Source organism: Oscillibacter valericigenes (genome assembly GCF_016902445.1).
GTDB classification, from domain to species: Bacteria; Bacillota; Clostridia; order Oscillospirales; family Oscillospiraceae; genus Oscillibacter; species Oscillibacter avistercoris.
Genome location: NZ_JACSNX010000006.1, coordinates 1 through 54876, shown reverse-complemented (window position 1 = coordinate 54876; position 54876 = coordinate 1). Strand labels below are relative to the sequence as shown.

The window sequence follows — 54876 nt, the reverse complement described above, 5'->3', positions numbered from 1 at the left end:
GGACAAGCCAAAGCAGACCAAGCACACAGAGGTCCCTGGAAAGGTCGCAGAGGGGCAGCGGAATGATGTACTCTTTAAGTTGGCGTCCTCCCTGCGGGGGAAGGGACTGAGCCAAAAGGCAATCACCGCCGCATTGATGGAGGAGAACCGCTCCAGGTGTTCCCCGCCACTCTCTGATCGGGAAGTGGAGGCGATTGCCAAAAGCGCCGGGCGCTATGAGCGGGGGCCGGTTGCCGCTAATACAGACAGCGTAAAGCCCCCGGACTACTCAGACGCAGGAAACGCCGCTGTGTTCTCCCGTGTGTATCAGGATGATCTGATATATACCGACGCCCTGGGCTGGTTGTGGTGGAATGGTCAACGCTGGGAGCGGGACGACCACAAGGCCACCGCTTGGGCGCTGGAACTGTCTGAAAAGATGTTGCAGGAGGCAAAAGAGGGAAACCGGGCGGCGTTGCTCCAAGTGGCAGAAGCTACGGCGAAACATGCGGAAACAGGGGCGGCGGAGGATGCCGACGCGCTGGAAAAGGTGAAAGCCGATGCAGCAAGGGCGAAAGCCTATCTCACCCACGCCAAAAATAGCCGGAATGCCGTCCGTATCAAGAATATGCTGGAGCTGTCTAAACCGGCCCTTGTCATCAAGGCAGATAGGCTGGACGCAAATCCCTTTGACCTAAACACCCCCGCCGGGATCGTGGACTTGACCACCGGGCGGCTCCGTCCCCACGAGCGGGCGGCCTATTGCAGCCAGATCACGCAGACCGGGCCGGACACCAAAGGGAGCGAGATGTGGAGCGCATTTCTTGACACCATTACTTGCGGTGACGGCAGCGTGAGAGGTTTTCTCCAACTTGTGGCCGGTATGTCACTCATTGGGGCGGTTTACCAGGAGGGCATTATTATGGCCTACGGCGGCGGACGAAACGGAAAGAGCACCTATTTTAACGCCCTGGGCGCTGCCCTGGGGGACTATACCGGCAGTATCGACATTAAGGTGATAACCACCGACCGGGCTAACAAGGGCGCGGCCCTTGCCACCTTGCGGGGGCGGCGGCTGGTAGTCACTGGGGAATTGGAAGAACACCAAAGGTTGAGCGTTGCGACACTAAAGCAGCTTGCCAGTACAGACCGCCTTGTGATTGAAGAAAAATTCAAGCAGCCGGAGACGGTGAAACAAACCCATACACTTGTACTGTTCACGAACCATCTTCCCCGTGTCGGCTCCACCGACGACGGGACATGGCGGCGGCTGATCGTCGTACCATTCAACGCCACCATACCGGCAGGGACGGGCATACAGAACTATGCCGATGTGCTGGTGAAGGAGGCGGGCGGCGCTATCCTGTCATGGGCCATTGAGGGCGCGGTGAATTTTGTCCGCAACGGTTTGCGGCTCCAGATCCCCGAAGTGGTGGAGGAGGCAACCGAGGCATATAGGGAGCGGGAGGACTGGTTGACAAACTTCATCAATGAACGATGCATCAGAGAACCAAACGCCCGTGTGGGGGCGGCAGACCTTTACCGAGAATACAGAGAGTGGGCGGAAAGCACCGGCGATTATGTGCGGCGGCTTAACGACTTTGATACCACAATGGAGGCGGCGGGGTTCCCAAAAATACGGCCGAAGAACAGAAAAGCGTGGCTGGGGTTACGACTTGACTTGGAGGCAAAGTTCGGGAACCCTTATGCCGCAACGGTTTGAAGTTTTGGGTTACGACAGGTTACGGCTGAATACAAGCCTCCCTATAAGAAGGGGTCATTTCCAATTTTTTAAAAGTATGTTTTTAACCGTAACCAGCCGTAACCCGCCCGTGGAAAGGAGATTTTCAATGAATGATCGCTTAATGACCGTCCTAGAAGATATAGCTATCAATCTGGAGCGGATCGCAGAGGAGCTTGAACGCATAGACGAAACCCTTGTGAACGGGGGCGGTTCTGACGGGTAGAGCAAGCCAGAGCAAGGGGAGAAGGGGCGAATTGGAGCTTTCCCGGCTTCTCCAGGGGTACGGCTACGATGTGCAGCCGGGACGGGCACAGAGCTATGGAGAGGTGCCGGACTTGACCGGCCTCCACGGAATCCACATTGAGGCCAAGCGGTGCGAACAGGTGCGCTTGTCCGAATGGATGGCCCAGGCGGAGCGGGACGCCAACCGCTTCCAGGACGGAGCGCCCACCGTATTCTTCCGCCGCTCCCGCTCCCCGTGGCTGGTGGTGATGAAGCTGGAGGACTGGATAAGACTATACCGAAAAGGTGGTTGTGATGATGAACTATTGGGAAACTGAAACGCCGATCAGCGCCAGCACAAGGAAAAATGAGCTGGAATATTACAGGGAGGCCGAGAAGCTGGCAATCTCCCGCCCTTCCTGGACAGATGGCAGCGGAGAGAGCAAGCGGGGCAAAACCGTGACCCTTGACCTTGCGGCCTTGAAGGAATCCCCGGAGGCGTTGCGCCTGTTGCTGATGATTGCAGAGGACACCGGAAACCCCGTATAAGCCGCCAGAAAGCCGCAGAAACCGCTGAAGGTTAATCCTTAGTATAGTGAGATTTGTGCGGCCTAAAAAGAACCGCCCTCAGAGAATGAGAGCGGCCCTCGTGGTGGAGCGTGAAGCTGTTATCCATATTCTACCACGAGGGAGGCGGCTTTGCAATGGAAGCAAGCAAAATCGCGGCGGCGGTCCAGTCTGGACGAGCTGACATTCTGGAACTTTGGGAGGCGGTCCGGCGGTTTGCTCACGATAGGGCCTATCGCTGGTACAGGGCGATGGAAGGACGCGGCGGCATGGTGCTGGAGGATTACATACAAGTGGCGTTCCTGGCGCTTCTGGAGGCGCTGGAGAGCTGGGACCCCGCCGCCGGAGCATTCCTCACTTGGTACGGCTTGAAGCTGAAGGGGGCTTTTACAGAGGCGGCGGGGATGCGGACGCAAAGAGACAAGCGAGACCCTATTCACCACGCCCTATCACTGGATATGCCTCTGAACGGCGAGATCGGCGAGGACTTGACCCTGGCGGACGTCATAGAAGATCCCCGCTCCGAAGAAGAGATTGAAGCTGTTGCAGAGCTGGACTATCAGCAGCGGCGGAAACAAGCCCTTGCAACGGCCCTTGACGGCCTCACAGAGGACCAGAGGCGGGCGGTGGTGCTGCGACAACATTGCCACGGCCTAACAGTGGATCAGACAGCGGACAGAATGGGCATCACAAGGGCCACAGCGAGGGCGGCGGAGCAGAAGGGGCTGCGGCTCCTGCGGCACCCTAAAAACCGGGAATTGAGACAGTATGCATAAACACAGAAAAATCAGCGAAAAAAGTTTGGAAAACCTGCGTCCATTTGGCACACTCCCGCCGGAGGAACAAAAGGAGATCGCCCGGCTGGGTGGGATTGCCAGCGGCGAGAAGAGACGGTACATGGCCGATCTTCGCTCCGCCATGATTGAGCAGTTGGCCGGGGTGCAGCTGGCTGAGGAAACTCGTGCTGAATACCGGGCCGCCGTCTTGCGGGTTGTCCGGGCGGAGCGCAAGAAGAAAAAACGGCGGATAGTGAGAAATTAGGAAAGAGAGGGAGCCGCCCGGCTGGGTAGCTCCCTTCTATCTTTATACGCTTTCCTCCACACGTTTCCAAAGTTCACAGATAGCCCCCTGGATCAGGTCGAGAGCCGGGATATATACATTCTCTGCGCGGTTGCGGAATAACTCCGCATATTCTTCGGTTCCCTGGTTCTCTTGCTCTATATCGTCCATAACCAGGCCGAAAACTGCGTTGATCTGCTCTAAGGAAAACCGCACGTCGTTCATGTCAATCTTTCTTGCTTCCATCTTATTGCCTCTTTCTGTTGATTTTTGAGAGGGAGCCGGATATAATGAACTCACCGGCCCCCTTGTGGTGGTTGGTGCTTACAGGTCCTTCTCCGTTCTGCTGCCAGGCGCACGGGGGAGGTCCTTCTTTTTCTCAATCCAGTCAACCAGGGAAAACAGCTTGTCCGTGAGATACACCGCCCCGGCGATGGTGACCACGGCCTCCATCATGCCACGGAGAAGCGGCGGACGGTGGTTTCTTTCGTGAACCGTTCGGCCACGTCCGGCAGGGCCTTTTTCAGGGCCGTGGCGTCCAGTCTGGCCGTGGTGACGGGCTTCCAGGTGATCTTGTACTCTCCGGCCTGGATGGCCTCCTGCGTGCCCATAGCGGCCTTGATGGCGTCCTTGATAGTCTCCGCCTCTGCCTGGGCCTCGTCAATCAGGGCTTGCAGCTGCCGTAGCTCCCGACACTTCATTTCCAGTTCGTTGATGCTCATCTTTTGTTCCTCCTTATGTTCTGGCGGCTGGTTTGGTGCTCTCCGGAACGTCACCGGCCTTCACGAAGCAGTCCCGCCTGGGATTTGAGAATTTAGAGGGAATGTCCGGCTCGTCCCCGGCCTGTCCGTCGCATCTCTTGTCCCTTGCTGTGATTATAGTATATAATATATTGCGCAATATATCAATTGACAAAGCAACCAAATATATTGCGTAATATCTATTCAAATTGCATATTGCGCAATATTGAAATGGATGCTATAATAAAGCTACAATGGGAGAGGGAGCATAAAAAAATAAGCTCCCCCCGGAAGGGAGAAGCATGGCCAGCAAATCAGAATATAGAAATGGATGGATAGCTGAAAAATTGGATCGTATTAACCTGACAGTCCCAAAGGGCAAGAAGGACGCCATCAAAGCCCACGCAGAGGCCCAGGGAGAGAGTGTGAACGGCTTTATCAACCGGGCTATAGATGAGGCTATGGAGAGGGATAACGCCGTTTCTGCGGTCTCTGAGGGGCAAAGAGAGGGGGAATGATAGTTGGCAACAGTTAAGAAGCTGGAAGGGAAGTCCGGGATCAGCTATAAAATCACAGTGTCTAATGGTCGAGACAGTACCGGAAAGCAGATACGCCACTATAAGACATGGACACCACCGGCTGGCATGAGTCCCACAGGGGCAGACAAAGAGGCACAGAAGGTTGCAATCCAGTTTGAAACCGAGCTGGAGCAGGGATTTCAGACTGACAAGAAATGGACCTTTACAGACTATGCAAATTATGTGATTGCGCTGAAGGAGAGCAACGGGGCAAAGCACAATACCGTGCGAGGCTACCGGGATCTTCTGCGGCGGATAGATCAAGTGTTCGGGAATGTGAAGTTAATAGACCTCCGGCCGCAGCACCTAAACAGATTCTATAAATCTCTCCAAGATTCCAGTGCTCGATTGAGTATCGTCAAGGCAAAAGGAAAACCAGACCTAGCAGAAAAAATCAAGGCGGCAGGAATGACCCGTGAAGCTCTTGGCAAGGCTGCTTCTGTATCTCATACTACAGTCACTCAGGCTTGCAGGGGAGAGGCAATCAATGGAGAGAAGGCGGTGGCAATCGCTGAAACTCTTCACCTACCATTAGACGAGCTGTTTGACCTATCCAAGAACTGTAAGCCGCTTTCAAATAAGACGGTCCTGGAGTACCACCGTTTCATTCACACTGTACTGAACCAAGCGGAACGGGAAATGCTCGTACCATACAATGCGGCGGAGAAGGCAAGTCCTCCGTCTGTCTCTCGAAAAACGCCGAACTATTTCCAGCCGGAAGAAATCACGGCAATTCTGGAGGCCCTAGACATGGTGCCAGAAAAGTGGCGTGTACTGACACACCTATTAATTGTGACAGGGTGCAGGCGCGGAGAAATTGCCGGATTGAAATGGGACCATGTGGACCTGGATCATGGGCGGTTAGAGATTAGTGTGAACCTGTGCTATTCAAAAGAGCGCGGTATATATGAGACTACCACCAAAACAGATTTGACCCGATTTGTTAATATCCCGTCAGAGACCGTTGCTTTGCTTCGACATTACAGAGTAGCGCAAGCTGAACTTCAGCTTGTCAACGGGGATCGGTGGCACAACACCGGCTATTTGTTTACCCAGGATAACGGGGAGCCGATGAACCCCACCAGCATTACCGCATGGCTGAATAAGTTTTCCAAGAAGCACGGACTTCCCCATATCAATCCGCACGCATTCCGCCATTCCGTGGCAAGTATCTTGATCGCAAACGGAACTGATATTGTAACCGTGAGCAAACAGTTGGGCCATAGTCAGACATCGACCACAAGCGACATTTATTCCCACGTCATAGAAGAGGCAAAGGCCCAGGCAACAGAGTGTATTGCCGATATTATGCTGAGAAGAAGAAACGCATAAATCAAGAAGAGCGGACCCCCAATAGGAGGCCCGCTTTTTATGCGCCGTGCGCTAAATGTGCGCCAAGATGCAGACACACAATTATAAAGTGCCTTAAAAAGTTAAGAAAAACCACCCAAATCTCACGAAATGGGTGGCTTTCCTGGTACGCCCTGAGGGATTCGAACCCCCGGCCTTCTGGTCCGTAGCCAGACGCTCTATCCAGCTGAGCTAAGGGCGCATGTCCTGTCGGACAGCTTATTTATAATAGCACGTCTGCTTTTAAAATGCAAGACCTTTTTTTGGATTTTTTTCTTATTTTTCAAACCCTTGTCAATGGAGGATTTCTGTGTTAGAGTGGGATCATCACCGATCAGAAGGAAAGAGAGAACCGGGCCATGGAAAATTATACCTTTAAAACCGTTGCGTTCGGCGGATTTGACAAGCAGGACGTGATCCACTATATCGAGCAGACTTCCAAGGAGACGGCGGAGCGCCAGGATCAGCTGCAGCAGGAAAATGAGAGCCTGCAGACGGAGGCGGAGCGCCTTCGGTCCCAGCTCCGGGAGCTGCAGACCCGGCTGGACACGGAGACTGCCCTGCGGGAGGAAGCCCAGGCGCAGTTCGACCAGGCCCGCACCAAGCTGGAACAGGAGCAGGCTGCCCGGCAGGCGCTGGAATCTGCCCGGACAGAGGCCGAGCAACTGGCTGCGGAACTGGAACGGCTCCGCCCGGAGGCAGAGGCCTACGCGCAGTTCCGGGACCGGGTGGGCGATATCGAATGTGATGCCCATAAGCGCGCCGCTGAGCTGGAGGCGTCCACCCTTGCAAAGCTCCGCCGGACCGTGGACTTGTTCCGAGCGCAGTATACCGCTCTGATGTCCGCCTTTGAGACCACTGCCGCACAGGTGACGGTGGAGCTGCGGAAGGTGGAGGTGAACCTGTCTCAGCTGCCGCGGGCGATGGATCAGGCCGGGACCGAACTGAACGAACTGGCGGCACTGCTGGAACAGCGGGCGGATCCGGAAAAAAAGAAGAAATGACAGAGGAGCCGGGCAGGGACCCGGCTCTCTCTGCATCCGCGCTGTATAGAATCCGCCGCTGCATGAGAACCTATCGCTGAAACCGGTGAAGGAAGGCCGGTTTTTTCGTGGATGCGCAATGCCAAAAACAGCGTTAAATTATAAACTATTTCTCTGATTTTCACGAAATGGATACGTTTGCGTGATTTTATATGTTGCATATATAGATTTTTTCGAAAAAAGTTTGTGCAAAAGAAAGAAACCGGAAAATCTGTGCAAAATTTCCTTGCATTGGCGGAACGGAGAACCTATACTAAAATTATCTTGAGAGACACCCACGCATTTCCGCCGGCCGGCCGAGAGGCGGGCCCACATTCCGGAGAACCTATTGACACGACCCCAGAGAGGACTGAAAAGCAAAGGGGATATTGCAGACGGAGAGAAGGTGAAGTGAAATGCCATTGGAAGTGATCGAGAACATCACACAGGTAGAGGCTGAAAACCGGGAGCGCAAGACAGCCGCAGAAGCAAAGGCGAAACAGATCATCGCCGACGCCCAGCGGGACGGTCTTGCGCTCTTACAGCAGACGCGGGCTGCGGCGGCGGACCGGGGCCGGGAGCTGCTCCGGCAGGCGGAGACCAGAGCAGAGGCCAAAGGGGACGAGATCAGCCGGGCCGCCCAGGCGGAGGGAGAGACCCTGCGCCGGGAGGCGGAGAGCCGGCTGGACGCGGCCGCCGATCTCATCGTCGGAAGGGTTGTGAAAGACTGACATGGCCATTGTGAAAATGAAAAGGCTCCGGGTAATCGCCATGGCTTCCTGCCGGGAAGAGCTGCTGCGGCAGCTTCAGAGGCTTGGGTGCGTGGAGATCCGGGAGCCGGAGAGCGCCGGAGCGGACTGGTCCGGTCTGCTGGAACGGGAGAGATCCCGTCTGGCGGAGACCCGGGCGGCTCTGGCGGATGTGAACGCCGCCCTGTCGGCCGTGAAGAAATACGCCGACGTGCGGGAGGGGCTGTTCCCTCAGCGGCAGGCGGTGACACAGACGGAGTTCCTCAGCGGCACGGCAGCAGACCGGGCCAGGGCCGCCAGCGCCCGGGTATCGGAGCTGGTGCAGACGGCGTCCCAGTTGCAGGCGGAGGAGGGGCGGCTGCTGGCAAAGCAGGCCTCCCTGGTGCCCTGGAAAGGACTGGACATGCCCCTGGAGCTGACAGGCACCGTTCACACGGCGTTTTTGCCCGGCGTCTGTCCTGCGGCGGCGGATCTCGGTGCCCTGCGGCAGGCACTGGGAGAGACTGCCTGTGAGCTGCTGGAGATCTCCACAGACAAGCAGCAGCGGTACTGCCTTCTCGTCTGCCACCGGGCAGAGGAGGCGCAGGCCCTGGACATTCTGCGGACCAGGGGATTCAGCGCGGTGTCCTTCCAGGGGCTCACCGGCACGCCGGCAGAAAATCTCCGCCGGCTGGAGGGCGAGCTGCAGGGGAACCGCGGGCGTCAGGCGGAAACTGCGGATGCCCTGCGGAAGAGCGGCGCAGACTGGGATACACTGCGGCTTTACGCGGACCGGCTGCGGTCCGACACTGCCCTGGAGGAGGGGAACGAAAACCTCCTCACGGACGGGACCATCCTCTTCTTTGAGGGGTGGGCTCCCGCAGACCGGCTGCAGGGCGTCGGGGCGCTGCTGGACCATCTGGGCTGTGCCTGGGAGGCGGAGGATCCAAAGGCGGACGAGTATCCGGACGTACCGGTTCGGCTGCGGAACAACTGGTTCTCCCGCCCGCTGAATATGGTGACGGACATGTATGCCCTGCCGGTGTACGGCAGTCTGGACCCCAACCCCCTGATGGCGCCGTTCTTCATCCTGTTTTACGGCATCATGATGGCGGACATGGGCTACGGTCTCCTGATGCTGGCCATGGGGCTGTTCCTGTGGAAGAAAAAGGTCCGTGGGACCATGGATTACATGGGCGGCCTGCTGGTGCTCTGCGGCATCAGCACCTTTGTGGTGGGGGCGCTCACCGGCGGATTCTTCGGGGACTTTCTCAGCCAGCTGGCCAAACTCATCGACCCGAAGAGCACCTTTGCCCTGCCGTACCTGTTCACCCCACTGACGGACACCATGGCCATCCTGATCGGCTCGCTGGTGCTGGGCTTTGTCCAGATCCTCACGGGCATGGTCATCAGCTTCGTGAAGAAGGCCCGGGACGGCCACATCATGGACGGCATCTGGGACGAGGGCACCTGGTGGGTGATTTTCCTGGGCGGCGGACTGGCGGTGCTGGGCATTGGAAATGTGGCCGGGTACCCGGCGGTGCTGATTTTGGGAATCCTGATGCTGATCATCGGCTCCAGCCGAAACGCCAAGGGCTTTGGAAAGGTCACGTCGGTGTTCGGCGCGGTGTACAACGGCGTCACCGGCTATTTCAGCGACATCATGTCCTACTCCCGGCTGATGGCCCTGATGCTGTCCGGCAGCATCATCGCCAGCGTGTTCAACCAGCTGGGCGCGGTGACGGGCAACGTGATCGCCTTCGTCATCATCTCCGCGCTGGGCAATGCTCTGAATTTTGCGCTGAATCTGCTGGGCTGCTACGTCCATGACCTGCGGCTCCAGTGTCTGGAATTCTTCAACCGGTTCTACGAGAGCGGCGGAAAGCCGTTCCGCCCCCTGGCATATCAAACCAACTATGTAGAGATTAAGGAGGAACATTGACATGTCTGCTTTTCTGGAACAATTCGGAGGCATCGGACTTGCGTTTCTGGGCGCTGCGTTGGCTGTGGGACTCTGCTGTGTGGGCTCCGCCCGCGGCACCGGCATGACCGGTGAGGCCGCCGCCGGCCTGCTGTCCACCGCACCGGAGCATTTCTCCAAGTGCCTGATCCTGCAGGTCATCCCCGGCACCCAGGGCCTGTACGGCCTGGTCATCTGGTTCTTTGCCCTGAACGTCATGGGCGCCTTCTCCGGCGGCATCCAGCCTCTGACCGTCACCCAGGGCCTGACCATTGCCGTGTCCTGCCTGCCCATGGCCATCGGAGGCTACCGGTCCGCCATCTATCAGGGACGTGTGGCGGCGGCATCTATCACCATCGCGGCCAAGCAGCCCAACGACTGGTCCAAGGGCATCATCCTCTGCGTCATCGTGGAGTTCTACGCCATCTTGTCCCTGCTGGCCTCTATCCTGCTGCTGATGAACGCTCTGTGACGGGCCATTCCACGGCACCAAGACGGAAAGGCGGTGACACGCGATGAATGGAATCGAAAAGATCACGGCGCGGATCGATGCGGACACCCAGGCGGAGATCGACCGCATCCTGGGGGACGCCCATGCGCAGGCGGAGGCCATTGCGGCCAAGTACCGCTCCCAGGCGGCGGCTGAAGACGCCGACCTGCTGGTCCGCAGCCAGAAGGCCGCGGCGGAGCGGGAGGAGCGCCTTGTCAGCGCGGCTCAGATGGAGGCCCGCAAGTCTCTGCTGACTGTGAAGCAGGAGATGGTGGAGCAGGCCTATCAGCGGGCACTGGAGAAGCTCCGCGCCCTGCCGAAGGAGCAGTATGTGGATCTGCTGGCGGCGATGCTGGTCCGTGCCTCCTCCACCGGGAAAGAAGAGGTCGTCTTTTCTCCGGAGGACAGGGAGGAAGCAGGAAGGGCTGCGGTGTCCCGGGCCAACGACCTGCTGGCCAGAGCGGCGGCACCGGAGCTGCCCCTGGGGGACGGTGCGGTGGCCAGCTTCCTGAACAAGGTAGCGGCTAATGTCAGCGCGTTTGCTCAGGGCACAGCCATGCTGACCCTATCGGAGGAGACCCGGCCCATGCAGGGCGGCTTCATCCTGAAAAACGGACGGATCGAGGTCAACTGCACCTTTGATGCCATGATCCGGTCCGAGCGGGAGCAGACTGCGGGAGCGGTGGCGAAGCTGCTGTTCCCGGAGACGTAAGGGGGGAGGCGGCTTGGCAAGGAAACAGACCATCCGGGACACGGACTATCTGGTGATCTCCACCCGGGTGAAATCGCTGGAGACCAGGCTTCTGACCGAAGAACGTCTGGAACAGATCCTGGAGGCCAAGACCGGTGAAGAGGCGGCAAAGCTCCTGCAGGAGTGGGGCTATCCCCAGCTGGATGCCGCACGGCCGGAGACCATGGATGCGGCGCTGGCCGCCGTCCGGGAGGATACCATGGCCGACCTGGCGGAGGGGATGCCGGACAAGCGGTATCTGGAGCTGTTCAAGATCAAATACGACTATCACAACGTCAAGGCCCTGCTGAAGGCGGAGGTCATGGGCGTCCCTGCGGACCACATGCTGATGGATATGGGACGGGTGCCCGCCGCCGATCTGGCGGAGGCCGTCCGGGAGCGGGAGCTGGAAAAGCTGCCGGAGCCTCTGGCCGCCGCTGTGGCGGAGGCTCGGCAGGTGCTGGAGACCACCCGGGATCCTCAGCTCAGCGACATCGTGCTGGACCGGGCTGCCTACCGGGATATGGCCGATCTGGCGGATGCCACCGGCAGCGCGTTCCTCCGGGGCTATGTGGCTGTGCAGATCGACGCGGTGAACCTGCGGACGGCTGTGCGGACGCTGCGGATGGGGAAGGGCACCGACTTTCTCCTGGGCGTGCTGCTGGAGGGGGGAGAGATCTCCCCGGACGCGGTGCTGAAAGCCGCCTCCGGCGGCGGGACCGGACTGCGGGATCTGTACGGTGCCACCCGGTTCCGCACCGCGGCGGAGGCAGGGGCTGATGCCCTGAGCGGCGGACCGCTGACAGAGTTTGAAAAGCGGTGTGACGACGCCCTGGGGGACTATCTGGCAGGTGCCCGGTACGTGCCCTTCGGCGAGGCTCCGCTGGTGGGGTACCTGGCAGCGCGGGAGACGGAGTACACGAATCTCCGCATCGTGCTGATGGGCCGGATGGCTGGGATCGACCCGGCTGTGATCCGGACCCGCCTGCGGGCGAGTTATCTGTAAGGAGGCGGCGAGATGGCAGTCACATATCGGATCGCCGCCGTCGGCGACTGGGAATCCGTCATGGGTTTCCGGGCCCTGGGGCTGGAGACGTACCCCGTCACGGCCCCGGAGGAGGCCCGTGAGACCATTCGGGAGCTGGCGAAGAGCGGCGACTGCGGCATCATCTACCTGACGGAGCAGCTGGCAAAGGATCTGCCGGATGTGCTGGATCGGTACAAGGACGAGCTGCGGCCCGCCATCATCCTGATCCCCGGCCGGGAGGGCTCCCTTGGCATCGGCATGGAAAACATCAAACGCTCCATTCAAAGAGCGGTGGGCGCGGATATTCTGTAAAGGGGGAGCAGGCTCCCCCCCTTACACCCCCAACCACCAGTGACATCGGTCACTGGTGTGTGCGTCCCAAGGACGCACGGGTCGGGGTATTTTCGGCAGGTACACGCCCTGCCGAAAATGATTGGAAATTCTTCTTCCGCCTGACGGCGGAAGAACCGGAAAAGCGGCGCTTTTCCTGGCCCTTTTCCCAAGTGGGCCGATTCCTTCTGGCGAAACTGGTTTGAAAGAAGGTTGAGCGAGTTTGAGCGGTAAGATCGTAAAGGTATCCGGACCGCTGGTGGTGGCCACGGGCCTGGCGGACGCCAATATGTCCGACGTGGTCCGTGTGGGCCCCCAGCATCTGATCGGCGAGATCCTGACTATGAAGGGGGACTCCGCCTCCATCCAGGTGTACGAGGAGACCTCCGGCCTGGGGCCGGGGGCGGAGGTGGTCACCACCGGCGCCCCCATGAGTGTGGAGCTGGGCCCCGGCATGATCGAGGGCATCTACGACGGCATCCAGCGGCCCCTGGAGAAGATCGTGGAGAAGGTGGGGGCCAACATCACCCGGGGCGTGGAGGTCCCCGCCCTGGACCGGGAGAAGCAGTGGGACTTCACCGCCGCGGTCACCCCCGGCACGAAGGTGGTGGGCGGCGACGTGATCGGCACCGTGCCGGAGACGCCGGTGGTGCTCCACAAGATCATGGTGCCCCCCAATCTGAGCGGCACCATCACGGAGATCCAGAGCGGCTCCTTCACCGTGGAGGAGACCGTGGCCACCCTCCGCACCGACAAGGGGGAGGACGTGCCCCTGACCATGGTGCAGAAGTGGCCGGTCCGGGTGGGGCGGCCCTATAAGCACAAGTATCCCCCCAAGCGGCCCCTGTGCTCCGGCCAGCGGGTCATCGACACCATGTTCCCCATCGCCAAGGGCGGTACCGCCGCCGTGCCCGGGCCCTTCGGCTCCGGCAAGACCGTGGTACAGCACCAGCTGGCCAAGTGGTCGGACGTGGACATCGTGGTCTACATCGGCTGCGGCGAGCGGGGGAACGAGATGACGGACGTGCTGCGGGAGTTCCCGGAGCTGAAGGACCCCCGCACCGGCGAGTCTCTGATGAAGCGGACGGTGCTGATCGCCAACACCTCCGATATGCCCGTGGCCGCCCGGGAGGCCAGCGTCTACACCGGCATCACCATCGCGGAGTACTTCCGGGACATGGGCTATGACGTGGCGGTCATCGCCGACTCCACCTCCCGCTGGGCGGAGGCCCTGCGGGAGATGTCCGGCCGGCTGGAGGAGATGCCCGGCGAGGAGGGCTATCCCGCCTACCTGGCCTCCCGCCTTGCCCAGTTCTATGAGCGGGCCGGCAGCGTGGCCTGCATCGGCTCCGACGACCGCCGGGGCAGCCTGACAGCCGTGGGCGCCGTGTCGCCGCCCGGCGGCGACCTGTCCGAGCCCGTGGCCCAGGCCACCATGCGGATCGTCAAGGTCTTCTGGGCGCTGGATTCGTCTCTCGCCTACAAGCGCCACTTCCCGGCCATCAACTGGCTGAACTCCTACTCCCTGTATCTGGACTCCCTGAAGCCCTGGTTCGACGAGAACCTGGGGCCGGAATTCCTGGAGGACCGCGGCAAGGCCATGAGCATCCTGCAGCAGGAGGCCAGCCTCAACGAGATCGTCCAGCTGGTGGGCAAGGACGCCCTGTCCCCGGCGGACCAGCTGACGCTGGAGACCGCCCGGATGGTGCGGGAGGACTTCCTGCAGCAGAACGCCTTCACGGACGTGGACGGCTATTCCAGCTATGACCGGCAGGAAAAGCTGCTGGCCATGATCCTGCGGTACGACCAGCTGTGCCGGGAGGCCATCGCCAAGGGCGCGGCCGTGGGCAAGCTCTTCGCCATCCCCGCCCGGGAGAAGCTGGGCCGGGCCAAGAGCGTGCCGGTGGAGGAATATCAGCAGGTCTATGAGCAGATCTCCGCCGAGATGGAGCAGGAGATTACTGCCATCGCGGAGGAAGGAGGGGAGGACGCATGATCCGGGAATACAGAACGGTCGAGGAGATCGCCAGCCCCCTGATGATCGTCCGCATGGTCGAGGGCGTCACCTATGACGAGCTGGTGGAGGTGGAGCTCCACGACGGCTCCGTCCGCCGGGGCCAGGTGCTGGAGGTCAACGGCGACACCGCCGTGGTCCAGCTGTTCGAGTCTGCCGCCGGCATCAACCTGGCCGACGCCAAGGTCCGCTTCCTGGGCCACCCCCTGCAGCTGGGCGTGTCCGCCGACATGCTGGGCAGGGTGTTCAACGGTATGGGCCGGCCCATCGACGGCGGGCCCGACATCCTGGCGGAGGAGTACCGGGACATCAACGGCCTGCCCATGAACCCGGCGGCCCGGGACTACCCCAACGAGTTCATTCAGACCGGCGTCAGCACCATCGACGGGCTGAACACCCTGGTCCGTGGGCAGAAGCTTCCCATCTTCTCCGGCTCCGGCCTGCCCCACGCCAATCTGGCGGCCCAGATCGCCCGGCAGGCCAAGGTGCTGGGGGACGACACCTCCAAGTTCGCCGTGGTGTTTGCCGCCATCGGCATCACCTTCGAGGAGTCGGAGTTCTTCGTCAGCGAGTTCAAGCGCACCGGCGCCATCGACCGGACGGTCATGTTCTCCAATCTGGCCAACGACCCGGCAGTGGAGCGCATCGCCACCCCCCGGATGGCCCTGACCGCCGCCGAGTATCTGGCCTTTGAGAAGGATATGCATGTACTGGTCATCATGACCGACATCACCAACTACGCCGAGGCCCTGCGGGAGGTCTCCGCCGCCAAGAAGGAGGTCCCCGGCAGGCGGGGCTTCCCAGGCTACCTGTACACGAACCTGGCCACCATCTACGAACGGGCGGGCCGTCAGCTGGGCAAGCCCGGCTCCATCACGCTGATCCCCATCCTTACCATGCCGGAGGATGACAAGACCCACCCCATCCCGGACCTGACGGGTTATATTACCGAGGGGCAGATCATCCTGAGCCGGGCGCTGTACCGCCAGGGCATCCACCCGCCGGTGGACGTGCTGCCGTCCCTGAGCCGTCTGAAGGATAAGGGCATCGGCAAGGGCAGGACCCGGGAGGATCACGCCGACACCATGAACCAGCTGTTCGCCGCCTACTCCACCGGCAAGGACAACAAGGAGCTGATGAGCATCCTGGGCGAGGCTGCCCTGACGCCCACGGACCTGCTGTACGCCAAATTCGCCGACGAGTTCGAGCGGCGGTATGTGAACCAGGGCTATGAGGAGAACCGTTCCATCGAGGAGACGCTGGACCTGGGCTGGGAGCTGCTGAGCATCCTGCCCAAGAGCGAGCTCAAACGCATCAAGCCGGAGTATATCGAAAAGTATTGGCCCCAAAAGGAGCAGTGAGCTCCTTCTGGGTACCCTTGGATTTTGAAGATCCTTGGGCACAGTGAATGTGCCCTTCGGCAAGGTTTTTGCCATTGGCAAAAACGCTTGGCACGGCGCAAAAGCGCCGCCCCGCTGATCGCGGGGCCCCGATGGGTACGGCTGGAAGGAAGTGATTGCTATGCCCAATATCACGGTCAACCCCACCCGGATGGAGCTCACCCGCCTGAAGGGGAAGCTGCGCACCGCCCAGCGGGGCCATAAATTGCTCAAAGACAAGCGGGACGAGCTGATGAAGCAGTTCCTGGACACGGTCCGGGAGGTCCGCGCCCTCCGGCAGGAGGTGGAGGAGGAGCTGATGACGGTCCACGGCGCCTTTACCGTGGCCTCCGCCCTGATGAGCTCCCAGGCCCTGGAGCAGGCTCTGCTGTACCCCAAGCAGAGCGTGAAGCTGACGCAGACCACCAAGAATATCATGTCGGTCAATGTGCCTGTGTATGACTTCCAGACCCAGACCCGGTCCGACGCGGACATCTACCCCTACGGCTTCGCCGCCACCTCCGGTGAGCTGGACACGGCGGTGGACGCTCTGGGAAAGGTGTTCCGAAAGATGCTGAAGCTGGCAGAGGTGGAGAAGGCTGCCCAGCTGATGGCGGAGGAGATCGAAAAGACCCGCCGCCGGGTGAACGCGCTGGAGTATGTGGTGATTCCCAACACCCAAGACTCCATCCGGTATATCACCATGAAGCTGGACGAGAACGACCGCGCCACCACTACCCGGTTGATGAAGGTGAAGGATATGCTGCTGCAGCAGTCCATCGAGGAGCAGAGAAAACGGGACGCGGAGGCCCTGGAGCAGTTCCGCAAGACTTGACGAAATGCGCAAAGCGGTGTAGGATATCAATGCTACACCGCTTTGCTGCGCTCTGCGCATTAGAAAGGAAGAAATCATACTATGCACTGCGTGACGAACATCCACGAGGACCTGTATTGGCTGGGAGCCTCTGACCGGCGGCTGGCCAAGTTTGAAAATGTATTCCCCATCCCCCGGGGCGTCAGCTACAACGCCTATCTGGTGCTGGATGAGAAGACCGTGCTGCTGGACACGGTGGATAAGGCCGTGGGAGAGCGGTTCTTTGAGAATCTGGAGTTTGCCCTGGCGGGACGGCCCCTGGACTACGTGATCGTGAACCATATGGAGCCGGACCACTGCGCCACTTTGGGCGAGCTGCTGCGCCGCTGGCCGGACGTTCAGGTGGTGGCCAACGCCAAGACCGTTCCCATGATCGGCCAGTTCTTTGACTGCGACATCTCCAGCCGCACCGTTGTGGTAAAGGAGGGGGATACGCTCACCACCGGCCGCCACACCTTCACGTTCCTGATGGCGCCCATGGTCCACTGGCCGGAGGTCATGGTGACCTATGACGCTGCCGACAAAGTCCTGTTTTCCGCTGATGCCTTCGGTACTTTCGGCGCCCTGAACGGCAACATCTTTGCCGATCAGGTGAACTTTGAGCGGGACTGGCTGGATGATGCCCGCCGGTATTATACCAACATTGTGGGCAAGTACGGTGCCCAGGTCCAGTCTCTGCTGAAGCGGGCCGCCGGACTGGACATCCAGATGATCTGCCCCCTCCATGGCCCCATCTGGAGGGAAAACATTGGCTGGTTCCTGGAGAAATACCAGCTGTGGAGCACCTACACCCCGGAGGACAGGGCCGTGGCCATCTTCTGCGGCTCCATCTATGGCCATACGGAAAATGCCGCCGAGATCCTGGCCTGCCGTCTGGCGGAGAAGGGCGTGCAGAACATCGCCCTGTACGATGTGTCCCACACCGATGTGTCCTACCTGGTCAGCGAGGCCTTCCGGTGCAGCCATCTGGTGCTGGCCTCCGCTACATACAACGGGGAGATCTACACCCCCATGGAGAACTTCCTGCGGGACCTGGCCTGCCACGGGCTGCGGAATCGCTCTGTGGCCCTGATTGAAAACGGAACTTGGGCTGCCCGCTCCGGCATGCTGATGACCAAGCTGCTGGAGGAAATGAAGGACATGCGGGTGATGGAGGGCACCGTGACGCTGAAGTCCTCCGTGAAGGAAGCCCAGCGCCGCAGCCTGGAGTGCCTGGCTGAGTCCATCGCTGACGAGCTGCGCCACTGAGCCTGACCAAAAAACAGCCCTGCCGGGGTCTCTCCGGCGGGGCTGCTCCTGTTTTTGGGGATTATCAAAGGAAAAAGCCGCCTGCTGTTTCTGCAGCAGGCGGCCTTTTCTGTATTGTATTTCTCCTTTACAGCAGCGTAACACCGGCCTCTTCACAGATCTTCAGCGTGTCCGCATCCCACAGGCTCACCTGCACCTCGCCGATATGGCAGGTGCCGATCAGCAGCATGCACAGCCGGGACTGGCCGATGCCGCCGCCGATGGATTGGGGCAGCTCCCCATTCAGCAGCATCTTGTGGAAGGGCAGCTCCCGGCGCTGGTTGCAGTTTGCCGCGGTCAGCTGACGGTCCAGAGCCGCGGCATCCACCCGGATACCCATGGAGGACAGCTCAAAGCTCCGCTCCAGCACGGGATTCCACATGAGGATGTCGCCGTTCAGCTCCCAGTCGTCATAGTCCGGAGCCCGGCCGTCGTGGCGCTGGCCGGAGGCCAGGGTCTTGCCGATCTGCATCAGGAACACAGTCCGGTGCTTGCGGCAGATCTCCCGCTCCCGCTCGTTGGGGGTCAGGTCGGGAAAGCGGTCCTCCAGCTCCTGGGTGGTGATGAAATACACGTCCCGGTCCGGCTTGAAGGTCAGGACAGGGAAGGCGTTGCGCAGAGCGGCGGAGGTGTCGCAGATGGCCCCCACGATGTCCCGCACAGTTTCCTTTAAGTACAGCAAATTCCGGTCCTTGGGAGAGATATGCTTTTCCCAGTCCCACTGATCCACGTAGATGGAGTGAAGGTTGTCCACCTCCTCATCCCGGCGGATGGCGTTCATGTTGGTGTAGAGGCCGGTGCCCTCCGGGAACTCGTACCGCTTCAGGGCCAGGCGCTTCCACTTGGCCAGGGAGTGGACCACCTGCCCGTCGGTGCCCACGTCGGGAATGTCGAAGGAGACAGGGCGTTCCACGCCGTTGAGGTCGTCGTTCAGGCCGGTGCGGCCGTCCACGAACAGAGGGGCGGACACCCGGTGGAGGTTCAGCCGCACGCACAGGCTGTGCTGGAACTCCTGATGGATCAGTTCGATGGCCCGCTGCAGCTCGTTGTTGCTGAGGGGCATCCGGTAGCCGGAGGGAATGGTGGTTTTACTCATGGTCGGAAGTCCTTTCTGTGGATCAAAATTAGAGGAACAGACCCATGACGAGAGGCGTCACATAGGCCTCTGTCACAGCGGCAAGAATCAGAAGGGGCAGCACCAGGAACACCAGCAGCCGCATGCTCAGGGATGCGCAGCGGCGCAGGGAGAGAGCGGTGCTGTCGCCCCGGACCCGGCGGGTCAGATGCCCGCAGACATACAGGCCCATGGAAAAGGACAGGATCAGTGCCGGCAGCTCAAAAATGCCGTGGGGCAGGAGTCCGGCGGCAAACAGCAGCATGGTGGAGTCCGCTGCGGCGTAGACAGCGGCCATGCCGCCCAGCACCACAGCGTTCATCCCCAGCGCCAGGGCGGGCATGCGGACATAGGGGATCAGCCCGTAGAGCATGGTGACCACACAGGCCCGCAGATTGTTGAGGAACAGCGCCAAAGGGGAGAGGGCTCCCGTCTCATCCGTCAGGTCCATGTCCTGATAAAAACCCTGCAGATAGGCGGAGAGGCCGAGCCGAACCTCCGGTACCGCCAGGCACACGCCGAAGGCCAGAAGAATCAGCACGAAAAAGGCAATGACGGAGCGCCGGACCTCACCCTCATACCCGTTCCGCCAGGCCTGGAGGACGGGAGAGAACTGCGCCAGGAGAAACCGTCTCATGCCCGGAGCTTGTCCAGTCCCAGCCGCAGACGGCGCAGGGTCTCATCCTTGCCCAGAATGTGGCAGATCTCCACGGCGCCGCCGGGAGTCACCAGCTTGCCGGCCGCGGCGATCCGCACCGGCCACATGAGGGTGGCGTTCTTCACGCCCAATTGTTCCGCCAGGGCGATCAGCGTGTCATGGACGGCATCCTGGGTCCAGTCGCCGATGCCCTCCAGGGCGGGGATGGCGGCCTCCAGCATGGCCTGAGAGACTTCGGGATTTGTCTTCGACTTCTTGTTGGTGAAGAAGTCCACGCCGTAGTCGGGCAGCGCATCGAAAAAGTCCACCTTCTCGGGGATCTCCGTCAGCTTCTCGCACCGGGCCTGCAGCAGGGCGGCCACGGCATGCACATCGATGGCGGGGTTCTTCACAGCCTGACGGATATAGGGCTCTGCGGCCTTTGCGAACGCCTCCGGTGCCATGGCGCGGAGATACGTGGCGTTGAAATAGGTGAGCTTGTCGATGTCGAAAATGGCGGGAGACTTGGAGATGCCGGCGATATCGAAGGCGGCCACCAGCTCGTCCAGGGAGAAGATCTCCTGTTCGCTGCGCTCGCCCTTGGGGGCCCAGCCCAGCAGGGCCACGTAGTTCAGAATGGCCTCCGTCAGATAGCCCTGAGCCTTCAGGTCCTCATAGGAGGGGTCACCGTGGCGCTTGGACATCTTGTTGTGCTGGTCCCGCATGACGGGGGAGCAGTGGACGTAGGTGGGGATCTCCCAGCCAAAGGCCTCATACAGCAGGTTGTACTTGGGGGCGGAGGAGAGGTACTCGCTGCCCCGGACCACGTGGGTGATGCCCATCAGGTGGTCGTCCACCACGTTGGCGAAGTTGTAGGTAGGCAGGCCGTCCCGCTTCAGCAGCACCTGGTCGTCCAGCGTCTTGTTCTCCACGGTGATGTCGCCGAAGGACACGTCGTGGAAAGTGGTGACGCCCTCGTGGGGGATCTTCTGCCGGATGACATAGGGCTCTCCGGCCTCCACCCGGCGGAGGGCTTCGGCGGGATCCAGCTCCCGGCAGGGGTCGTCCGCCCGATCGAAGTCTCCGGCGTCCTCCTCAGACTCGGACTTCTCACAGAAGCAGTAGTAAGCGGCGCCCTTCTCCACCAGCAGATGGGCGTAGGGCTGATACAGGTCCCGGCGCTCCGACTGAATATAGGGGCCCACGGGGCCGCCCACGTCCGGGCCCTCATCGTGGGTGAGGCCGCACTCCGCCATGGTGCGGTAGATCACGTCCGTGGCGCCCTCCACCAGACGGCCCTGGTCCGTGTCCTCGATCCGCAGGATGAACGTTCCGCCCGCGTGGCGGGCGATGAGCCAGGTATACAGCGCCGTGCGCAGATTGCCCACGTGCATATAGCCGGTGGGAGAGGGGGCGAACCGGGTACGGACCTTGCCCTTGGGGATTCGGGCCTCCATCTCCTGGAAAAAGCTCTGATCCAAAGCCATGCAAATACCTCCATATCGGGTAAATTACAGAAAATAACAACGTACATTATCCCCTGAAACCCCTGGAATGTCAAGGGCCGATTGTATCCGGCGGCAGGGTGGGGGTGGTGTACATCCGCTCTTGGGTGCGGTCGTCTCCGGTGACCATGGTCAGGAAGGCCCAGCCGTACTGCTCATAAAAGGACGTGTGGTCCGTCACCAGATACAGACGGGGAATGCCCATGGCCCCCAGGTCCCGGCGGATGAAGTCCAGCAGCCGGCCGGCGAGGCCCCGGCACCGCCAGTCCGGCTCCACGAACAGGGCGCAGAGATTGGGCGTCAGATCCGGCCGGTCGTGGAAGTCGTTTTCAATGACGCCGGCCCCGGCGATCAGGCGGCCGCCGTCCGCGATCACATACCATTGGGGGACGGGGGAGAGGCAGCGGAGACACCGCGCGATGCTCTCCCGGTACTCCGCCTCCGGGATGCCCCAGCAGCGGCTGAACCAGCCGGCGGCCTGCTCCGCCAGAGCGGGCATGTTCCGCAGGGGGAGGATAGGGTGCTCCACGACAGGTCAGCTCCTTTCTGAAACCGGGCGGGCAATAAAAAATCCCGAACCGGGTGGTTCGGGATTTCGTTTGTCCAAGTCAGACCGCTCTGGTGACCTTACCGGAACGCAGACACCGGGTACAAACATACACATGGCGGGGAGATCCGTTGACGATCGCCTTCACACGCTTCACATTGGGCTTCCAAGTCCGATTGGAACGCCGATGAGAGTGGGAGACCTTGATGCCGAACGTAACGCCCTTATCGCAGAACTCGCACTTAGCCATCCGTTGCACCTCCTTGCCGTTGCGTACTCCGTGCCTTTCACAGGCACAACTGGTATCATAGCAGAAACAGAAGAAAAATGCAAGTAAAATTTTCAAAAAAACGAAGGTTTTTTCGAATGGCCCGCCAGGGCGGTCAGCGGACCAAAGCGGCTCCGGCAAAGACCGCCAGCACACCCAGTGTCAGGCTGGCCAAAGCATAGAGCAGGGCCGCAGCCGGGTGGCCGCCTTGCAGCAGGTCTCCGGTCTCCAGCGCAAAGGAGGAGAACGTGGTGAAGCCGCCGCAGACTCCGGCTTTGAGGAACAGCACCAGCCTGGGATCCAGATCTGCCCGCTTCACCGCCAGGGCTGTGATGGCCCCGATGACAAAGGCTCCGAAAAGATTGATGGCAAAGGTCCGGATGGGAAAGGCCCAGTCCCGGCCCAGGGGCAGCAGCCCCATCAGATACCGGCAGACGGAGCCCACGAAGCCCCCGAGGCCGACGGCGAGACAGTTCAGCATTGCAATACCACCTTTGCAGCAGAGTTGCGCGTGGAGATAAGAGATCAAAGATCAGGGATAAAAGATATTTCCGGTGCGGGGATCTCTTATCTTTTATCTGTTCACTTGTATCTGTCCGCGCTGCCCCATATCCTACCACATCCGGCCTTCCCTGGCAAGGGCTGGGGGAAAGCGGCGGCTGGGTGTTGCGCAAACGGTTCGATTCATATATAATATAGATACTTCCGCGCCCTATGCGGGCGCTGCGATTTCATCCACTGCGCCGGGCGTGCGCCCGGGCTGCGAGAATACGGCACCGGACACCGGCTGCCGGAAGAAATGGGGAGACGATATGCAAGAACACGGCCTGAAAATTTCGGAGCTGGTGGCCCTCTTCGATCTGGAGGTGCTGAACAGGGGCAGCGACTATGACACGGCGCTGCTGACCATCACGGACGTGAACCGGCCCGGCCTGCAGTTCCATAATTTTTACGACTACTTTGACCCCCGCCGGCTCCAGGTGCTGGGCAAGGCGGAGATCACCTATCTGGGGGGCCTGACGGCAGAGCAGCGGCGCAAGTGCTTTGACGATCTGTTTCTCTACGACATTCCGGCCCTGGTGATCTCCCGGGGCCTGGAGTGCTTCCCTGAGTGCCTGGAGAGCGCTCAGGGCCATGAACGCACTCTGCTGCGCACCCAGGAGACCACAGTGGAGTTTACCAGCCACACGATCGAATATCTGAACCGGGTGCTGGCTCCCTGCGTCACCCGCCACGGCGTGCTGCTGGACATCGCCGGCGAGGGTGTGATGATCACCGGAGACTCCGGCATCGGCAAGAGCGAATCTGCCATCGAGCTCATCATGCGGGGCCACCGGCTGGTGGCGGACGATGCGGTGGAGATCCGCCGCATTTCAAACCAGCTGATCGGCACCGCGCCGGAGGTGATCCGCCACTATATCGAGCTGCGCGGCATCGGCGTCATCGATGTGCGGCAGCTGTTCGGCATGAGCGCCATCATGGAGGAATCCCAGATCGACCTGGTGGTCCAGTTCGAACAGTGGGACGAGACGAAGATCTATGACCGCCTGGGGCTGGAGGATCACCACATCGACATCATGGGCGTGGAGGTCCCCTGTGTCACCATCCCTGTGCGTCCGGGCCGGAACCTGGCCAGCATCGTGGAAGTGGCCGCCATGAACAACCGCCACCGGCGCTATGGCTTCAACGCCGCCCAGGAGCTGGCCCAGCGGGTGGATATGCGGGCGGACATGGGCAGCCGGAGGCAGAAATGAGCGGCCTGTTTATCGGCATCGATGTGGGCGGCACCAACCTGAAGGCCGGCGTGACGGATGAGGCAGGCCGCCTGCTGGCTTCCGCGCATCGTCCGCTGAAATTCCGGGGGGCGGAGACCTTCGCAGCGGATCTGGCGGCTTTGGCTGCGGAAGTGCTGCAGGCCGCCGGCGGAACGTGCCAGGATGTGGTCTCCGTTGGCATCGGCCTGCCGGGGGCCGTCTCCGGCGGCGAGGTGCTGTTTACCCCCAATATCCCCCTGGCCCATGTGCCCCTTGCGGAGCTCTTCCGCAGCCATATGGATGTGCCGGTGCTGCTTGGCAACGACGCAGACTGCGCCGCCGTGGGGGAGTACTTCCAGGGCGCGGGCCGGGGCGTCCGGGACTTTGTGGTGCTGACCCTGGGCACCGGCATCGGGGCCGGCATCATTCTGGACGGCCGCCTGCGGGGCGGCGAGGCCTCCAGCGAGGCGGGGCACATGGTGCTCCGCGCCGGCGGAGAGCCCTGCCCCTGCGGCCGCAGGGGCTGCTGGGAGCAGTATGCTGCCGCCCCGGCGCTGATCCGCCGGACCAGGGCTGCCATGAAGGCGCACCCCGAGAGCCTGCTCCACCGTCTGGCGGCGGAGCAGGGCACCGTGGATGGCCGAACGCCCTTCCTGGCGGCGGAAGCCGGGGACGAGACGGCCCTGACCGTGTGCCGGGACTATGTGGAGAATCTGGCGGAGGGGACCGCCAACCTCATCAATCTCCTGCGGCCGGAGGCGGTGGCCTTCGGGGGCGGCGTGGCCGGTGCGCCGGAGGCGCTGCTGCTGGAACCCCTGCGGCATCGGGTGGGAGAGCTGTGCTACAGCCGCCACGGCGGCCGGTCCGCCCGGATCCTGCGGGCAGAGCTGGGCAACGATGCCGGCATCATCGGCGCGGCACTGCTGTGCCGGGCAACTTCAACATGAGGAGGTCCAGGAATGGACTGGTGGACTGATTTGGACAAATGGACGGCGGAGTATCTGCCGGATCTGCGAGTGGCGTGTGATGAGCCCATGAGCCGCCATACCTCCTTCCGCATCGGCGGCCCTGCCCGGCGGATGGCCTTCCCGGAGCGGGGGGAGCAGCTGGTGCTGCTGCTGGACCATGCCGTAGCCTGCGGCGCCCGGCCCCTGGTCATCGGCAACGGCACCAATCTGCTGTGTCCGGATGCGGGCCTGGACCGGCTGGTGGTCGATACCTCCGCCGCGCTGAATCGCGTGGAGGCGGGGGAGACAGCGGATGAGGCGACGGCAGAGGCCGGAGCATCCCTGGCACGGGTGGCGGATTTCGCCTGCCGGCAGGGACTGGCGGGGCTGGAGTTCGCCCACGGCATCCCCGGCACGGTGGGCGGCGCAGTGTGCATGAACGCCGGCGCCTACGGCGGGGAGATGGCCCAGGTGATCCGGTCCGTGACGCTGCTGCTGCCGGAGGCGGGTATCCGGACCCTCTCCGGATCGGAGATGGCCTTCGGTTACCGCCGCAGCTTCCTGACGGACCACCCGGACGCGGTGGTGCTGCGGGCGGTATTCCGGCTCTCACCCGGAGACCCGGCGGCTATCCGGGACCGGATGCGGGAGCTGCTGGAAAAGCGCAGAACCAGCCAGCCGCTGGAATTCCCCAGCGCCGGCAGCACCTTCAAGCGGCCGGAGGGATACTTCGCCGGGACGCTGATCGACCAGTGCGGTCTGAAAGGGCTGACGGTGGGCGGCGCCCAGGTCAGCGAGAAGCACGCGGGCTTTGTCATCAACCGGGGCGGGGCCACCTGCGCCGACGTGACAGCGCTGATCCGGCAGATCCAGGATCGGGTGCTTGACATGACCGGCGTCCGTCTGGAACCGGAAGTGAAGATCATCGACTGAGAAGGGACGGTGTGGGACATGGAGATCCTCATCATCTCCGGCCTCTCCGGGGCCGGGAAGAGCAAGGCGGCCTCCTTTTTGGAGGACATGGGCTTCTATATCGTGGACAACATGCCCGCCGCCATGATTTTGAAATTTGCGGAATTCTGTGCCGGGGGCAACGGCCGGTACGACCGGGTGGCCCTGGTGTACGATGTGCGGACCGCCAGCTCCTTCACGGAGCTGTTCGATGTGCTGGATAAGCTGAAGGCCATGGATGCCGTGTGCCGGATGCTGTTTTTGGAGGCCTCCCCGGAGACCATCATCAAGCGGTACAAGGAGACCCGCCGCCGCCATCCCTTGGCGGCCGGTGCCGATTCCCTGGAGGATGCAGTGGAGAAGGAGCTGGCGCTGATGGCCCCTGTCAAGGAGCGGGCGGACTTCGTCATCGACACCTCCCGGCTCTCTACTGCCCAGCTGCGGGGCGAACTGCTGCGCCTGTTTGATCAGGAAGGGGAGAAGGGGGGCATGACGGTCAGCGTTCTCTCCTTCGGATTCAAATACGGCCTTCCTATGGAGGCGGACCTGGTGTTTGATGTGCGGTTCATGCCCAACCCGTTTTACATTGAGGACCTGCGGCATCAGACGGGGCTGGACAAGGCAGTGGCGGACTACGTGTTCCACTTCCCCCAGACCCAGGATTACATGAAGCGGCTGGAGGACCTGCTGGCCTTCTCCCTGCCTCTGTATGCAGAGGAGGGGAAGACCTCTCTTACCATCGCCGTGGGCTGCACGGGAGGACATCACCGCTCTGTGGCGGTGACTCACGCTCTTGCGGGCTTTATCCGGGAACAGGGCTATCAGGCGCTGGAAAATCACCGGGACATGATGCGGGGAGGCTGAGAGGTGAAAGAGCAGGAATACCGCGTCCCCCGGGTGCACGGTCCCAGGGTGGCTGTCATCGGCGGCGGCCATGGCCTGTCCACCATGCTGCGGGGACTGAAGCAATATACGGAAAATCTCTCCGCCATTGTCACGGTGGCGGATGATGGCGGCGGCTCCGGTATGCTGCGCCAGGACTTGGGGATGCCCCCGCCGGGGGACATCCGCAACTGCATGGAGGCCCTGGCCAACACGGAGCCGGTAATGCGGGAGCTGCTCCACTACCGCTTTACGGAGGGGTCCCTGGCGGGACAGAGCTTCGGCAATCTGTTCCTGGCGGCACTGAACGGCATTTCGCCGTCCTTCGATGTGGCGGTGCGCCGCATGAGCCAGGTCCTGGCCATTACCGGCCGGGTGCTGCCGGTGACCACAGCGGACGTGAAGCTGGAGGCGGAATTCGAAAACGGCGCCACAGTGGTTGGGGAGTCCAAGATCTTTTACTGCAAGAAGCAGGAGGACTGCCGCATCCGCCAGGTGCGGCTGATCCCGGAGGACTCCCGCGCCCTGCCGGAGGCCCTCTCCGCCATCGCGGAGGCGGACATGATCGTCCTGGGTCCCGGGAGCCTGTATACCAGCATCATCCCCAATCTGCTGGTGGGGGGGATCGTGGAGGCGATCTGTGCCTCCGATGCGCTGAAGGTCTATGTGTGCAACGTGATGACGCAGGAGGGAGAGACGGAGGGCTATACCGTCTCCGACCACATCGCTGCTATTTTTGCCCACTCAGTGCCGGGGCTGTTCGGCCTGTGCCTGACCAACTCCTCTCCCATCCCGAAAGCGGTGGCCGCACGGTATGCGGAGGAGGGGGCAGAGCGCATCCGCTGTGACCGGGCCGCCTGCGAGGCTCTGGGCGTGGAGGTCGTGGAGCGGCCGGTGGCCACGGTGGAGAATGGCTTTGTCCGCCATCACCCGGACGATCTGGCCCGGGAGCTGATCCTGCTCCACGCAGAGCGGAGCGTCCGCATCGCCGGCGCCCGGTTCAGCCCTCAGAGAGATCCCTACCGCATGGAGGACCGGAAGTGAGGATCCGCCATGCGGAAAGACCCATGTTGAAGGAGACCCCCTATGTCCTTTTCCTTTGAAGCGAAAAACGAGTTGTGCCGCCTGCCGGTGCAGAAGCTCTGCTGCGCACGGGCGGAGGCCTACGGCATCCTGCTGTACTGCAACACCTTCAGCGCCGGCGAGGTGCGGATCATCACCGGCAATCCCGCCCTGGCCGGCCGTCTGCCCAAGCTGTTCCAGCGTGCCTTCAGCATCCGGTTTGACCGGACGCCGGAGGCGGGGGAGACCGGAAAGCTGGTGTTCCAGATCACCGACGAGGCCAAGATCCGCCGGATCGTGGACCTGCTGGGCTTCAGCCCGGAGCAGAACCTGGCCCTCCACATCAACTTCGGACTGCTGGAGGAGGACTGCTGCCGGGCATCCTTTCTGCGGGGGGTGTTTTTTGCCGGCGGCAGCGTTACAGACCCCGCCAAGCGCTACCATCTGGAACTGGCCACCTCCCATCTGCAGGTGAGCCGGGAGCTGGAAGTGCTGCTGCGGGAGTGCGGCTATCCTCCCAAGAGCGTCACCCGCAACGGCAGCTGCATCACCTATTTCAAACAGAGCGACCAGATCGAAGACTTTCTCACCCTCATCGGCGCTCCGGTGGCGGCTATGAGCGTCATGTCCGCCAAGCTGGAGAAGGATCTGCGCAACAGCGTCAACCGCCGCCTCAACTGCGACAGCGCCAACCTGGACAAGGCGGTGGAGGCAGCCCAGGAGCAGCTGGAGGCTATCCGGCGTCTCCGGGAGGCAGGGCTGCTGGAGCAGCTGCCGGAGAAGCTGCAGGTGACGGCCTCTCTGCGGCTGGAGAATCCGGAGCTGACCCTCAGTGAGCTGGCGGAGGAATTCGATCCGCCGGTGACAAAGTCCTGCCTGAACCACCGACTGCGGAAGCTCCTGCAGCTGTCAAAAGAATTGTAATGTAAAAATACTTTATAGATATTGAAAAATGGAGGAATATTATGGATCGTTGTGCATTGGCATTCAACTATCGCAAGGAAAAATACAACTGTGCCCAGGCGGTGGCGGCCCCCTTCGCGGATTTGCTGGGGACGACACCGGATGAGCTGGCGGCAGCCATGAGCGGATTCGGCGGCGGCATGGGCGGCTGTCACGAAGAGGTCTGCGGCGCCGTCAGCGGCGGTGTCTATGTGCTCAGCCGGCTGCATGCTGATCCGGCGGATCGGGGCGGGCACAAGACGGTCTATCCCAAGGCAAAGGAGTTCCGCCGCCGGTTCCAGGAGGTGTTTGGTCACACTCGCTGCGGGGACCTGCGGACTGTCGCCCCCGGCGCCACGGAGGCCACGCCCGCCGCTTTCCGGCTGGGGGCCCATAGCCACTGCGACATCATGGTGGTCACGGCAGTGGAGATCCTGGAACAAATGCTGGCGGAGGCGGGAGAAAGATGAACCCGCCGGAGGGCGGGTGAGCCAATATTCGAATAGATTTTTCAGGAATTCAAACAGGAGTGCGCCATGTCTTTTGTCCATTTACATGTCCATACGGAGTACAGCCTGCTGGACGGCGCCTGCCGCATCCGGGACCTGCCCGGTATCGTGAAGGGCATGGGCCAGACGGCCTGCGCCATCACGGACCACGGCGTCATGTACGGCGCGGTGGACTTTTACCGGGCCTGCAAGGCGGAGGACGTCAAGCCCATCATCGGCTGCGAGGTATACGTCACTCCCCAGGGCCGGAGCCGGTTTGACAAGGTCCATGAGTTCGACGCCGAGAGTCGCCATCTGGTGCTGCTGTGCGAGAATGAGGAGGGGTACCGCAACCTCTCCTATCTGGTGTCCAAAGGGTGGACGGAGGGGTTCTATATCAAGCCCCGGATCGATCTGGAGTTGCTGCGCCAGCACAGCGGGGGACTGGTGGCTCTGTCGGCGTGTCTGGCGGGGGAGATCCCCCGGCGGCTGCGGAACGGGGAGTATGAGAACGCCAAGAACTACGCCCTGGAGCTGGCGGATATCTTCGGCCCGGACCACTTCTACCTGGAGCTCCAGGACCACGGCATCCGGGACCAGCAGATCGTGAACCAGGGCATCCTCCGGATCCACCAGGAGACGGGTCTGCCCATGGTGTGCACCAACGACGCTCACTACCTCCGGAAGGAGGACGCTGAGGCCCACGACGTGCTCCTCTGTATCCAGACCGGCAAGACCATCGACGATGAGAACCGGATGCGCTACGAGCCCCGGAACTTCTACCTCCGCAGCGAGGAGGAGATGGCGGCGCTGTTTCCCGCCGACGTCTACGAGGGCGCACTGGAAAACACGGCGAAGATCGCCGACATGTGCAACCTGAAGTTCACCTTCGGCAAGTACCACCTGCCGGAATTCCAGCTGCCGGAGGGATACGACAGCTTCTCCTACCTGAAGAAGCTCTGCGACGACGGCTACCGGAAGCGGTACGGGGACGATGCCAAATACCGGGACCAGCTCCATTACGAGCAGGACATGATCGAGAAGATGGGGTTCACCGACTACTTCCTCATCGTCTCGGATTTCGTGAACTACGCCCGGCGCGCGGGCATCCCCGTGGGTCCCGGCCGCGGCAGCGCCGCAGGCTCCATGGTCAGCTACTGTCTCCACATCACGGACATCGATCCAGTCAAATACAATCTGTACTTCGAGCGGTTCCTGAACCCGGAGCGGGTCAGCATGCCGGATATCGACATGGATTTCGGCGACACCCGCCGGGACGAGGTGTTCGAGTACGTCCGCCGGAAGTACGGGGACGACCACGTGGCCCACATCGTCACCTTCGGCACCATGGCTGCCCGGAACGCCATCCGGGACGTGGGCCGGGTGATGAACATGCCTTATGCCGACGTGGACGTGATCGCCAAGCAGGTGCCCGCCGGGCCCGGCGCCCTCCACATCACTCTGGACGATGCTCTGCGCCTGAGCAAGCCCCTGCGGGAGCAGTATGAGACCGACGAGCAGGTAAAAAAGCTCATCGACACTGCCCGGGCCCTGGAGGGGATGCCCCGCCACGCCTCCACCCACGCCGCTGGCGTGGTGATCACCAAGCGGCCGGTGGTGGACTACGTGCCCTTGTCCAAAAACGACGACACGGTGGTCTGCCAGTATGTCATGACCACCCTGGAAGAGCTGGGCCTGCTGAAGATGGACTTCCTGGGCCTGCGGAACCTGACGGTGCTGGACGACGCGGTGAAGATGGTCCAGGAGCACCAGCCGGACTTCCAGCTCTCCGATATCCCGGAGGACGACCCGGAGACCTATGAGATGCTCTCCGCCGGAAAGACCTCCGGCGTGTTCCAGATGGAGTCCGCCGGCATGACCGGCGTGTGCGTGGGCCTGCGGCCCCAGTCCATCGAGGACCTGACCGCCATCGTGGCCCTGTACCGGCCCGGCCCCATGGACTCCATCCCCCGGTTCATCGCCTGCAAGCACGACCCCAGCCGGGTGACCTACAAGCACCCGTCCCTGGAGCCCATCCTGTCCATCACCTACGGGTGCATCGTCTACCAGGAGCAGGTGATGCAGATCTTCCAGCAGCTGGCAGGGTATTCCCTGGGCCAGGCCGACATGGTCCGCCGGGCCATGAGCAAGAAGAAGGCCAAGGACATCGAGCGGGAGCGAGAGGCCTTCCTCCACGGCGACCCGGATCGGAACATCGCCGGCTGCGTGGCCAACGGGATCCCGGCGGAGACTGCCGAGGCTATCTACAACGAGATCTACGACTTTGCAAACTACGCCTTCAACAAGGCCCATGCCGTCTCCTATGCGGTGGTGGCCTACCAGACCGCCTGGTTCAAGTGCCACCATACCAAGGAGTACATGGCGGCCCTGCTGACCAGCGTGCTGGACAACTCCGACAAGGTGGCGGGTTACATCAGCGAGTGCCGGGACTGCGGCATCGCCCTGCTGCCGCCGGACATCAACCGCTCCGCCGACCGGTTCACCGTGGAGGAGGGGGGCATCCGCTTCGGGCTGGTGGCCATCAAGAACATCGGCCGGGGCTTCATCCAGGCGGTGATGCGGGAGCGGGAGCAGGCGCCTTTCACGTCCCTCTACGACTTCTGCGACCGGATGGCGGGCAGCGACATGAACAAGCGGGCGGTGGAGAACCTGATCCGCTCCGGCGCCTTCGACTCCCTGGGGGCCATGCGGTCCCAGCTGATCCAGGTGTATGAGTCCGTCATGGACGCGGTGGCAGACAGCCATCGCCAGAACCTGGAGGGTCAGATGGACTTCTTCTCCCTGGCCGACGGCGGCAGTGACGGCAGAAAGAATGTGAAGGAGATCCCCTTGCCGGATATTGCCGAGTACAGCCCGGAGCAGCTGATGCTGATGGAGAAGGAGACCACGGGCCTCTATCTCTCCGGCCATCCCATGGACCAGTACCGGGATGCCGTGCGGCGGCTGGGGGCGCCTACCATCGGCTCCATTCTGGCGGACTTCGCCCAGGAGGGCGGCCCCACCCGGTTCGCCGACGACCAGCGGATCACCATCTGCGGCATCGTCACCTCCAGCAAAACCAAGACCACCAAAAACAACTCCCTGATGGCCTATGTGACAGTGGAGGACGATACCGCCTCCATGGAGCTGCTGTGCTTCGCCCGGGTGCTGGAGTCCTGCGGATCCTACCTGAAGGAGAACCAGGCGGTAGTGGTGAAGGGGCGGTTGTCCGTCCGGGACGAGAAGGCGCCCCAGATCCTGTGTGACAGCGCCTATCCCCTGAGCGGGGCGGAGGCGCCGGCTTCGGCGGGAACGCAGGTCCCGGCGACGCCGGGGCAGGTGCTGTACCTGAAATTCCCTAGCCTGGACCACCCCAGCGTCCGCCACATGAAGCTGGTGTTCCAAATGTTTCCCGGCACCACCACCGTGAAGATGGTGATGGCGGACACCCGGAAGGTCTACGGCACGCATGTCGTCCTTCATGAGGCCCTGCTCCAGGAGGCCCGGGAGACCCTGGGCGCAGAGAACGTCGTGGTGAAATAGAGTTGAGAAAAAAGCGCCCGTGTCCACTGGACACGGGCGTCTTTCTTTTTATGAGATCTTCTGGCGCCGCAGACGGCGATTATCAGGATACTTGCAACATCCATAAGGACCTCCGATCTCGTGGACTCACCCACGCCGGAAGGCGATCTCAGCGATTACTCCGCCGGCGGCCATGGGACCGGCCCACAGCAGGGAGTCCAGCACCCCCTGGGTGGGGGACTGCAGCAGATAGATGCATCCGTAGAAGATCGCAGGAAGCAGCAGCACCAGCGTCACGATCCAAGGACGGCGGAGGCGCTGGAAGATGAGCCGTACGGTCAGCCCCACGATGAACGCGCCGACGGCGGTCAGAAACATAAGCGGCAAAGTGAAAACCTCCTCAATTTTGTTGTTGGGAATTACAGCGTTTCTTCCTCCGGCTCAGAGGACATCAGGGCCCGCATGATCTCACCGTACAGCCGCTCCGGGGACTTCCGGAACCGCTCTGTCAGCATGGCGGCCATGTCCTCCCGGGGGATGGCCAGACGCAGATCCATCACGCTGCCCATGTCGTCCGACAGCTCCAGCCGCACCGTATAGGTGCCGTTGGGCCGCTTCTCCGTGGAGGCTTTTACCTGGCTCTTCCGCCGCAGATGGCGGTTGCAGGCGGACAGATTCTTGTCGCACCGCAGCCGCACGGAGTAGGGAAGGCTGGACTCACAGATCTGACTGTTCCGCAGCCCCTTGTCCGTGATGGCATACAGCCCGTCCGCCGACAGCGTCAGATGTCCGGTCTTTACCAGGTCCGCCAGGCACTCGGAGAAGTCAAAGTAATCCACGCCCTCGTCGCACATGGCCAGGTCCCACACTGTATCAAAGGGGATCGGTTCGATCACCCGGGCAGTGATGTACAGGATCAGGAATTTGATCTCCAGCTTGTCATGAATAAAGCCGGGCACAGGCGGCACCTCCTTGGCCGATGGGAATTGCATACATTTGTATTATACCCCAAGACCGCCGGGTTTGTATAGTCCGAATTTCTACGCCGCACCATTGGCGGCAGGCTGCATACACTGGACTGAAAGAGCTTCTCTTTCACCAGCTACTTATTAGGAGGTATTGCAATGCCTGAGAAAGTGATGCCCGGTCCCGTGGGAGACTCCTGCGGCATCCGGGAGGCGGTTTGCATCCATACCAGGAAGATCTATGATTCCTGCCGCGACAAGGACTGCATCGAGGACCTGCGGTTTTACCCCAAGCTGCAGTGTGTGGATACCATCAACCGCGCCCTGTCTGTGAAGGGCGGCAGCGCCAGACTGCTGTACGTGTATGTGGACGTGGAGCCCGTCAGCTTCAACCGGGGCTTTTACACTGTGGATATGCGCTTCTTCTACCATGTCACCCTCCAGGCCTATCTCAGCTGCCCGGTCCCGGTGACGGTGGAGGGCCTGTGCGTCTTTGACAAGCGGGCCATCCTGTTCGGCAGCGAGGGGAGCGCCAAGATCTTCTCCTCCCAGATGGCGGCCGGCGGCCCGGATCCCCAGATGATGCAGCGGGCCAACGCCCCCATCGCCGTGGTGGAGGCTGTGGATCCCATCGTGCTGGATGCCCGCATCCTGGACTGCTGCGGCAAACGGGAGTGCGACTGCGACCTGTGCGAGGTGCCGTCCTTTGTCAACGACTGCTTCGGCGGTGAGCTCTCCAGCGGGGACGACAGCCGGAGGATCTATGTGACCCTGGGTCAGTTCTCCATCGTCCGGCTGGAGCGGGACACCCAGCTGCTGGTGCCGGTGTACGACTACTGCATGCCCGACAAGGAGTGTGCCTGCGGCGACGGATGCGAGGACCCCTGTGCCCTGTTCCGGAACATCTCCTTCCCGGTGGGCGAGTTCTTCCCGCCCAACACCGTCAAGGCCCCTGAGAGCTGCGACGACATCCAGTGCTGCTGCAAGTGAGCGGCAGCGCGGCGGGGCCCCGGCATACTGCCGGGGCCCCTGCTTTGCTACATCCTATGCCGGTACCAGATGGTAAGGCCATATTCCAGGAGGGCCCATATGAGACAGAAACCGATCAGACCCCAGGTGATCCACATGGGCAGATCCAGAAAGCGGGCGTAAGCCAGGCCAAAATACAGGATGGAATACTGGACGATCCGGGCGGCCCGGGCCGAAGCCTTTTCATTGATCATGGTGTTCCGCTCGTCGAGCTGTTCCTTGTAAGCCTGAACGAGTACCGGATCTTGTACCTGAAAGCCCCGGCACAGCAGGGAGCCGAGGGAGCCGCCCACCAGCACGGAGCCACCCGCCGCCACCAGGGCAAAGACGGGCTTGGGGAGCCGCTGGAAGAATCGGATGGAGACTGCGCAAAGCAGGAGTCCCGCCGCTATCATCAGCAGATACCAACGCTTTTTCATCTCGGAACCCCCTTTACATCTCCCGCTCATAGCGGACCATGAGATACAGCTCCAATATGGATTTGGCCACGAACACGCCGGTGGCGGCCAGGGGCACCCACAGCGGCGCGTCCAGGCCGATGGAAAGCCACGCCGCCGCCAGGACGCTCCACTGGAGCGCCTCGCCGGACACGGCCTTGGCCCGGTTCCGGATGGCCACGTTCCGCTCGTCTTTTTGTTCGATGTCGTGCTGCCGGGCCATCTCCGGGTGCTTCGCCTCGTGGCGGAGGTTCAGCAGGGTGGACCCTGACATGGCTAGCAGGCCGGAGCCTATGCCGCAGAGCATCCCGCCCAAAGCGTCGGAGACCCGGCCGTCCAGCAGAACGGCCAGGGCCAGCAGGACGATACCCGCCCGCCAGCAGGAGCTGAAACAGGCGCTTTTTCTGATTGCGATTCATGACAAAACCTCCTCACATCTTCCGCTGGAGCCATTGGTACAGGATCTCATACAACAGCAAATAACATACACAGATTCCAAAAAGAAAGTAAGAGATCCATTCCGGTACGCCCAGGCTCGTAATGAGGGAAAATGCCATAGCGGAAAATGAGAGCAAAATGACTATGACCCCGCCGGCGATCATTCCGGCTTGATTCTGGATGGCCATGTTCCGCTCATCATTCTGCGCCGCATCCTTCCGGCGCAGAGCGGGATCTCTGGCCAGCCGCCGCAGACGGTGAAGGCGTCCTGCGCATATGCCGATGATCACTGGGCCTGCGTAGATGAGAAACCGACGGACATCATCCGGAATAAAGGACGTCACGTAAAAGCCAAACCACCACAGCACAACGCCGATGACCAGCAGAGCGATTAAAAGTCTCTTCCGCTTCATGTCTCCCCCTCCTCATAGATGAAAATGTCCTCAATGGTGGTGCCGAAGTACCGGGCGATTTTGAAGGCCAGCAGGATGGAGGGGTTGTACCGCCCGTTCTCCAGGGACCCGATGGTCTGGCGGGACACCTCCAGCGCCTCCGCCAGCTCCTCCTGCTTGATGCCCCGGGCCTTGCGCAGTGCTTCCAACCGGTTTTTCAAGTGCGTCCGCCTCCTCTCCCGCTCCATCCGCCTCACAACAGACGGAAAGTTTGCTTTCCATTATCAACATAGCACAGGTCCGCCCTCATGTCAAGCTTACTTTCCATTTTTACAAGCCTGTCCCTTTTTTAGGGACCGGCAGTCATATCCGGGGACAACCTCTCATAGAGTATAGCGTGTTACGAAAGGGGGCGCTGCCCATGGAGGACGAGACGGCCATCCGCCGGTACGAGGAGGCGGCCCGGGTGCTGCCGGGCCGGCTGCGGAGCCTGGCACTGGCCCAGCCGCCGGAGGTGCGACGGCTGGCGGAGGAGTTCCGCCTCCGGGCGGGGCGGCCGCTGGCGGTGCTGCTGCCGGAGGGGGAGCGGTCTCTTGGGGATGCCGTGACGACGGAGGACCTGGAGGACCTCTGCGACCTGGCCACGGACTACTCCCGCTACGCGGCGGCGGAGACCCTGCGGGAGGGGTATCTGGCCGTCCGGGGCGGCTTCCGGGTGGGGCTGTGCGGCACGGCGGTGATGAAGGGCGGGGAGAACACCGCCCTGCGGGATCTGTCCTCCGCCGCCGTCCGCATCGCCCGGGAGCGGCGGGGCGTGGGAGAGGACATCGTCCCCCGGCTGTTCCAGGCGGGGCGGTATCAGAATACCCTGCTGCTGTCCCCGCCGGGGGGCGGCAAGACCACGCTGCTGCGGGACCTGGTCCGGTGCCTCTCCACAGGGGGGGCGGGACGACCGGGCCTGCGGGTCTCCCTCATCGACGAGCGGGGGGAGGTGGCGGTGATGGTCCGGGGCGCGCCCCAAATGGATGTGGGCCTCCGGACCGATGTGCTGGACGCCTGTCCCAAGGCTCTGGGCATTCCAATGGCCCTGCGGGCCATGAACCCCCAGGTCATCGCCGTGGACGAGATCACGGCGGAGGCGGACCTGCGGGCCGCCGTCCAGGCCGCCGGCTGCGGCGTGGGGCTGCTGGCCACCATCCACGCCGCCGATGCGGAGCAGCTGGACCAGCGGCCGCTGTACCGGCAGCTGCTGGCGGAGGGGGTGTTCCGCCTGGCGGTCTGCATCCGCCGGGAGGGAAGCGGAAGGACGTATGAAGTGGAGGAACTGCCATGGTGAAGCTGCTGGGGGCGGCGTGCATCCTGGGGGCCGGCGCCTGGGCCTGGCGGCGGGGGCTGGCGGAGCGCAGGCGGGAATTGGACACGCTGGCGGACCTCATCGCCCTGCTGGACCGCATGGCGGAGGAGATCCGGCTCCGCCGGACCAGCCTGCCCCGGCTGTTGGGGACGCTGGGCCGGGACCGGACGGCGGACGTCCGGGCGTTCTGTACCTCCGTGGCATCGTCGCTGGCCCGGGGCGCCCCCCTGGGGCAGAGCTGGCGCTCCGCCGCCGAGGCCCTGCCCCTGCGCCTGGAGGACCGGCAGGCCCTGGCAGCCATGGGAGACGCGCTCCAGGGAGATGAGGAGAATATCTGTAAAGCAATCTTACTTACCAACAAATCGCTGCGGAAGGACCTGGAGCTCACCCGAGACCGCCGACAGGAGACGGAGAAGCGGTCCGCGGCGCTGTGGCTCTCCGGCGCGGCGCTGCTGGTGATCTTACTGATTTGATGAGGACGACACATGGAAGTGGATTTGATTTTCAAGATCGCCGCCATCGGCATTCTGGTGGCGGTGCTGAACCAGCTGCTGATCCGCTCGGGCCGGGAGGAGCAGGGGCTGATGGTGGTGCTGGCGGGGCTGGTGTGCGTACTGATGCTGATGGTGCAGGAGATCAGCGACCTGTTCGACCTCATCAAGTCCCTGTTCGACTTCTGACATGGAGCAGGTCATCCAGGTGACGGGGCTGTGCGTGGTGGGGGCGCTGCTGGCCCTGGTGGTGAAGCGGGGCAGTCCGGAGACGGCGCTGCTGCTGGCGGTGGGGGCCGCCGTGGTGGTGGCCCTGGCGCTGGCAGGCGTCGTGGAGGAGCTGTTGGCCTTCCTGGAGGAACTGGCCGCAGGCAGCGGCGTGCCGCCGGACCTGTTCACGCCCCTGTACAAGACCATCGGCATCGCCCTGGTGGTGCAGGTGGGGGGAAATCTCTGCCGGGACGCGGGCGAGAGCGCCCTGGCCTCCGTGGTGGAGACAGCGGGGACCCTCTGCGCCCTGCTGGCGGCCCTGCCGCTGCTGCGGGCGGTGCTGGACATGCTGATGGAGCTGATGGGATGAAATGGTGGATCTGTTTGGCGGCGCTGGTGCTGGCGCTGACCACCTCCGCCAGGGCGTCGGACCTGCCGGCAGACCTGGAGCGCGCCGCCCCGGAGGCGGCGGAGGACCTGGCGGACGGGGACCTCTCTGGCGGGACAGGCTTTGCCCAGGGCGTGGGGAATATCCTCTCCCGGCTGGCGGACCAGGTGGGAGACGTGGTCCGTGAGCGGACCCGGGGCGCGGCGGCAGTGCTGCTGGTGGTGGTCCTTTGCGGCGCGGTGGAGGGCTTCGCCCAGGGCATCCAGGGAAAGGGCGCGGCGTTTCTGCCCATGGCGGGGGCGCTGTCCATCACCCTGGCCTCCGCCGGGAGCCTGGACACCCTGATGGGCCTGGGCAGCCAGACCATCGGGGAGCTGGCGGACTTCTCCCAGGCGCTGTTGCCCACCCTGGCGACGGCCACGGCGGCCAGCGGAGCCATCACCACCGCCACGGTGCAGCAGGTGTCCACCGTGTTCTTCGTGGACCTGCTGCTGCGGCTGATCCGGGAGCTGCTGCTGCCCCTGGTGTACCTGTACATCGGCCTGCTGACGGCGGCGGCCTGCCTGCCGGAAAACCGGCTGGGGGCCATCGCCGAGGGGCTGAAGAAGCTGGTGACCTGGCTGCTCACCACGGCGCTGCTGGTGTTCACCGTGTACCTCTCCGTGGTGCGGATCATCTCCGGCTCCGCGGACAGCGCCACGGTGAAGGTGACCAAGGCCGCCATCTCCGGCGTGGTGCCGGTGGTGGGCGGGATCATCGCCGACGCGTCGGAGACGGTGCTGGCCGGGGCCGGTATGCTGAAGAACACCATCGGCGTCTTCGGAATGCTGGCCATCCTGGCGGCCTGCGCCTATCCCTTTCTGCAGCTGGGGGTCCAGTACCTGCTGTACAAGGGGACGGCGTACCTGGCCTCCGTGGTGGGGGCGCCGGGGCTGTGCAAGCTCATCGACGGGCTGGGAGGCGCCTTCGGGCTCATCCTGGGCATGACCGGCAGCTGCGCGCTGCTGCTGCTCATCTCCGTGCTGGCCTCCGTGGGGGCGGTGATGCCATGATGGAGGCGGTGCGGGTGTGGCTGACCTCCGTGGTGCTGGTGTCGGTGCTGCTGTCGGCGGCCCAGAGCCTGATCCCGCCGGGCACCGTGCGGAAGGCGGCGGGCTTCACCGGCGGGCTCATCCTGCTGCTGGTGCTGCTGCAGCCGGTGCTGGGGGCGGACCTGGACCGGCTGGCGCTCGATCTTTCCGACTACCAGACGGCGGTGGAGGAGCGGCAGGCGGAGCTGGCGGACACGCAGACAGAGGCCATGGCTTCTATCATAGCGGAGCAGACCGAAGCATATATATTGAACAAAGCGGGCGAGCTGGGAGCGGAGGTGACCGTCCGGGTGGAGACCCGGACCGGCGAGGACGGCGTCCCGGTCCCCTGGTCCGCGGAGCTGGCGGGGGCGCGGTCGGAGGCGCTTGCGTCCGCTCTGGAGACAGAACTGGGCATCCCGGCGGAGAGGCAGGTTTGGCATGAGCGGAACACAGAAGACTGAAGGAGTGCGAAGGATATGGGACAAGTACAAATTCGTGGCACTGGTAGCCCTGGCGGGCGTACTGCTGCTGCTATGGCCCAGCGGGAGAGAAGAGACGGCGGAGCGGACTTCACCCCAGGCAGTCTCAGCCGTTCAAGCAGAGCTCCAGGAGGAGATGGAGGACATCCTGGGCCGCATCCAGGGCGTGGGGGAGGTCCGGGTGCTGCTGACGGTGGACTCGGACGGCGAGCGGCAGCTGGCGGAGGACTCGGAGCTGTCCTACAGCGGCTCCACGGCGGCGCCGGAGGACTATTCCCGTTCCTCCCAGACCGTGCTGGTGGACGGCGGCAGCGCCGAGACACCGGTGGTGACCCGGACGGTGTATCCCACCTACCGGGGGGCCCTGGTGGTGTGCCAGGGGGGAGACCGGGCGGACGTGAAGCTGGCGGTGACGGAGGCGGTGGCCGCGCTGACCGGCCTTTCCGCAGACCGCATCACCGTGGCAAAATCGCAGTGATGATCTGGAGGAGGAAGAAGCCTATGAGCGCGAGATGGAAACGGAATGCCGTGGTGGTGACCATGGCGCTGCTGGTGTGCGCCGCCGTGGCGCTGAACTGGAAGTACACCGGCGAGCAGGCGGCGGAGACCGTGGAGGAGACCGGCACCAAGATCCTGGGGGAGGCAACCCTGGTCAGCGGCCAGGAGGACGGCGGTGAAGCCGCGGCGGATGAGGAGGCGGTGTACACCGGAGACGACTACTTCGCCTCCGCCCGGCTGACGCGGCAGCAGGCCCGGGACAACGCCATCTCCCTGCTGCAGGAGGCGGCGGACCAGCCCGGTGCCGACACGTCCGTGGCCAACGAGGCCTCTGAGGGCATCGCCGTGCTGGCGGGCTACACCATGAAGGAGGCCCAGATCGAGAACCTGGTGACCGCCAAGGGCTACGCCGACTGCGTGGCCTTCATGGGGGAGGACAGCATCAGCGTGGTGGTGGACACCGGCACCGGCGAGCTGACGGCGGAGGACGTGGCCAAGATCACCGACATCGCCATGACGGAGACCGGCTATCCCGCCAGCGGCATCAAGATCATGGCCTCAAATTAGCTGTTGTATTTTCCCGGGAAACATGGTAGAATAATGGCCTGGAACCATTCTCCTGGGACGCGGCGGGATCATCCCGCCTCTACCAAGGATCAAACGACTAAGGAGAGGCTTACGATGGGCGAGAGCAAAGAGTATATGACGCTGCCGGAGGAGAACGGGAGCATCAACATTTCCGAGGAGGTCATCGCGGCCATCGCCGTGGGCGCCGTCCGGGACGTGGAGGGCGTGTCCGGCATGATGACTGCCATGGGCGGCAGCGTGACCGACCTGGTCACCAACAAGAAGAACGCCCAGAAGGTGGCCAAAGGCGTGAAGATCGACATGACCGGCGCCGCTCTGGTGCTGGACATCTATCTGACGGTGGAGTACGGCCACCCCATCCCCGAGGTGGCGGAGAACGCCCAGAAGGCCGTCATCGGCGCGGTGGAGGCCATGACCGGCTGCTCGGTAGAGGCCGTCAACATCCACGTGGGCGGCGTGACCTTGGCCTGAGGGCCCGGGCGGGAATGAGAGAGAGAAAAGGACGTAGTTGAGGTTATGGTACGGAACACCGCACGAGAGATCGCCGTTCACCTGTCCTATGAGCTGAGCTTCACCGACAAGTCGGTGGAGGAGCTGCTGGACGAGCGCCTGACACCGGAGTCCTTCGCCGCCCTGGCGGAGGAGGACCCGCTGTATCAGGAGACGCCCAATGCCAAGCAGGCGGACTACATCCGCCGCCTGGTGCGGGGCGTGGCCGATCACGCCCCGGAGCTGGACGGGTATATCGCCAAATATTCCAAGGGGTGGAGCTTTGCCCGGATCCCCCTGGTGGCCTCCGCCATCATGCGGGTGGCCATGTACGAGATCTTGTACATGCCGGACATCCCCCACGGCGCCTCCATCAACGAGGCGGTGGAGATCGCCAAGAAGTACGAGACACCGGAGACGGTGAAGTTCATCAACGGCATCCTGGGCACCTTCGTGCGCCAGGAGACAGCGGAATAAGGGCAGTCCTGCGGAGCGGGACGGGGGCGTGACGCCGCCGTCCGGCTCCTCGTTTTCTGCCCGCACAAGCCAAGGAGCAAACGCGTATGGAACCACATATCTACGGCGTCACAGAGGTGAATCAGCTGGTGAAGAGCCTTCTGGACAGTACACCGGCTTTACAGGGCGTCGCCGTCCGGGGGGAGCTGTCCAACTACAAGATCTACCCCTCCGGCCACCACTATTTCACCCTGAAGGACAGCGAGGGGGCCCTCCGGTGTGTCATGTTCCGGGGACAGGCCTCCCGCCTCCGGTTCCGGCCGGAGAACGGCATGAAGGCCGTGGTCTCCGGCCGCATCACTGTGTTTCCCCGGGACGGGGCCTATCAGCTCTACTGCGACACCCTGATCCCGGAGGGGGTGGGGGACCTGGCGGTAGCCTTCCAGCAGCTGAAGGAGAAGCTGTGGAAGGAGGGATTGTTCGACCCCGCCCACAAAAAGCCCCTGCCGCCCTATCCGGAGAGGATCGCCATCGTTACCTCCGGCGCCGGGGCGGCGGTCCACGACATGATCCGCATCCTCCGGCGGCGGTACCCCATCGCCAAGGTGATCCTGCTGCCGGTGCGGGTCCAGGGGCCCGAGGCCCCGCCGGAGATCGTGGGGGCCATCCGGTACGCGGACAAGTGGAAGATCGGGGACGTCATCATCACCGGCCGGGGCGGCGGGTCCATGGAGGACCTGTGGTCCTTCAACGACGAGCGGGTGGCCCGGGCCATCTACGACTGCGAGACTCCCGTCATCTCCGCCGTGGGTCACGAGCCGGACGTGACCATCGCCGACTTCGTGGCGGACGCGCGGGCATCCACCCCCTCCAACGCGGCGGAGATCGCCGTGCCGGACCAGGTGGAGCTGCTGCGGTGGCTCCGGGGCGCCGGGGAGCGGATGGCCCAGAGCGAGACGCAGCGGCTGGAGGCCGCCCGCCAGCGGCTCACCGCCCTGGCGTCCAAGCGGGTGATGACCGACGGCCTGGCCTACGTCCAGGACAAGCGGCTGGATCTGGACCACCTGCAGCAGCGGCTGGGGGACGTGACCGGCGCAGTGCTGGCCCGTCACCGGCAAAAATTTGCGGCCCTGGCGGCGTCCCTGGACGCCATGAGCCCCCTGGCGGTGCTGGGCCGGGGCTATGCCGTGGCCCGGGATGAAAACGGCAGGATCTTGAAAAGCTATCGGGAGACGGCACCGGGCAGCCGGGTGTCCGTCACCCTGGGAGAGGGCGGCTTCACCGCCGTGGTGGACAAGCCCTATACGAAGGAGGAACGGTCATGAGCGCAAAGAAACAGACGTTTGAGCAGGAGATCGCCCGGCTGGAGGAGATCGTGGCGGCCCTGGAGAAGGGAGACGCTCCCCTGGCGGACTCCCTGGCGTTGTTCGAGGAGGGGACGAAGCTGATCGCCGCCTGCTCCAAGGAGCTGGACGCGGCGGAGCAGAAGGTGGTCAAGCTGATGAAGGGCCCCGACGGCGCGCCGTTGGAGCTGCCCTTCGGAGAGGAGGCCCAGCCATGACCGAACAGGTGTTCCAGACCCGGTACGAGGCGTACCGGACGGCGGTGGAATCGTATCTGGAGACGCTCTTTGCCGGAAAGCCGGACTGGCGGGACCTGTACGAGTCCATGCGGTACAGCCTGCTGGCGGGGGGCAAGCGGATCCGGCCGGTGCTGACGCTGGAGTTTGCACGGCTGGCGGGCCTTGCGGACTGGGAGACGGCCCTGCCCGTGGCCTGCGCATTGGAGCTGGTCCACACCTATTCCCTGATCCACGACGACCTGCCCTGCATGGACAACGACGACCTGCGCCGGGGCAAGCCCACCAACCACAAGGTCTACGGCGAGACGCTGGCCGTTCTGGCAGGAGACGCCCTCCAGCCGGAGGCATACCGCCTGATCCTGACGGCGCCGGGGCTGGACGACGGCCGCCGGGCCATCTGCGGCCGCATCCTGTCAGAAGCCTCCGGCGCGGACGGCATGGTGGCGGGCCAGGTGCTGGACACCCTCCACGCCCCCCGGACAGAGGCGGAGGTGACGGAGGTCCACCGCCTCAAGACCGGGGCCATGATTGCCGGGGCCTGCCGTCTCGGCGTGGCCGCCGCCGGCGGCGGGGAGGACCTGATGGCCGCCGCCCACGTCTACGCCCAGGAGCTGGGCCTGGCCTTCCAGATCCGGGACGACATGCTGGACGTGTGCGGCGACGCGGAGGAGTTCGGCAAACCCATCGGCTCCGACAAAGAGGAGGGGAAGGTCACCTTCGTGGACCTGCTGGGGCTCAGCGGCTGTGACCGGGCAGTCCGCGCCCATACGGAGGCGGCCAAGGCCGCGGTGGCGGACTTTGACGCGGACGGTTTCCTGGCCGCCCTGGCGGACTCCCTGGCGGAGCGGAACAAGTGAAGAGGACCTGGGGCCGCCTGCGGGCGGCCTCTTTTCTGCCTGTTCATCCGCGGCAGACAGCCTTGCAGGTCACAAAAAATTTACCAATGCATATACGGAATATGTTGTATATTTATTAGATTTGTGTTATACTGATTGGCGCTAAGCGGCGGCGCAGTATTCTAGTCAGATCATCCGTCTCCGAAGGAGGGGCTAAAAATCCTCTGAAGGGCACACCGATGAAACCTCTGGTGCCTGCTTGATACGCCCAGTTTCGGGTGGGTGCTGGGGGGAAGCCTGGCTTTGCCTGCGCTTGCGGACTCAGGGCGCTTTCCAATGGCATGGTGATGACGACCCTGTTTCCGTGGAGACCTGTTCTTGTGCGCGGACGTACTCCCAGTGTGGTATTCCGGCCCGCGTACGAAGCAGCTGATGAACCTGCAGTGCGGTGCATCGGTCCTGCGGGGCCGTAACGCTGTGTGCAGACGTAGCCTGCCTTGCGTGAGGCGGGTGGATGGGGGAACAACGGACCGGCCGCTCTGGCCAGAGCCGCCGTCCGATCGCCTCCTGAAACCCGGTTTGCAAAAGAGGCTAACGAGACGGATCGACTGGGGTGGAAAACACCTAGGCTGTCATACCGGGCTGAAAAGGGATTGCAGTGCGGACTCAGTGGCGATCGGGTGGCACAGTTGGCGACACTGTGCCGCAGCACCGAAGGGGGAACCGCCTCCATCGGCAACGAGAGGTGTGCTGCGGGGAAATCCAACCCGTACCTAAGCCGTAAGATTTACCTTTTCCGCCGCCGGCTTAGCCGATTGCATTCATTCCCAAGTGGAGGGACTTTTTTGAGCGATATCCCAAATCAAAAGCGCAGACGGGCGAAGGAACGACCGGGCCCCTACCGTTGGGCCGTACAGGTCTTTTTTCTTGCCATCTGTCTGTCGGCGGCGCTGAGTCTGGCGTCTGAGGTGAGCCTTGGCGGAGCGGGCGCGGCGGCGGCCGGGCTGGTGCTGGCGGTGTTTATCGGCCTGGGCATCCTGTTCGACATCATCGGCGTGGCAGTCACAGCAGCGGACCCCAGGCCCTTTCACTCCATGGCCGCCCACAAGGAGCCGGGAGCCAAGGAGGCGCTGATGCTGCTGCGGAACGCCGGGCGGGTATCCAGCGTCTGCAACGACGTGGTGGGGGACATCTGCGGCATCGTCAGCGGCACCACCACTGCCGTGATCGTGGTGCGGCTCCAGGCGGCCTTCAGCCTGCCGGAGAGCGTGCTGCTGAGCGTGGCGGTGACGGCGCTGGTGTCCGGACTCACCATCGGCGGCAAGGCTCTGGGCAAGACGGTGGCCCTGAACAAAAGCACCAGCGTGGTCTACTGGGTGGGACGGTTTCTGCACCTGTTCCACCGCTGAGAGGAGGCTGGCAGACTTGATCTTAGAGAATATCCATGCCCCGGCGGACGTGAAAGCCCTGGACCGGGACCAGCTGGAGCCCCTGTGCCGGGAGCTGCGGCAATTCCTGGTGGAGCATGTGTCCCAGACCGGCGGGCACCTGGCCTCCAACCTGGGGGCAGTGGAGCTGACAGTGGCCATCCACCGGGTGTTTGATACGTCCAGGGACCGGCTGGTGTTCGACGTGGGCCACCAATGCTACGTCCACAAGGCTCTCACCGGGCGGCAGGAGCTGTTTTCCACCCTGCGGCAGTTCGGGGGCCTCTCCGGCTTCCCCAAGCCCCGGGAGAGCGAGCACGACGCCTTCATCGCCGGACACGCTTCAAACTCCGTGTCTGTGGCCCTCGGAATGGCAAGGGCCAGAACTTTACAGCATGAGGACTACAGCGTCCTGGCCCTGATCGGGGACGGTGCCCTCACCGGCGGGCTGGCCTATGAGGGGCTGAACAACGCCGGCGCCAGCAGAGAGCCGCTGATCGTCATCCTCAACGACAACGGCATGTCCATCAATCCCAACGTGGGGGCAGTGGACAGCCACCTGAGCCAGATCCGCTCCAAGCCCGCATACTACCATTTCAAGAAGTGGTACCGGAGCCTCTTCGGAGCCCATCCCATGGAGAATCGGCTGTACCGCTTCAACCACAAGGTCAAGACCTCACTGAAAAAAGCACTGTGGCCCGGAAGCACCCTGTTTGAGGACATGGGCTTCACCTACCTGGGCCCCATCGACGGCCACGATCTGGACCGCCTGGTCCACGTTCTGGAGTGGGCCCGGGAGCTCCGGTGCCCGGTTGTGGTCCATGTGAAGACGGTGAAGGGAAAGGGCTACTCCTTTGCAGAGCAGAATCCCGACAAGTTCCACGGTATAGGCCCCTTCGATCCCGAGACGGGTCTCTTGAAAAAGAAGGGCGGAGACGACTTCTCCGCCGTGTTCGGCAGGACATTGGCCGCCTGCGCCGCCGAGGACGGGCGGGTCTGCGCCATCACTGCCGCCATGGCGGACGGCACGGGTCTGGCTCCCTTTGCCAAAGAGTTTCCGGACCGGTTCTTCGACGTGGCCATCGCCGAGGGGCACGGAGTGGCCATGGCGGCGGGCCTTGCCAAGCAGGGGATGATCCCGGTGTTTGCCGTGTACTCCTCCTTCCTGCAGCGGGGCTATGACCAGCTGATCCACGACGTGGCTCTCCAGCAGCTCCACGTGGTGCTGGGGGTGGACCGGGCGGGCCTGGTGGGCGCCGACGGCGAGACCCACCACGGCTGCTTTGACGCCCTGTTCCTGTCGGAGATCCCCGGATTCACCGTGCTGTGCCCCGCCAGCTTTGCCGAACTGCGGAAGATGGTGCGGCAGGCGCTGTTTGAGATCGCCGGCCCTGTGGCGGTCCGGTATCCCCGTGGCGGCGAAGGCGCCTATCGGGAGGACCGATCCGGTCAGCCGGTGGTCCGGCTCCGGAGGGGGGCGGACGCCGCCATCCTGACCTACGGCGTGCTGGTGAACCAGGCGCTGGAGGCGGCGGACCTGCTGGCGGAGCGTGGCATCCAGGCGGAGGTGCTGAAGCTGAATCAGATCTCCCCCCTGGAGTATGAGACGCTGGCGCCCTGGCTGTCCGGCAAGCGGATGCTGGCGGTGGCGGAGGACGCCTTCGGCGCCGGCTGCGCGGGCCAGCGGGTGGCGGCCATCCTGGCCCAGCACGGAGCAGCACCGGAGAAGCTGATATTGATCAATCTGGGCAAGGCCTTCCTGCCGGAGGGGACAGTGCCCCAGTTGCAGCATAAGGCCGGGATCGACGCCGAGGGCATCGCCCGGGCGGTTTGGGAGGCGAGTACATGAGCGGAAAGAAACGGCTGGACGTCCTGTTGACGGAGCGGGGCCTTCAGGAGAGCCGCCAGAGGGCCCAGGCGGTCATCATGAGCGGCGAGGTCTTTGTCAACGGCCAGCGGGTGGACAAGCCCGGCACCGCCGTGGCGGAGGACGCCCAGATCGAGATCCGGGGCGGCACACTGGCCTATGTGAGCCGTGGCGGGCTAAAGCTGGAAAAGGCCATGGCGACCTTCCCCATCGACCTTCACGGCGCGGTCTGCGCCGATATCGGGGCTTCCACCGGCGGCTTTACCGACTGCATGCTGCAGAACGGTGCGGAAAAGGTTTACGCCGTGGATGTGGGCTACGGCCAGCTGGCCTGGAAGCTCCGCAGCGATCCCCGGGTGGTGTGCCTGGAGCGGACCAACGCCCGGTATCTGACCCATGAGCAGGTACCAGATGAGCTGGACTTCGCCTCTGTGGACGTGAGCTTCATCTCCCTGAAGCTGATCCTGCCGCCCCTGAACGGCCTTCTGAAGGACGGCGGCCACGCCGCCTGCCTGGTAAAGCCCCAGTTCGAGGCCGGCCGGGAGAAGGTGGGGAAGAAGGGCGTGGTCCGGGACCCAGACGTCCACCTGGAGGTGCTGGAGCACTTCCTGGACTATGCGAAGGAATCCGGCTTTACAGTCCTTGGATTGACGTACTCTCCCATCCGCGGCCCGGAGGGGAACATCGAGTACCTGGGGTATCTGGAGAAGGGCCCCTGGCAGGAGCGCACATTTGACCTCAAGGCCCTGGTGGAAGAGTCCCACCAGACCCTGAAAGAGCACGGAGAGGGAGGCACCACATGAAAAAGATCATCCTCTGCCCCAATCCCAACCGGGACCGGGGCATGGAGGCCACCCGCCGGGCGGATGCCATCCTGCGGGAGATGGGGTTCCAGACGGTGGTGTGCCCCCCCTTCAAGGACCAGAAGGACGGCGCCTACGGCGACTACAAGACCCGGCCCCTGACGGCGGAGCTGAAGACCGCCGACCTGCTGATCACCTTCGGCGGGGACGGCACCATCCTGCACCTGGCCAAGCTGGTGGCCCTGAACAAGATCCCGGTGCTGGGCATCAACATGGGGGGGCTGGGCTTCATCGCGGAGCTGGAGGCCGGAGAGCTGGAGGCCCTGCGGAAGCTGAAGGACTGGGACTTCCAGACGGAGCAGCGGATGATGCTGGACGTCTCCGTCCAGCGGGAGGGCCGCCAGATCTACACGAACCTGGGTCTCAACGACGCGGTGATCCGGGAGGGCCCCATCTCCCATGTGATCCATTTGAAAATCTCCTCCGACGGCCGGCACCTGGCGGACATTGCAGGGGACGGCGTCATCGTGGCCACCCCCACCGGGTCCACGGCCTACTCGCTCTCCGCCGGAGGGCCGGTGGTGGAGCCGGTGGCCCAGACCATGGTGGTCTGTCCCATCTGCACCCACAATATGCGGTTTTCGTCCTATGTGCTGTCTCCGGAGCACACGCTGACCATCGAACTGGAGCGCAACGGCCGCAAGCCGGTGTATCTGTTCGTGGACGAGAGCCGGGCCTTTGCACTGAAGGCCGATGACAAGGTACAGGTCCGCCGGTCCAAGCATGTGGTGAAGCTGGTGCGCCTGTCCGAGCGGAGTTTTTGTGAGATCTTCGCACAAAAAATGCTTCCAGGAGGATTTGATGATGAAAAATGACCGGCAGAGCATGATCCTGGAGATCATCAGCCAGGAGAATATCGAGACCCAGGAGCAGCTGCTCTCCCGGCTCCAGGAACGGGGCATCACCAGCACCCAAGCCACCATCTCCCGGGACATCAAGCAGATGCACCTCATCAAGGAGCCGGTGGGCCGCGGAATGTACAAATACGCGGTGTCCGGCAATCGGACGAAGCTGAACTTTGCAGAGAAGCTGCGGACCATCTTCCGCCAGAGCATTACCAGCATCGACAGCGCCCAGAACATCGTGGTGGTCAAGACCATGCCGGGTCTGGCCAGCGCCGCGTGCGCCGCTCTGGATGACATGGATATCACCTTCATGCTGGGGTCCCTGGCAGGGGATGACACGGCTTTTTTGGTGATGCGGGACACAGAGTCCGCAGCCAGCTTCTGTGAGGAGATCAAGGAGATGCTTTGAGACGTCCCCTGCGAGGGTGGGCGCTTTTTGAGTTCGGCAGACTGGAACCGTGCGCAGGAACGGCGCTCTGCCGCCCGGGATAATCCGGGCCGCCGCTCGGCGGCCCGCACCTTGCGGCACCTCCGGCGGGACCCGGACGCCCAGTTTAATGGAACAGGCGTCCTCAGTATAGAATAGATATATTTCGATATAAGGAGATCACTGGATGTTCAGAGTGCTCAAGACCGAGGGCCGCGCCCGACGCGGCGAATTCTCCTGTGCTCACGGCGGCGTGGTCCAGACGCCGGTGTTCATGAACGTGGGTACCCAGGGGGCCATTAAGGGCGGCGTTTCCGCCCACGATTTGAAGGAGGTGGGGTGCCAGATCGAACTCAGCAACACCTACCATCTCCATCTGCGGCCCGGCGATCAGATCGTTCGGCAGATGGGCGGCCTCCACAAGTTCATGGACTGGGACGGCCCCATCCTGACAGACTCCGGCGGGTTTCAGGTGTTCTCCCTGGCGTCCCTGCGGAAGATCCGGGAGGAGGGCGTCACCTTCGCCTCCCACATCGACGGGAGAAAGATCTTCATGGGGCCGGAGGAGTCCATGCGGATCCAGTCCAACCTGGGCAGCGACATCGCCATGGCCTTTGATGAGTGCGTGGAGAATCCCGCCACCTATGAATACGCCAAGGCCAGCTGTGAGCGCACCGCCCGCTGGCTGGAGCGGTGCAAGGCGGAGCATGAGCGACTCAACAGCCTGCCGGACACGGTGAACCCGGGACAGATGCTCTTCGGTATCAATCAGGGAGCCACGTTTCCGGACCTGCGGGTGTGGCACATGAAGGAAATCGCCAAGCTGGACTGCGACGGCTATGCCATCGGGGGTCTCGCGGTGGGGGAACCGGCGGAGGTCATGTACGAGATCATCGAGGCAGTGGAGCCCCACATGCCTGCGGACAGGCCCCGCTATCTCATGGGCGTGGGCACCCCCAGCAACATCATCGAGGCCGTGGCCCGGGGCGTGGACTTCTTCGACTGCGTCATGCCCTCCCGCAACGGTCGTCACGGCAAACTCTTCACCTGGGAGGGCACGGTGAACATCCTCAATGAAAAGTACGCCACAGACCCCCGCCCCATCAGTGAGAGCTGCGGCTGCCCGGTGTGCCGCCGCTTCTCCCGGGCCTACCTCCGGCACCTGTTCAAGGCGGACGAGGTGCTGGCCCTGCGGCTGGCGGTGCTGCACAATCTGTGGTTCTACAACGAGCTGGCCGCCCACATCCGCCAGGCCCTGGACGAGGGGACATTCGCCGACTTCCGGGCCCGTTACAGCGGAAATTTGGAAAAACGCGCGTGACCCCCTTGCAAAAGCTGGCATATCTGCTATAATGTTGTCATTCTGACTTTGAAACGAAAAGGAGTTTTGCGAACATGGAAGGTGCTTCCTCCATCATTATGCTGGTCGTTCTCTTTGCGGTCTTCTATTTCATGCTGATCCGCCCGGAGAACAAGCGCAAAAAGCAGGCTCAGGCCATGCGGGACAGTCTGAAGAAGGGCGATACCATCACCACCATCGGCGGTATCGTGGGTAAGATCGTCACGGTGAAGCCTGATACCATCGTCATCGAGACCAGTGATGACCGGGTCCGTATGGAGCTGACCAAGTGGGCTGTCTCTACCACCGGTGTCCAGTCCAGCGACACTCAGACTTCCAAGAAGAAGGATGAGGAGAAGAAGGACGAGGTCAAGGAGACCGAGGAGATCCCCGAAAAGCCTGCGGATGAGCCGGCTGCTCCCGCAGAAGAGGAAAAGAAGGACTGACCTCATCATAAAAACACCCTCCCCCGTCATATGCTCCAACAGAGCTTGACAGGGGAGGGGTTTTTTATGGGAAATGGGCGGAAGAAGGACACTGCGCTCTGGATGGTGTTTGTGCAGGGGGTGGCCCTGTCTCTGGGGGTATATCTGCTGGTAACGGTGCTGGCCTCGCTGCTGCTGGTGAAGGCGGTGCTGCCGGAGGCGGGGGCTTTTCCGGTCCTGGCGGCGGGATGCTGCCTGTCTGCCTGTCTGGGGGGGCTGACCTGTACCCGCCGGTCTCCCTGGGGCAGCCTGCCCAGTGCCCTGGTGTGTGCCGCAGGTTTTCTGGCAGTGCTGATCGTCGTGAGTCTGCTCTGCTGGAAACAGATCTCGTGGCTGGGCCGGGGCGGTCTGCTGCTGCTGTGCGGAGCAGGCGGCGGTCTGCTGGCCGGTGTGCTGGGCGGCCGCCGCAGACGTCGGAAAGGAGGGAAGCGGGTCCAGCCAGTCCGGAAAAAGGAAAAAGTCCGCTTGTGAAATTCACCAAAAATACAGATCTGTCCTCTTGCATTTGGGAGATTGCCGCTGGTTTGGCACCTCAACAGGAGGGGGAGCGGCGGCGGCAAATATTGGGGCGCCGCCGTTTTTATGTCTACAACATATTGTTCTTTTTCTATCCTGAAAGCTGCCAAGGAGAGGGATGCTTTATAATGTTTACATAATACGGTTTACATAAGTTTTTGTCATAACTCACAAAAAACGGAAATTTCTTGTAAATTCCTTGCGAAAACCGGCAAATTCAACTATAGTTAGTACAAGACAAAGTTTACGTCAACCGTCACATAAATCCGCCTGCCCCCGCATAGGATGCGGTGAGGTGAGGCGGATTGAACACGAGAAGATTGACGAAGCGGACGCCGGTCCAGCTGCCCATGCTGCCCCGCCTGCTGTTGCTGGCCCTGTTCTTTCTGGCCGGCATCTTTTTGGGACAGGTCCTGTCAGGTCGTGTACCGGACGCCACAGGGGACGAGCTGCGGCGGTATCTGGAGGATTACATGCAGTTAGGGGGCGGAGGGGCCCCAACCGCCCGGACGGTCTTGTCAGCACTGGTGATTTACTTCCGGTATCCGCTGATGGCGTTTCTGCTGGGGTTCGCCTCCATCGGGGTGGTGCTGCTGCCCGGTGTGACGGCGGCCTATGGTTTTTTTCTGTCTTTTTCCGTGTGCTGCTTTACAGCCGCCTTCGGGACCGACGGCGTGTTGCTGGCGATGGCGGTGTTCGGCCTGCGGTGTCTGGTGACCATGCCCTGCTATTTCCTGCTGGCGGCGTCCTCCTGGGGGACGGCGGCAGGGCTGGCGGCCGTGTCCTTTGGGAGTGGACGGCGGACTGCCCCTGTGGTCTATGGCCGGGCCTGCTGGGCCCGATTCGGCGCCTGTTGCCTGGCGCTGCTGGCGGGTGTGTGTGGAGATCTGCTGCTGTCCCCGGTGCTGCTGCGGCTGCTGCTGGAGCGGATCCTGGGTTAGAGAGAAAGAGAGAGGGAGGGGAGCACCCTTGGCAAGAGATGACATTGCAGAGTTCGGGATCTATCTGGCAGAGGAGCGGCATGCCTCCCAGAACACCATCGCCTCCTACCTGCGGGATGTGACCCAGTTTTCCGAGTATCTGGCGGAACACCAGGGCTGCGGCCTGCGGCAGGCGGACGGTGAGATGATCCAGGACTATATGAGCTGGATGCGCGGGCGGGGAAAATCTGCCGCGTCGGTGACCCGATTCCTGGCTTCCGTCAAAGCGTTTTACAGCTATCTGCTCTTCAGCGGGGCTGTTGCCGCAAACCCTGCAAAGGGGATCACGGCAGACCGGGCGGAGCGGAAGTATCCGGAGATCCTCACCAGCAAAGAGGTGGAGTTGTTTCTGGAGCAGCCCCAGTGCGTGGACGCCAAGGGCTATCGGGACCACGCCATGCTGGAGCTGTTGTATGCTACCGGCATCCGGGTCAGTGAGCTGATCTCTCTGGACCTGGACGATTTGAACTTGTCTGCTGGTTTTCTTCGCTGCGCCAGCCGGGGCAAGGAGCGGATCATCCCCCTGTACCACACCGCCGTGAAGGCCCTGCAGGACTATGTGCGGGACATCCGCCCCCAGCTGATCGCAGACGGGGACGAGCAGGCCCTGTTCGTGAATATGAACGGCGAGCGCATGAGCCGTCAGGGGTTCTGGAAAATCATCAAGCACTATCAGGAAAAGGCGGGGATCGAGAAGGACATCACGCCCCACACCCTGCGCCACTCCTTCGCCGTCCATCTGCTGGAGAACGGGGCGGACCTGCGTTCCATTCAGGAGATGCTGGGCCATGCGGACATCTCGTCCACCCAAATCTACACCCATGTGGTAAAGCGGCAGCTGAAGGATGTGTATCAGAAGGCCCATCCCCGGGCATAAGGGGGCGTTTGGACCGCCGAAAGGCGGTCCGTTTTCTTTTCCTGCCGCTGAACAGCGGCCACTGGGGCTGCTCCCGCAGGGGGGCCGTTTCCACGGGGGGGATGCGCCCCCCATTCTCTTTTTGGTCTTGCCCAAAAAGAGAACGCGCCGCGCCCGGTGTAAGAGAAAAAGGCGCTTTGACGCGCTCCGGTGCAGTGGCCCTCCGCGCGCGACGGGGGTCGGCGTGAGATGGTGCCTGCGGGTTTACGGGGACTGTCCGACGGGCGCGGCGTGGTGCGGTACAGGCTTGATGGCGGATTCCCGCGGCGCGGGTGCGGTGGTTGGTCGGGGTGCAAGAACGCATTTGACCAGCTTCTCTTTCCGCGCGTTCCGCTTCGCTACGCGCTGCCCTGGCGGTCGTGGGGGTCTGTACCAGCGGGCGGATGTGGGCATCCGCCCCTACGGCAGGACTATGGCTTTCCGCGTTCCCGTAGGGGCCGATGTCTTCATCGGCCCGTTGCAGAAGCCCCATCAACCACCAAGCCAGCGGCAGCGAAAAGCGGCGCAGGGTGTATCCCAGACTTCCCCGGGCCCAAAGTCACCCCAAGGGCAACGCGTTTCCGTCTCTGACTACCGCAAGGGACCGCCAGCCATCCCCCGCCGGCGGCAGGAGGGCTGCGCTTGCGCAGACCGACCCGCCGTAGCGTTTTTTCTCTTTGGACCGTGCACGGCCCGTTTCTCTTTTGGCAAGACCTAAAGGGGCCCCCGCCGCGCCCCGCGCGGTGGGGAGAGGAGGAGCAAGGGAGCGGGCGCAGTTTTCGCCGCAGGCGGAAACGGAGCTGAGCGGACTTTGCGACGACGACAATG

64 protein-coding genes and 1 tRNA gene (1 of these 65 only partly in view) are annotated in these 54876 nt (G+C 62.7%); 50 read left to right on the top strand and 15 right to left on the bottom strand.

Annotated features, from left to right (window positions below; all coding sequences use genetic code 11):
- The 5 genes from H9X91_RS06460 to H9X91_RS06440 all read left to right on the top strand — a co-directional run.
- Positions 1 to 1702: the 3' portion of a phage/plasmid primase, P4 family gene (locus H9X91_RS06460; protein WP_338111954.1), read on the top strand. 620 nt of this gene lie to the left of the window's left edge; the window shows 1702 of its 2322 coding nt (coding positions 621-2322); the start codon falls outside the window, past its left edge; it ends in the stop codon at positions 1700 to 1702.
- A gap of 275 nt (positions 1703 to 1977) precedes the next feature.
- A complete protein-coding gene (locus H9X91_RS06455) occupies positions 1978 to 2283 on the top strand; it encodes a putative PDDEXK endonuclease (protein ID WP_243414458.1) in 306 nt (101 codons plus the stop codon).
- The gene (locus H9X91_RS06450; RefSeq protein ID WP_204803675.1) at positions 2264 to 2494 is read left to right on the top strand and encodes a hypothetical protein; all 231 of its coding nucleotides are present in this window, start codon (positions 2264 to 2266) and stop codon (positions 2492 to 2494) included. Before H9X91_RS06455 ends, H9X91_RS06450 begins: the two co-directional genes overlap by 20 nt.
- Before the next feature lie 155 nt (positions 2495 to 2649).
- Positions 2650 to 3288: a sigma-70 family RNA polymerase sigma factor gene (locus tag H9X91_RS06445; RefSeq protein ID WP_204803673.1), complete on the top strand. Its 639-nt coding sequence runs from the start codon at positions 2650 to 2652 to the stop codon at positions 3286 to 3288.
- Positions 3281 to 3553 (top strand): hypothetical protein, encoded by a 273-nt coding sequence (locus tag H9X91_RS06440; RefSeq protein WP_204803671.1) that lies wholly within the window; start codon positions 3281 to 3283, stop codon positions 3551 to 3553. Before H9X91_RS06445 ends, H9X91_RS06440 begins: the two co-directional genes overlap by 8 nt.
- A gap of 42 nt (positions 3554 to 3595) precedes the next feature.
- Here the strand turns inward: H9X91_RS06440 and H9X91_RS06435 are convergent, their stop codons facing one another.
- A complete protein-coding gene (locus H9X91_RS06435) occupies positions 3596 to 3817 on the bottom strand; it encodes a hypothetical protein (RefSeq protein ID WP_204803669.1) in 222 nt (73 codons plus the stop codon).
- A gap of 206 nt (positions 3818 to 4023) precedes the next feature.
- Positions 4024 to 4293: a hypothetical protein gene (locus H9X91_RS06430; RefSeq protein WP_204803666.1), complete on the bottom strand. Its 270-nt coding sequence runs from the start codon at positions 4291 to 4293 to the stop codon at positions 4024 to 4026.
- A gap of 320 nt (positions 4294 to 4613) precedes the next feature.
- Here H9X91_RS06430 and H9X91_RS06425 point away from each other — a divergent pair, with 320 nt between their 5' ends.
- Complete coding sequence (locus H9X91_RS06425; protein ID WP_204803664.1) at positions 4614 to 4829, top strand: ribbon-helix-helix domain-containing protein; 216 nt, start codon at positions 4614 to 4616, stop codon at positions 4827 to 4829.
- Between the two features lie 3 nt (positions 4830 to 4832).
- The gene (locus tag H9X91_RS06420) at positions 4833 to 6221 is read left to right on the top strand and encodes a tyrosine-type recombinase/integrase (protein WP_204803661.1); all 1389 of its coding nucleotides are present in this window, start codon (positions 4833 to 4835) and stop codon (positions 6219 to 6221) included.
- A gap of 143 nt (positions 6222 to 6364) precedes the next feature.
- On the opposite strand, the gene H9X91_RS06415 is transcribed toward H9X91_RS06420, so the two are convergent.
- A tRNA-Arg gene (locus H9X91_RS06415) sits at positions 6365 to 6441 on the bottom strand.
- A 157-nt stretch (positions 6442 to 6598) separates the two neighbouring features.
- Here H9X91_RS06415 and H9X91_RS06410 point away from each other — a divergent pair.
- The 11 genes from H9X91_RS06410 (at position 6599) to H9X91_RS06360 (ending at position 18041) form a co-directional block, all read left to right on the top strand.
- A complete protein-coding gene (locus tag H9X91_RS06410) occupies positions 6599 to 7243 on the top strand; it encodes a hypothetical protein (protein WP_204803659.1) in 645 nt (214 codons plus the stop codon).
- 434 nt (positions 7244 to 7677) lie between these two features.
- A complete protein-coding gene (locus tag H9X91_RS06405) occupies positions 7678 to 7992 on the top strand; it encodes a hypothetical protein (RefSeq protein ID WP_204803657.1) in 315 nt (104 codons plus the stop codon).
- A 1-nt stretch (position 7993) separates the two neighbouring features.
- Entirely contained in the window at positions 7994 to 9931 is a 1938-nt protein-coding gene (locus tag H9X91_RS06400) for a V-type ATP synthase subunit I (RefSeq protein WP_204803655.1), read from the top strand.
- A 1-nt stretch (position 9932) separates the two neighbouring features.
- Entirely contained in the window at positions 9933 to 10421 is a 489-nt protein-coding gene (locus H9X91_RS06395; RefSeq protein ID WP_204803653.1) for a V-type ATP synthase subunit K, read from the top strand.
- A gap of 43 nt (positions 10422 to 10464) precedes the next feature.
- Positions 10465 to 11151 carry a V-type ATP synthase subunit E gene (locus H9X91_RS06390; RefSeq protein ID WP_204803651.1) on the top strand — a complete coding sequence of 229 codons (687 nt, stop codon included), beginning with the start codon at positions 10465 to 10467 and terminating at the stop codon, positions 11149 to 11151.
- Between the two features lie 13 nt (positions 11152 to 11164).
- Positions 11165 to 12175, top strand: a complete 1011-nt coding sequence (locus H9X91_RS06385; protein ID WP_204803650.1) for a V-type ATPase subunit — start codon at positions 11165 to 11167, stop codon at positions 12173 to 12175.
- A gap of 12 nt (positions 12176 to 12187) precedes the next feature.
- Entirely contained in the window at positions 12188 to 12508 is a 321-nt protein-coding gene (locus H9X91_RS06380; RefSeq protein WP_204803649.1) for a V-type ATP synthase subunit F, read from the top strand.
- Positions 12509 to 12749: 241 nt separating this feature from the next.
- Entirely contained in the window at positions 12750 to 14522 is a 1773-nt protein-coding gene (locus tag H9X91_RS06375; RefSeq protein ID WP_204803648.1) for a V-type ATP synthase subunit A, read from the top strand.
- Positions 14519 to 15901, top strand: a complete 1383-nt coding sequence (locus tag H9X91_RS06370; RefSeq protein ID WP_204803647.1) for a V-type ATP synthase subunit B — start codon at positions 14519 to 14521, stop codon at positions 15899 to 15901. Before H9X91_RS06375 ends, H9X91_RS06370 begins: the two co-directional genes overlap by 4 nt.
- A gap of 160 nt (positions 15902 to 16061) precedes the next feature.
- Positions 16062 to 16754, top strand: coding sequence for a V-type ATP synthase subunit D (locus H9X91_RS06365; RefSeq protein WP_204803646.1), 693 nt, complete (start codon positions 16062 to 16064; stop codon positions 16752 to 16754).
- A gap of 81 nt (positions 16755 to 16835) precedes the next feature.
- Positions 16836 to 18041, top strand: coding sequence for an FprA family A-type flavoprotein (locus H9X91_RS06360; RefSeq protein WP_204803645.1), 1206 nt, complete (start codon positions 16836 to 16838; stop codon positions 18039 to 18041).
- Between the two features lie 127 nt (positions 18042 to 18168).
- Here the strand turns inward: H9X91_RS06360 and asnA are convergent, their stop codons facing one another.
- The 6 genes from asnA to crcB form a co-directional block, all read right to left on the bottom strand.
- The gene (gene asnA / locus H9X91_RS06355; RefSeq protein WP_204803644.1) at positions 18169 to 19176 is read right to left on the bottom strand and encodes an aspartate--ammonia ligase; all 1008 of its coding nucleotides are present in this window, start codon (positions 19174 to 19176) and stop codon (positions 18169 to 18171) included.
- A gap of 28 nt (positions 19177 to 19204) precedes the next feature.
- The gene (locus H9X91_RS06350; RefSeq protein WP_204803643.1) at positions 19205 to 19831 is read right to left on the bottom strand and encodes a stage II sporulation protein M; all 627 of its coding nucleotides are present in this window, start codon (positions 19829 to 19831) and stop codon (positions 19205 to 19207) included.
- The gene (gene gltX, locus H9X91_RS06345; protein ID WP_204803641.1) at positions 19828 to 21318 is read right to left on the bottom strand and encodes a glutamate--tRNA ligase; all 1491 of its coding nucleotides are present in this window, start codon (positions 21316 to 21318) and stop codon (positions 19828 to 19830) included. The genes H9X91_RS06350 and gltX overlap by 4 nt, the downstream gene beginning before the upstream one ends.
- 70 nt (positions 21319 to 21388) lie before the next feature.
- Positions 21389 to 21865, bottom strand: coding sequence for a GNAT family N-acetyltransferase (locus H9X91_RS06340; protein WP_338111953.1), 477 nt, complete (start codon positions 21863 to 21865; stop codon positions 21389 to 21391).
- 79 nt (positions 21866 to 21944) lie between these two features.
- A complete protein-coding gene (rpmB, locus tag H9X91_RS06335) occupies positions 21945 to 22133 on the bottom strand; it encodes a 50S ribosomal protein L28 (protein WP_204803640.1) in 189 nt (62 codons plus the stop codon).
- Between the two features lie 133 nt (positions 22134 to 22266).
- Positions 22267 to 22632, bottom strand: coding sequence for a fluoride efflux transporter CrcB (gene crcB, locus H9X91_RS06330; RefSeq protein ID WP_204803639.1), 366 nt, complete (start codon positions 22630 to 22632; stop codon positions 22267 to 22269).
- Between the two features lie 331 nt (positions 22633 to 22963).
- On the opposite strand from crcB, the gene hprK reads away from it, so the two are divergent.
- The 8 genes from hprK (at position 22964) to H9X91_RS06290 (ending at position 32720) form a co-directional block, all read left to right on the top strand.
- Positions 22964 to 23905, top strand: a complete 942-nt coding sequence (gene hprK / locus H9X91_RS06325; RefSeq protein ID WP_204803638.1) for an HPr(Ser) kinase/phosphatase — start codon at positions 22964 to 22966, stop codon at positions 23903 to 23905.
- Positions 23902 to 24852, top strand: a complete 951-nt coding sequence (locus H9X91_RS06320; protein ID WP_243414457.1) for an ROK family protein — start codon at positions 23902 to 23904, stop codon at positions 24850 to 24852. The genes hprK and H9X91_RS06320 overlap by 4 nt, the downstream gene beginning before the upstream one ends.
- Before the next feature lie 12 nt (positions 24853 to 24864).
- Complete coding sequence (gene murB, locus H9X91_RS06315; protein WP_204803637.1) at positions 24865 to 25785, top strand: UDP-N-acetylmuramate dehydrogenase; 921 nt, start codon at positions 24865 to 24867, stop codon at positions 25783 to 25785.
- A gap of 18 nt (positions 25786 to 25803) precedes the next feature.
- Positions 25804 to 26667: an RNase adapter RapZ gene (gene rapZ, locus H9X91_RS06310; RefSeq protein WP_204803636.1), complete on the top strand. Its 864-nt coding sequence runs from the start codon at positions 25804 to 25806 to the stop codon at positions 26665 to 26667.
- Positions 26668 to 26670: 3 nt separating this feature from the next.
- The gene (locus H9X91_RS06305) at positions 26671 to 27729 is read left to right on the top strand and encodes a gluconeogenesis factor YvcK family protein (protein WP_204803635.1); all 1059 of its coding nucleotides are present in this window, start codon (positions 26671 to 26673) and stop codon (positions 27727 to 27729) included.
- A 42-nt stretch (positions 27730 to 27771) separates the two neighbouring features.
- The gene (gene whiA / locus H9X91_RS06300; RefSeq protein WP_204803633.1) at positions 27772 to 28671 is read left to right on the top strand and encodes a DNA-binding protein WhiA; all 900 of its coding nucleotides are present in this window, start codon (positions 27772 to 27774) and stop codon (positions 28669 to 28671) included.
- Positions 28672 to 28712: 41 nt separating this feature from the next.
- Positions 28713 to 29159: a C-GCAxxG-C-C family protein gene (locus H9X91_RS06295; RefSeq protein ID WP_204803632.1), complete on the top strand. Its 447-nt coding sequence runs from the start codon at positions 28713 to 28715 to the stop codon at positions 29157 to 29159.
- A gap of 66 nt (positions 29160 to 29225) precedes the next feature.
- Positions 29226 to 32720, top strand: coding sequence for a DNA polymerase III subunit alpha (locus tag H9X91_RS06290; RefSeq protein ID WP_204803631.1), 3495 nt, complete (start codon positions 29226 to 29228; stop codon positions 32718 to 32720).
- A gap of 126 nt (positions 32721 to 32846) precedes the next feature.
- On the opposite strand, the gene H9X91_RS06285 is transcribed toward H9X91_RS06290, so the two are convergent.
- A complete protein-coding gene (locus tag H9X91_RS06285) occupies positions 32847 to 33086 on the bottom strand; it encodes a hypothetical protein (protein ID WP_204803630.1) in 240 nt (79 codons plus the stop codon).
- A 32-nt stretch (positions 33087 to 33118) separates the two neighbouring features.
- Positions 33119 to 33658, bottom strand: coding sequence for a DUF4364 family protein (locus H9X91_RS06280; protein WP_295690970.1), 540 nt, complete (start codon positions 33656 to 33658; stop codon positions 33119 to 33121).
- A gap of 165 nt (positions 33659 to 33823) precedes the next feature.
- Between H9X91_RS06280 and H9X91_RS06275 the strand changes: the two genes are divergently transcribed.
- A complete protein-coding gene (locus H9X91_RS06275; protein WP_204803628.1) occupies positions 33824 to 34654 on the top strand; it encodes a hypothetical protein in 831 nt (276 codons plus the stop codon).
- A 47-nt stretch (positions 34655 to 34701) separates the two neighbouring features.
- Here H9X91_RS06275 and H9X91_RS06270 read toward each other — a convergent pair whose 3' ends face one another.
- The 4 genes from H9X91_RS06270 to H9X91_RS06255 form a co-directional block, all read right to left on the bottom strand.
- Positions 34702 to 35112 carry a DUF2178 domain-containing protein gene (locus H9X91_RS06270; RefSeq protein WP_204803627.1) on the bottom strand — a complete coding sequence of 137 codons (411 nt, stop codon included), beginning with the start codon at positions 35110 to 35112 and terminating at the stop codon, positions 34702 to 34704.
- A 13-nt stretch (positions 35113 to 35125) separates the two neighbouring features.
- Positions 35126 to 35404, bottom strand: a complete 279-nt coding sequence (locus H9X91_RS06265; RefSeq protein ID WP_204803626.1) for a hypothetical protein — start codon at positions 35402 to 35404, stop codon at positions 35126 to 35128.
- Positions 35405 to 35561: 157 nt separating this feature from the next.
- Positions 35562 to 35981, bottom strand: coding sequence for a DUF2178 domain-containing protein (locus H9X91_RS06260; RefSeq protein ID WP_204803624.1), 420 nt, complete (start codon positions 35979 to 35981; stop codon positions 35562 to 35564).
- The gene (locus tag H9X91_RS06255; protein WP_204803622.1) at positions 35978 to 36181 is read right to left on the bottom strand and encodes a helix-turn-helix transcriptional regulator; all 204 of its coding nucleotides are present in this window, start codon (positions 36179 to 36181) and stop codon (positions 35978 to 35980) included. The genes H9X91_RS06260 and H9X91_RS06255 overlap by 4 nt, the downstream gene beginning before the upstream one ends.
- Before the next feature lie 200 nt (positions 36182 to 36381).
- Here H9X91_RS06255 and H9X91_RS06250 point away from each other — a divergent pair, with 200 nt between their 5' ends.
- The 23 genes from H9X91_RS06250 (at position 36382) to xerD (ending at position 54030) form a co-directional block, all read left to right on the top strand.
- On the top strand, positions 36382 to 37296 hold the full coding sequence (locus H9X91_RS06250) for an ATPase, T2SS/T4P/T4SS family (RefSeq protein ID WP_204803620.1): 915 nt from the start codon (positions 36382 to 36384) through the stop codon (positions 37294 to 37296).
- On the top strand, positions 37290 to 37787 hold the full coding sequence (locus H9X91_RS06245; RefSeq protein ID WP_204803619.1) for a stage III sporulation protein AB: 498 nt from the start codon (positions 37290 to 37292) through the stop codon (positions 37785 to 37787). The genes H9X91_RS06250 and H9X91_RS06245 overlap by 7 nt, the downstream gene beginning before the upstream one ends.
- A gap of 12 nt (positions 37788 to 37799) precedes the next feature.
- On the top strand, positions 37800 to 37994 hold the full coding sequence (gene spoIIIAC, locus H9X91_RS06240) for a stage III sporulation protein AC (RefSeq protein WP_204803618.1): 195 nt from the start codon (positions 37800 to 37802) through the stop codon (positions 37992 to 37994).
- Between the two features lies 1 nt (position 37995).
- The gene (locus H9X91_RS06235) at positions 37996 to 38385 is read left to right on the top strand and encodes a stage III sporulation AC/AD family protein (RefSeq protein ID WP_204803617.1); all 390 of its coding nucleotides are present in this window, start codon (positions 37996 to 37998) and stop codon (positions 38383 to 38385) included.
- The gene (locus H9X91_RS06230) at positions 38382 to 39455 is read left to right on the top strand and encodes a stage III sporulation protein AE (RefSeq protein WP_204803616.1); all 1074 of its coding nucleotides are present in this window, start codon (positions 38382 to 38384) and stop codon (positions 39453 to 39455) included. The genes H9X91_RS06235 and H9X91_RS06230 overlap by 4 nt, the downstream gene beginning before the upstream one ends.
- Positions 39452 to 39937, top strand: coding sequence for a stage III sporulation protein AF (locus H9X91_RS06225; RefSeq protein WP_204803615.1), 486 nt, complete (start codon positions 39452 to 39454; stop codon positions 39935 to 39937). The genes H9X91_RS06230 and H9X91_RS06225 overlap by 4 nt, the downstream gene beginning before the upstream one ends.
- Before the next feature lie 4 nt (positions 39938 to 39941).
- On the top strand, positions 39942 to 40433 hold the full coding sequence (locus H9X91_RS14595) for a stage III sporulation protein AG (RefSeq protein ID WP_204803614.1): 492 nt from the start codon (positions 39942 to 39944) through the stop codon (positions 40431 to 40433).
- A gap of 23 nt (positions 40434 to 40456) precedes the next feature.
- Positions 40457 to 41020 carry a SpoIIIAH-like family protein gene (locus H9X91_RS06215; RefSeq protein ID WP_204803612.1) on the top strand — a complete coding sequence of 188 codons (564 nt, stop codon included), beginning with the start codon at positions 40457 to 40459 and terminating at the stop codon, positions 41018 to 41020.
- A gap of 114 nt (positions 41021 to 41134) precedes the next feature.
- A complete protein-coding gene (locus H9X91_RS06210; RefSeq protein WP_204803610.1) occupies positions 41135 to 41512 on the top strand; it encodes an Asp23/Gls24 family envelope stress response protein in 378 nt (125 codons plus the stop codon).
- A 45-nt stretch (positions 41513 to 41557) separates the two neighbouring features.
- Positions 41558 to 42007: a transcription antitermination factor NusB gene (gene nusB, locus H9X91_RS06205; RefSeq protein WP_204803608.1), complete on the top strand. Its 450-nt coding sequence runs from the start codon at positions 41558 to 41560 to the stop codon at positions 42005 to 42007.
- A gap of 86 nt (positions 42008 to 42093) precedes the next feature.
- A complete protein-coding gene (gene xseA, locus H9X91_RS06200; RefSeq protein ID WP_204803606.1) occupies positions 42094 to 43311 on the top strand; it encodes an exodeoxyribonuclease VII large subunit in 1218 nt (405 codons plus the stop codon).
- Positions 43308 to 43547 (top strand): exodeoxyribonuclease VII small subunit, encoded by a 240-nt coding sequence (xseB, locus tag H9X91_RS06195; protein WP_204803604.1) that lies wholly within the window; start codon positions 43308 to 43310, stop codon positions 43545 to 43547. The genes xseA and xseB overlap by 4 nt, the downstream gene beginning before the upstream one ends.
- On the top strand, positions 43544 to 44425 hold the full coding sequence (locus tag H9X91_RS06190) for a polyprenyl synthetase family protein (protein ID WP_204803602.1): 882 nt from the start codon (positions 43544 to 43546) through the stop codon (positions 44423 to 44425). The genes xseB and H9X91_RS06190 overlap by 4 nt, the downstream gene beginning before the upstream one ends.
- Positions 44426 to 45249: 824 nt before the next feature.
- Positions 45250 to 45813: a CNNM domain-containing protein gene (locus H9X91_RS06185; RefSeq protein ID WP_207754349.1), complete on the top strand. Its 564-nt coding sequence runs from the start codon at positions 45250 to 45252 to the stop codon at positions 45811 to 45813.
- 16 nt (positions 45814 to 45829) lie between these two features.
- Positions 45830 to 47680 carry a 1-deoxy-D-xylulose-5-phosphate synthase gene (gene dxs, locus H9X91_RS06180; protein ID WP_204803600.1) on the top strand — a complete coding sequence of 617 codons (1851 nt, stop codon included), beginning with the start codon at positions 45830 to 45832 and terminating at the stop codon, positions 47678 to 47680.
- A complete protein-coding gene (locus H9X91_RS06175) occupies positions 47677 to 48501 on the top strand; it encodes a TlyA family RNA methyltransferase (RefSeq protein WP_204803598.1) in 825 nt (274 codons plus the stop codon). Before dxs ends, H9X91_RS06175 begins: the two co-directional genes overlap by 4 nt.
- Positions 48498 to 49376 (top strand): NAD(+)/NADH kinase, encoded by an 879-nt coding sequence (locus H9X91_RS06170; protein WP_204803596.1) that lies wholly within the window; start codon positions 48498 to 48500, stop codon positions 49374 to 49376. Before H9X91_RS06175 ends, H9X91_RS06170 begins: the two co-directional genes overlap by 4 nt.
- Entirely contained in the window at positions 49363 to 49815 is a 453-nt protein-coding gene (gene argR / locus H9X91_RS06165) for an arginine repressor (RefSeq protein ID WP_338111952.1), read from the top strand. The genes H9X91_RS06170 and argR overlap by 14 nt, the downstream gene beginning before the upstream one ends.
- A 205-nt stretch (positions 49816 to 50020) precedes the next feature.
- Positions 50021 to 51154, top strand: a complete 1134-nt coding sequence (tgt, locus tag H9X91_RS06160; RefSeq protein WP_204803594.1) for a tRNA guanosine(34) transglycosylase Tgt — start codon at positions 50021 to 50023, stop codon at positions 51152 to 51154.
- A gap of 74 nt (positions 51155 to 51228) precedes the next feature.
- A complete protein-coding gene (gene yajC / locus H9X91_RS06155) occupies positions 51229 to 51618 on the top strand; it encodes a preprotein translocase subunit YajC (protein ID WP_204803592.1) in 390 nt (129 codons plus the stop codon).
- 66 nt (positions 51619 to 51684) lie between these two features.
- Positions 51685 to 52128 (top strand): YrzE family protein, encoded by a 444-nt coding sequence (locus H9X91_RS06150; RefSeq protein ID WP_204803590.1) that lies wholly within the window; start codon positions 51685 to 51687, stop codon positions 52126 to 52128.
- 350 nt (positions 52129 to 52478) lie between these two features.
- The gene (locus H9X91_RS06145) at positions 52479 to 53114 is read left to right on the top strand and encodes a stage II sporulation protein M (RefSeq protein WP_243414456.1); all 636 of its coding nucleotides are present in this window, start codon (positions 52479 to 52481) and stop codon (positions 53112 to 53114) included.
- 28 nt (positions 53115 to 53142) lie between these two features.
- On the top strand, positions 53143 to 54030 hold the full coding sequence (xerD, locus tag H9X91_RS06140; RefSeq protein ID WP_207754348.1) for a site-specific tyrosine recombinase XerD: 888 nt from the start codon (positions 53143 to 53145) through the stop codon (positions 54028 to 54030).
- Positions 54031 to 54876 lie beyond the last annotated feature (846 nt).

Excerpts from the sequence above, each read along its gene's own strand:
- H9X91_RS06450 (WP_204803675.1), top strand. The coding sequence starts at position 2,264 with ATGAACTATTGGGAAACTGAAACGCCGATCAGCGCCAGCACAAGGAAA.
- H9X91_RS06445 (WP_204803673.1), top strand. The coding sequence starts at position 2,650 with ATGGAAGCAAGCAAAATCGCGGCGGCGGTCCAGTCTGGACGAGCTGAC.
- H9X91_RS06440 (WP_204803671.1), top strand. The coding sequence starts at position 3,281 with ATGCATAAACACAGAAAAATCAGCGAAAAAAGTTTGGAAAACCTGCGT.
- H9X91_RS06435 (WP_204803669.1), bottom strand. The coding sequence starts at position 3,817 with ATGGAAGCAAGAAAGATTGACATGAACGACGTGCGGTTTTCCTTAGAG.
- H9X91_RS06430 (WP_204803666.1), bottom strand. The coding sequence starts at position 4,293 with ATGAGCATCAACGAACTGGAAATGAAGTGTCGGGAGCTACGGCAGCTG.
- H9X91_RS06425 (WP_204803664.1), top strand. The coding sequence starts at position 4,614 with ATGGCCAGCAAATCAGAATATAGAAATGGATGGATAGCTGAAAAATTG.
- H9X91_RS06410 (WP_204803659.1), top strand. The coding sequence starts at position 6,599 with ATGGAAAATTATACCTTTAAAACCGTTGCGTTCGGCGGATTTGACAAG.
- H9X91_RS06405 (WP_204803657.1), top strand. The coding sequence starts at position 7,678 with ATGCCATTGGAAGTGATCGAGAACATCACACAGGTAGAGGCTGAAAAC.
- H9X91_RS06400 (WP_204803655.1), top strand. The coding sequence starts at position 7,994 with ATGGCCATTGTGAAAATGAAAAGGCTCCGGGTAATCGCCATGGCTTCC.
- H9X91_RS06395 (WP_204803653.1), top strand. The coding sequence starts at position 9,933 with ATGTCTGCTTTTCTGGAACAATTCGGAGGCATCGGACTTGCGTTTCTG.
- H9X91_RS06390 (WP_204803651.1), top strand. The coding sequence starts at position 10,465 with ATGAATGGAATCGAAAAGATCACGGCGCGGATCGATGCGGACACCCAG.
- H9X91_RS06380 (WP_204803649.1), top strand. The coding sequence starts at position 12,188 with ATGGCAGTCACATATCGGATCGCCGCCGTCGGCGACTGGGAATCCGTC.
- H9X91_RS06370 (WP_204803647.1), top strand. The coding sequence starts at position 14,519 with ATGATCCGGGAATACAGAACGGTCGAGGAGATCGCCAGCCCCCTGATG.
- H9X91_RS06365 (WP_204803646.1), top strand. The coding sequence starts at position 16,062 with ATGCCCAATATCACGGTCAACCCCACCCGGATGGAGCTCACCCGCCTG.
- H9X91_RS06360 (WP_204803645.1), top strand. The coding sequence starts at position 16,836 with ATGCACTGCGTGACGAACATCCACGAGGACCTGTATTGGCTGGGAGCC.
- asnA (WP_204803644.1), bottom strand. The coding sequence starts at position 19,176 with ATGAGTAAAACCACCATTCCCTCCGGCTACCGGATGCCCCTCAGCAAC.
- H9X91_RS06350 (WP_204803643.1), bottom strand. The coding sequence starts at position 19,831 with ATGAGACGGTTTCTCCTGGCGCAGTTCTCTCCCGTCCTCCAGGCCTGG.
- gltX (WP_204803641.1), bottom strand. The coding sequence starts at position 21,318 with ATGGCTTTGGATCAGAGCTTTTTCCAGGAGATGGAGGCCCGAATCCCC.
- rpmB (WP_204803640.1), bottom strand. The coding sequence starts at position 22,133 with ATGGCTAAGTGCGAGTTCTGCGATAAGGGCGTTACGTTCGGCATCAAG.
- crcB (WP_204803639.1), bottom strand. The coding sequence starts at position 22,632 with ATGCTGAACTGTCTCGCCGTCGGCCTCGGGGGCTTCGTGGGCTCCGTC.
- hprK (WP_204803638.1), top strand. The coding sequence starts at position 22,964 with ATGCAAGAACACGGCCTGAAAATTTCGGAGCTGGTGGCCCTCTTCGAT.
- H9X91_RS06320 (WP_243414457.1), top strand. The coding sequence starts at position 23,902 with ATGAGCGGCCTGTTTATCGGCATCGATGTGGGCGGCACCAACCTGAAG.
- murB (WP_204803637.1), top strand. The coding sequence starts at position 24,865 with ATGGACTGGTGGACTGATTTGGACAAATGGACGGCGGAGTATCTGCCG.
- rapZ (WP_204803636.1), top strand. The coding sequence starts at position 25,804 with ATGGAGATCCTCATCATCTCCGGCCTCTCCGGGGCCGGGAAGAGCAAG.
- whiA (WP_204803633.1), top strand. The coding sequence starts at position 27,772 with ATGTCCTTTTCCTTTGAAGCGAAAAACGAGTTGTGCCGCCTGCCGGTG.
- H9X91_RS06295 (WP_204803632.1), top strand. The coding sequence starts at position 28,713 with ATGGATCGTTGTGCATTGGCATTCAACTATCGCAAGGAAAAATACAAC.
- H9X91_RS06290 (WP_204803631.1), top strand. The coding sequence starts at position 29,226 with ATGTCTTTTGTCCATTTACATGTCCATACGGAGTACAGCCTGCTGGAC.
- H9X91_RS06275 (WP_204803628.1), top strand. The coding sequence starts at position 33,824 with ATGCCTGAGAAAGTGATGCCCGGTCCCGTGGGAGACTCCTGCGGCATC.
- H9X91_RS06270 (WP_204803627.1), bottom strand. The coding sequence starts at position 35,112 with ATGAAAAAGCGTTGGTATCTGCTGATGATAGCGGCGGGACTCCTGCTT.
- H9X91_RS06265 (WP_204803626.1), bottom strand. The coding sequence starts at position 35,404 with ATGTCAGGGTCCACCCTGCTGAACCTCCGCCACGAGGCGAAGCACCCG.
- H9X91_RS06260 (WP_204803624.1), bottom strand. The coding sequence starts at position 35,981 with ATGAAGCGGAAGAGACTTTTAATCGCTCTGCTGGTCATCGGCGTTGTG.
- H9X91_RS06250 (WP_204803620.1), top strand. The coding sequence starts at position 36,382 with ATGGAGGACGAGACGGCCATCCGCCGGTACGAGGAGGCGGCCCGGGTG.
- H9X91_RS06245 (WP_204803619.1), top strand. The coding sequence starts at position 37,290 with ATGGTGAAGCTGCTGGGGGCGGCGTGCATCCTGGGGGCCGGCGCCTGG.
- spoIIIAC (WP_204803618.1), top strand. The coding sequence starts at position 37,800 with ATGGAAGTGGATTTGATTTTCAAGATCGCCGCCATCGGCATTCTGGTG.
- H9X91_RS06235 (WP_204803617.1), top strand. The coding sequence starts at position 37,996 with ATGGAGCAGGTCATCCAGGTGACGGGGCTGTGCGTGGTGGGGGCGCTG.
- H9X91_RS06230 (WP_204803616.1), top strand. The coding sequence starts at position 38,382 with ATGAAATGGTGGATCTGTTTGGCGGCGCTGGTGCTGGCGCTGACCACC.
- H9X91_RS06225 (WP_204803615.1), top strand. The coding sequence starts at position 39,452 with ATGATGGAGGCGGTGCGGGTGTGGCTGACCTCCGTGGTGCTGGTGTCG.
- H9X91_RS06215 (WP_204803612.1), top strand. The coding sequence starts at position 40,457 with ATGAGCGCGAGATGGAAACGGAATGCCGTGGTGGTGACCATGGCGCTG.
- H9X91_RS06210 (WP_204803610.1), top strand. The coding sequence starts at position 41,135 with ATGGGCGAGAGCAAAGAGTATATGACGCTGCCGGAGGAGAACGGGAGC.
- nusB (WP_204803608.1), top strand. The coding sequence starts at position 41,558 with ATGGTACGGAACACCGCACGAGAGATCGCCGTTCACCTGTCCTATGAG.
- xseA (WP_204803606.1), top strand. The coding sequence starts at position 42,094 with ATGGAACCACATATCTACGGCGTCACAGAGGTGAATCAGCTGGTGAAG.
- xseB (WP_204803604.1), top strand. The coding sequence starts at position 43,308 with ATGAGCGCAAAGAAACAGACGTTTGAGCAGGAGATCGCCCGGCTGGAG.
- H9X91_RS06190 (WP_204803602.1), top strand. The coding sequence starts at position 43,544 with ATGACCGAACAGGTGTTCCAGACCCGGTACGAGGCGTACCGGACGGCG.
- H9X91_RS06175 (WP_204803598.1), top strand. The coding sequence starts at position 47,677 with ATGAGCGGAAAGAAACGGCTGGACGTCCTGTTGACGGAGCGGGGCCTT.
- H9X91_RS06170 (WP_204803596.1), top strand. The coding sequence starts at position 48,498 with ATGAAAAAGATCATCCTCTGCCCCAATCCCAACCGGGACCGGGGCATG.
- argR (WP_338111952.1), top strand. The coding sequence starts at position 49,363 with ATGATGAAAAATGACCGGCAGAGCATGATCCTGGAGATCATCAGCCAG.
- tgt (WP_204803594.1), top strand. The coding sequence starts at position 50,021 with ATGTTCAGAGTGCTCAAGACCGAGGGCCGCGCCCGACGCGGCGAATTC.
- yajC (WP_204803592.1), top strand. The coding sequence starts at position 51,229 with ATGGAAGGTGCTTCCTCCATCATTATGCTGGTCGTTCTCTTTGCGGTC.
- H9X91_RS06150 (WP_204803590.1), top strand. The coding sequence starts at position 51,685 with ATGGGAAATGGGCGGAAGAAGGACACTGCGCTCTGGATGGTGTTTGTG.